Genomic DNA, 57,671 nt, shown 5'->3' on the forward strand with positions numbered 1-57,671 from the left:
GGTCGCTGCCAGCTCCATCTAACCAAAGCCCCGTTGCAGAATACCGCAGCGGGGCTTTCTGGTTTTTTACACAACACCCCAAACACTCCCAAACGGGCTGCCACGCTATATGCGCCGGCAGCCCGTTTGGCGTAGGGGAAGAGGGGAATGCCTCCTTTGCTAAACGAACAACAGACATTGCTAATATACCGGGTTTGAAGTTTGAACCGCTTTCTGTATATTCGCGCTTTATTATTTTACTCTTGGAGTCCCCATAGACCCCTTTTAGATTGAACCCTCTCCCTTCATTAATTGCACATTTCATTTTCATGGATTCTTTACGATGTTGAAGTGTTAAAGTTTTCTCTGCTTCAATATTAAAAAGTAACTTATTATTCAAACCTGCGTCCCAACAGTTCCGGCAGCGGAATCAGAGGGCCATGTAAATCAAGGACCCCTTGGAGAATATATGCAATAAAGAAATGAAGGACCTGTCGGTCATTCACAGCTATCTGGAAACACAAGCTACCGCCTGTTTCAAGGTGTTGTACGACCGGTACGTTGGGAAAATCTTTGCAAAGTGTATTTCCATACTCAAAGATGAAGTAGCAGCACAGGATGCTACACAGGAAATATTCACAAAGATCTTCCTTAACCTTTCCCGCTTTAAGGAAAAAGCCCGGTTTTCAACTTGGGTTTACTCCATAACCTACAACTATTGCATCGATTACCTGAGGCGCAAAAAGAAACAAAAAGACCTGTTTTCTGATGACATTGAGCAGGTCCCTGACCTGGCAGAGGAGGAAGTCTCCGATAAAATCATCCTTGAAATTGAACTGGATCAGCTGGAGCAAGTTCTGCAGCATATTTCAGACAGTGACCGTATGGTATTATTAATGAAATACCAGGATCGCATGTCTATCAAAGAAATTGCAGAAATTATTGATAAGACGGAAAGCGCAGTGAAGATGAAAATTAAACGGGCTAAAGCTAAAGCCCAACAAACGAGGGAGGCATTATTCCCCCAACCAATGGTATAGAATTATGAATGAAGGACCGAACAATTTTGAGCAGCTCTTAGACCGGCAAGCGGTTACAATCCGCCCGGAAGTTCAGCAACGGACAGAGGAAGGCTTGTTCAAAACCTTCGAATCACTCCGCTTGGTCGGTCAGCTTTTTGATATATTTGTACCGAAAATGGTCGATGTGCTGGTGGTGGCCGCTGGCGGAAACGCCATGGCACAGCAACCTCTTGCAGAATTGCCAGATACCATAAACAAGGGGGCAGGCAGCCCACCCAGCCCCGAAGGTCCAAAGCTGCCAAAGGATGGCCTGGATGAAATCAGATAATCACTAACTCTAAATCCTCCACTGTGGATACGACCAACTTAAACCTGTGGAAAGTCTTGGAACAATTACTAGCGGGCTTTGCTAATGTTGTTCCTAATTTATTAGGAGCGTTTGTTGTTTTGATCATAGGCCTGATCGTTTCAAAAATGACCAGGCGCCTCGTCCGAAAAATGCTCCAAACGGTAGGCGCAGACCGGCTCGCCGAGCGCCTGAATGAAATCGAAATCCTGAGCAACAATAACATCCGCCTCGTTCCCAGCAAACTGCTTTCTACAGTAGTTTACTACTTCCTGCTTTTTATCTTTTTAGTCGCCGCTACGGATATCCTCAATATGGAGGTCATATCTGTGCTCGTAGGTGATCTCCTGAACTATGTCCCGGTTGTAATTTCTGCCCTGGCTGTTCTGGTCATCGGTTTATTTATTAGCGATTTCCTGAAAAATATTGTCAAAACAACTTGCGAATCTTTGGCTATACCGGCAGGCGGACTGATTTCCAATATCGTATTCTACTTCCTGTTCCTGAACGTCATCATGATTGCGCTGGCACAGGCAAAAATTGATACGGGGTTCATTCAGGACAACCTTTCCATTATCCTTGCCGGCATCGTGTTCGCCTTTGCGATCGGCTACGGCTTTGCGTCCCGTAGTATTGTAGCCAACTTCCTGGCTTCTTTCTACAATAAGGGCAAAGTCAGTATTGGTGACCATATTGAAATCGAGGGAGTACCCGGAAGGGTCATCGCAATGGACAACAGCACCATTACACTTGATGCAAAAGATCGGCGTGTTATTGTACCGCTCAGTAAGCTCACGGAAAAGAATATCGCCATTCTTAAATCTGATGCGCCGGTCTAACGCTTGTAGCCGAGTAAAGAAGTGCCCTAAAGCGCATCTGATAAAACAGGGGCAGGGTAATAGCAGAGGCTGTCTAGTTTGTGCAGATCTCCCTGAAATACATTAAAGTCTACCGGGCCTTCAATGCCTTCAAGGCTGCCCCGGTTTCCGTATTGCCAGAACTGCCACTCCCGGCCACAGGCTAACGTCGGCTCCCGCCGGCTGTACCGTGCTATCCAAAGCGGATATTCATCAAAATGGCCAGCCAGGTATTTATTGTAAAACTTGAGATTGGTATACAAGATGGGCTTTACCCCATAGTGGATCTCCGTAAGGTACAGCCAGGTAAGTACACTGCTCACGAGCTCTACTTTGGATACCCCGTCTAAAACTTCAACATCAAGTACAGGAGGCAGGTCACTGGATTCGATTTTAACGGTCGTCTGGAAGTTCATCGCCTGCTCAAATACCGGGGTCCTGGGCCGAAAAAAGTGGTAAGCGCCGCGCCGGATATTCGCTTCCTTGAGCTCAAACCAGTTTTCACAGAATAGCGTATCAATGAGAGTCATGCCTTCCGATGCCTTTACAAAAGCGAATTGGACACCCTGAGCTGCAACTACATTCCAGTCAATATCGGCTTGGTAGTGGGAGACGTCAATACCGTGCACTTCGTACCCGGGCATACGAGCTGTTTCCTGCTCGCAGCCTGACAGTAGGGCACATAGCCCAACAAGTATTAATATACCGCTTCTGAAGCCCACTATTTTCCTTCGTTTGATCCTTAAAAATAAATAAAAAAATGTAGCCCGTCATCATATCGCTAATCCGAAATAACAGGGTCTGTTTTATGCTTTGAAGCCCTGGGGTTGTTGAACTGTTACGTTCAGGTGCTTCCTGTACCCCACCTGCGCCCGCTCTGCTTTAGAATATTTGGAGGGGATTTACAGCGTAAAGGTTGTTCCAAACGCCCTTTGCATTTTGATAACAGAACAGGTTTTATTAAATACGGAGCACATTACCAAAAAGATGCACCGGCCGGCCTGAATTCACCGGGCTTGTCGAGTAGTGGACAAAACCCTGATTTATGAATCTTCGTCAGTTGTTTTTACAACATGTTGCACAGACCAGCGCTTTCCCGTTAATGCTTGAAGTGGAAACGGCAAAAGGTATGTACCTCCACAGTAAGGACGGGAAATCCTACCTCGACCTGATAGCCGGTATTGGCGTAAGCTGCCTGGGGCACCGGCACCCTGCAATTGTGGAAGCAGCCAAAGCCCAACTCGACCGTTATTTACATACCCTAGTGTACGGGGAGTTCGTGCTGGCACCACAAGTACAGCTGGCGGAGCTCCTGGCCAAACAGCTGCCTGACCCACTGGAGAGTGTCTACTTCGTGAATTCCGGTACGGAAGCGACCGAAGGTGCCATGAAACTGGCTAAGCGGTACACCGGACGGGCGGAGATCGTTTCATGCAAAAAAGCTTACCACGGTAGCACGCAGGGCGCTGCAAGTTTGATGTGGCCTAAGGATTTTACGCAGGCTTTCCATCCATTGCTACCGGGTATCCGCCACATCGACTACAATTGCGAGTGGTGCCTGCAACAGATCACCGAACGAACGGCAGCCGTTGTCGTGGAAACGGTGCAGGGGGAGTGGGGCGTCCGCCCACCGGGAGAGGGCTACCTGAAAAAGCTGCGCCACCGCTGTAGTGAAGTCGGTGCCTTACTCATCTTTGACGAAATTCAGGCAGGCTACGGGCGTACCGGTACACTTTTTGCCTTTGAGCAGTACGGCGTGGTACCTGATATCTTGCTATTGGCCAAAGGCATGGGCGGCGGTATGCCAATCGGGGCATTTGTGGCAAGCCGGGACGTCATGCTGGCACTTTCCGACAACCCTATATTAGGGCATATCACTACATTTGGCGGGCACCCTGTGAGCTGTGCAGCCGGGCTGGCAACCTTGCAAACCCTGCTCTCCACAGATTACATTCAACAGGTAAAACCCAAAGAGGCGCTCTTTTTGGAACTACTCCAGCACCCCGCGATACGGGAAGTGCGCAGTGCCGGCTTGTGGATGGCGGTCGAGATGATTGATTTTGAATTCATACAGGTGGTGATCAAACGTTGCCTGGAAGCCGGACTGCTGACCGATTGGTTCCTCTTTAACGATCGGTCCCTCCGGATTGCACCGCCACTCATCATTACTGAAGAGCAGATTCGATGGGCTTGCTCCGTTATCCTGAATGCTATTGACCAGACTGCTAAGGCAAGAAACCTTACTCGGTCGGATGTAGTACGCTAAGCAGTGGCCAGGGAACTTTGACCACATCGCCCGCCTTAAGCTTGGTGTCTGATGCCAGACCATTCATTTTTATGATTTCATGTACGGGTACTGCCGGAAACTGATTGGAAAACTCGAACAGGCTTTGACGGTCCCGCATCACAAAGTGAGCAGGTAAGGCCGGCAGCCTGTTTTGATGAGCGTCGGGTACAGGCAGGGCAGCCGGTAACGGCAGGCCCGGCAAAGCTGCCAGAGTTGGCACCCTGGGCATGGGCTTAAACCGGCGAATCTCTTTAGGATAAAAAACCCGCAACTCAATCCCGGCAGTCAGCGTATCAGCTCGAAGCTTATTCCAGGCAATCAGCTGATGCACCGAAACATTGAGCCGCTCAGCAATCTCCAAAACAGCCTCCTCCTGGGTCACAAAGTAGACCGTTTGGTGATACTGATCGGGTATAGGCGGCAGCGCTTTGACCGGGGCCTCATCAAAGAACGCATCAGCCAGGTGGTCAGGCCGTTTGGCTTCAAGGTAGTCCTTTACAGCCTGCATGACCCGTTTGGGCAAGATGAGATAGTTTCCCTGTGGATCGTTAGGGATGAGGTCTCGTTTGTAAGCCGGATTCAGGGTCTTAATCCTTTCGATGGAAAGGCCCGTCAGTTGGCCGATCCGGTAGAAGCTAATCGCATCGTAGACTTTAATTGACTCCGTAATTTGCAGCTCCAGGTCCGGGTATTTGGGGTCAATATCATAGCTCTTGTAATACTCCATCAGATAGGTGGCTGCAATGAAGGCAGGCACGTAGTTGCGCGTCTCCCGGGGCATATACCGGCGGATTTTCCAGAAGTTCTTGCTCCGCCCCCGCTTAATCGCCCGGCTGACCCGGCCCGAGCCACCGTTGTAGGCGGCGAGCGCTAATGCCCAGTCGCCGTACTTTTCATAAGCTTTCTTCAGGTAGTGGATAGCCGCTTCGGTCGACTTGTGGGGGTCCCGCCGCTCATCAATATAATCGTTGACCTTCAGCCCGTAGTCGGCTGCTGTGCCCGGCATGAATTGCCACAAGCCTTCCGCGCCAACCGGAGAGATAGCGTGTGGGTTAAGTGCGGACTCAACCACCGGGAGGTACTTGAGGTGCTCTGGCATACCATACTTGGTAAGCAGGGCTTCTATAGTCGGAAAATAAAGTACCGCTCTGCCCGTTACGAGCTCTGCTTTTCGGGCTTGCCGCCGGTACAGGTAGCCTTGTATGTAGGCCCCAACAATATTGTTGTACTTTAATTCAAAGATAGGGTTCTCGATCTGTTCGAGGCGGTCAATGATGACGGCCTCGTCAAATTCGGGGGTACTGTTGGCATGTAGTGGCAGGTGCAAAAGCACGAAGCCGACCAACAGCCCAAAAGACCATTTTAAACACTGGGTTTCCATGGGTAGACATTATTGTGTGAACGGCATGGCAAAATGCCTCATCCGCCGTTGAACTACCAAAATTACGAAAAATCGTTAAGGCATACCCCACTGAAGTGTTAAGGCTTCGTTAGATAAGCCTTATATGGAAAATGATTTTGCGAAAATTCGCTAAAAACTGCTATTTTTGAATCCTATGAGTAGCAAAACCCAGAATGAGCGAATACTTTTTGGACTGAAAGTGAAGCAGTTGCGACAGTCACAAGGCTTTTCCTTTGCAGACCTCTCCAAGAAAGCCAAGCTATCGGTCTCTTATCTAAATGAAATTGAGAAAGGGAAAAAATACCCCAAGCCGGATAAAATAGAGACGCTGTCGGATGCCCTCGGTGTGCCTGCTGCTGACCTGACTTCATTTGAGCTGAGCAAAAGCATGGCTCCGGTCGGGGAGTTGCTGCAGTCTAACTTTCTCAATGAGCTGCCCCTGGACTTATTCGGTATCGAGCTGTCTAAAGTGGTTGAGATCATTGCCAATGCCCCTATCCGGGTAGGCGCCTTTATTTCTACACTTCTGGAGTTGTCGAGGAACTATGCCCTCAAGGAAGAGAATTTTTACTTCGGGGCACTCCGGGCCTACCTGGAGCTGCACAATAATTACTTTGAAGATCTGGAAGACGAGGTGGCGCGCTTCATTAAGCTCTACGATATTCCGGAAGAACGACCTATTCCTCAAGCTACACTCCGCCAAATCTTGGAAGACCGCTTCCAATACGAGATTGTTGAGAATGGGCTTGACCCTTATCCGGAACTGGAACAACTCCGGTCGGTATTTATCAGCAAAGAGAAAAAACTATTGCTCAACTGTAAGCTCAGCCCCATGCAGCGCACTTTTCAGTTTGGGAAGGAGCTGGGCTTTGAGGTCTTGCAGCTTAAGGAGCGGGCCAGCACGTCCTCCCTTTTGAAAGGGCGGGTTTTCGAAGAGGTGATCAACCACTCCAAAGCCATTTACTTCTCTGTGGCGCTGCACATTCCTCACGACCCGATTATTGCGGATTTGAAGTCCTTTTTTGCATACCCGAGGTGGGATGGGGAGGCTTTTCTCGGTATCATGAAAAAGTATGAGGCCACGCCCGAGATGTTCTACCACCGCCTTACCAATATTCTGCCCCGCTTTTTCGGTATGGGCAAACTCTTTTTCCTGCGTTTCCTGCACGACCCCAAAGAGGATGTGTTCGAAATTGATAAAGAATTGCACCTGAGCCGCCGCCATCATCCGCATGGGAATGGCTTGTTTGAGCATTACTGCCGCCGGTGGGTAGCCTTATCGCTGCTCAAAGACTTGTACCAAATGCAGCAGGAAGGCAAATATGTGGATAACATCGTTCGGGCGCAGCGTTCCCGCTATATCGGCACTTCCGATGAATACCTCTGCCTGACAATAGCCCGGCCCGGCTATCCCTCCCCCGATCAGAACGTCAGTGTGACGATCGGGATCCTGATTACCCCTGAGGTAAAGAAGCGCATCGGGTTCCTGGAGGACCCCGCTATTCAGTTCCGGGAAGTCAATAAAACCTGTGAGCGCTGCCCGGTGCCTGACTGTACAGAAAGGGCAGCAGCGCCTAAAGTTGTTAACCGCCGGGAAAACCTTAAAAGTATTCAGGCCCGGTTGCAGGCACTGGAAGGGGCGGCGCACTGACATTCCGTATAGCTTGGCCGTACTTTACCTAAGGAATTCCCTATTTTTGCAAATCAAAGAAAAATTCAATCCCGATATGAAGAAAGTAGTATGGTTAATGTTGCTGCTGCTGCCTGCTTTAGCAACAGTACAAGCGCAAAAAGACATCACCCTGGAAGGGATCTGGCAAGATTATGAATTCTACAATAAGTCGGTACCCGGCTTCAACTTCCTTAAGGACGGAAAGCATTACACCCGGCTGGAAGACAATAAGGTACAACAATACGATATCACGACCGGAGCTCTCGTCACCACCCTTTTTGACCCCGCTACCGTTCGCGACAATAAAGACTTCACGGGTACAGTAGATGGGTACGAATTTAGTGCGGATGAGTCCAAAATGATTATCCGCAGCGGAACCGAGTCGATTTACCGCCGGTCTCTGAAAGCTAATTATTTTGTTTATGACAGGAAAGCGGGTACGCTGACCACCGTGTTTACCGAGGGTAAGCATAGCTACGCGACCTTTGATCCGCAGGCTGACAAAGTGGCCTTTACTTTCGAAAATAACCTCTACTACCACGATCTGTCTGCCGGGAAGGTCATACCGGTCACTACGAACGGAGTAAAGAACAAAATCATCTACGGCTCTGCAGACTGGGTGTACGAAGAAGAGTTTGGTTTTGCAAAAGCCTTCTTCTGGTCAGAAGACGGGCAGCGCCTGGCTTATTACCGCTTCGACGAGCAGGAGGTGGCAGAGTTTACGATGACCAACTACCATGACGACCTTTACCCCGAGTATGATACCTTTAAGTACCCAAAGGTAGGAGCGAAAAACTCCGTTGTTGACATTTACATTTACGATGCACGGCAGGCAAAGTCGCTGCCGGTTGTACTAGGTAATGAAAAAGACATCTACGTCCCGCGCATCAAGTGGACCAAAGACCCGGAAAAGCTCTGCGTCTACCGCATGAACCGTCATCAGAACCAACTGGAACTCCTGTTGGCCGATGCCCGAACGGGGGAAACCAAGTCTATGTATGAAGAAAAGAACAAGTACTACATCGCCGAGAGCGTGCTGGACAACCTGACCTTCCTGGAAGATGGCAAGCGGTTCATCTGGACGAGTGAAAAAGATGGATGGCACCACATCTATCTGTACAATATGAAGGGCAAAGAGCTTAAGCAAATTACCAAGGGGGACTGGGAGGTAACAGCTCTGTACGGGGTCAATGAAAAAGAAGGGCGCATTTATTATCAGGCTGCTGATAAGTCGCCTGCGGAGCGTCAGGTGTACAGTATTGGGCTTGATGGCAAAAACCGGCAGATTATTGCTGGCGCCTCTGGCTGGAACAGTGCTCAGTTCAGTAGCACCTATGATTACTACGTAGGGCAGTTCTCCACCATCAATACGCCGGCGAGCTACGTCGTGTACGATAAAAAAGGACGCACGCTGCGCGTGATTGAGGAGAACAAGGAGCTGAAGACCAAGCAGATGGAGTACGGCACGCAACCCGTGGAGTTTTTTAGCTTCGAAACCTCTGAAGGGGTCGAGCTGAACGGCTGGATGATTAAGCCGCGCAACTTCCGGGAAAACCGTCAGTACCCGGTTTTTATGTACCTCTACGGCGGCCCGGGCAGCCAAACGGTAAGTGACTCCTGGAAGGGCATGAACTACTGGTGGTTTCAGATGCTCGCCCAACAAGGCTATATTGTAGCTAGTGTGGATAACCGGGGTACCGGTGGACGGGGCGAGGAATTCAAGAAAATGACTTATCAGCAGTTGGGCCATTACGAAACGATTGATCAGATTGAAGCCGCAAAACACCTGGGCAGCCTGCCCTACGCTGATGAAAACCGGATCGGTATTTTTGGCTGGAGCTACGGGGGCTATATGTCTTCACTTTGTGTGCTCAAGGGCAATGAGGTCTTCAAAGCGGGCATTGCCGTGGCACCTGTGACGAATTGGAAGTGGTACGATACCATCTACACCGAACGCTATATGCGGACTTACAAGGAGAATGAATCCGGCTACCGGGATAATTCGCCCGTCTACTTCGCTGACCGCCTGAAAGGCGACTACCTGTTGGTGCATGGCATGGGTGACGACAACGTCCACTTCCAGCACACTGCCGAAATGGCCAACGCCCTGATCGCGGCCAACAAGCAATTTGATACCTACTTCTACCCCAACCGCAACCACGGTATTTACGGAGACAATGCCCGTCTGCACCTCTATCAGAAAATGACGGATTTTCTGGAAGAAAGCCTGGAGCCAGGTAAAAATATGATTGTAACCCGCCCCGGGCAGTCCCTCCGCAAGCAGAAAATGTTGAAGGGCAACCCTAATATAAAGGTGGCCCCGGCAGAGAAAATGGTCCCGCTGAAAAAGCAAAAATCCGCTGATCAGTAAACAGCAACTTCCAGCAGTAGCACGGTGCGTTCCGGAGTATTCCCGGTGTGCACCGTGTATTTAATGTTGAACTATTCCGAAGCTGTTGCCGTTAAATTAACGATATCTGAATCAAAGCTGCAGCAAAAGCAAACCGAACGAATGGCCATCAGAAAAACCAAAGAGCATAAAGTAGAGATCATCAACCGTAGAGCAGGCTTCGAGTATCGATTCCTCGATACTTTTGAGGCGGGCATTATGTTGTTTGGTACAGAGATCAAGTCCATTCGCAAGGGCAATGCCAACCTCCGGGATGCTTATTGCTTCTTCAGAAAAGGAGAGCTTTACATCAAGAGCTTATTCATTGCAGAGTATGAGCATGGCAATATGTTCAACCATGAGTCGCGGCGTACCCGTAAATTGCTGCTCAAACGGCGGGAGTTGGGCAAACTGGAAAAGCAGCTCAAGGAAAAAGGGCTGACGATAGTCCCCATTCGCTTATACATCAGCGACCGGGGGCTGGCTAAAGTAGAAATAGCACTGGCGCAGGGTAAGAAAGTCTACGACAAGCGGGAGTCTATCAAGCAGAAAGATGTTAAGCGTGACCTCGACCGGATCAAGAAAATGTTTTAGTATTTAACTTATCTCTTTCTGTACAAAAAGATGCTGGCTCACCTTTTTAGTTAGTAATTGTTCCCGGTCTACGCCAATCCGCACCCGCACCGATTCATCGTATTCAAAGCATTCCAGAATTTCCACTTGTGTACCCAGTATGAGCTGCATGCGGTCCAGGTATTGCAGGAAGCCGGAGGTATGGTCATTTACACCCACGATGGCTCCTTTTTCGCCCGGTTTCATCTCATTGAGGAGGACCTGACTGCGCTGAGCGAAGTTGCCATCCGCATCCGGGATGGGGTCGCCGTGGGGGTCAAACTTGGGCAGCCCCAGGTGGGCGTCGAGGCGTTCCACCAATTTTGGTGATTTGATGTGTTCCAGTTGTTCGGCAATTTCATGGACTTCATCCCAGGAAAAGGAAAGCTTGTCTACAAGAAAAACTTCCCATAACCGGTGCTTACGGATAAGGTGGGTGGCGATGCGCTGCCCATCTGTGGTCAGCGCAGCCCCCTTGTAACGCTCGTAGTGAATGAGGTCTTTGTCAGAAAGGCGCTTGACCATATCGGTTACTGAGGCTGCGCTCGTATTCATTTCCCTGGCAATAGCATTCGTACTGGCTGCCTTGTTTTTGCGCTCAGAAATTTTAAAAATGGCCTTAAGGTAATTTTCTTCTGTGTGTGATATTTCCATTGTTGGTTAAGAGCTAGTGGATGGTTTTGGAGGGGCTAAACGTTAAAGGCTTAGCATCAGCAAAGACTACAAGCCGGAAATTTCTTTTAGAGCATGTTGGGACTTTTGTCTTCTAGTCGAAAAATAACCATTTTTTGGTTAGACGAGGCACGAAAACCGGAGTTTAGCCTGAGTTAAATAGCCTGTCCCGCAGTTTGCGGGAAGGGTTTTCGGGACGAAGTATAAGCAAACCTGCCTGCGTGTCGAAAACCTCGGTCTCCGGTGGCCAAAGCCCACAGGCGACGAGACACAGGCAGGAAAATGTCCCAGTGCACCGGGACAGGCCAGTTACTAAAGTCCCAACACGCTTTTAGTTAATTCGGACTTGTCGCACTATTACTGTTGAAACAATTGAAATGAAATACCGTTGATTTTTAATATTTGTATATTAGAGTTTATGAACGTAAATCTTGTATGCTACTGAATCATCTTTTCTGCCAGCTCTACATCACGCCTGCCTGCGTCTCGTCGCCTCTGGGCTCTTAGCAGCTTCACGAAGAAAGGGAACTAAAGGGCTCCCTTTCTGAAGTCGGAGTTCCGGGCGCTCTCCTGCTATTTGGCGGGACAGGTTTTGATCTGACAAAAAAACTTGATCCATGACTTTTACAAAACCTACAGGCATAAATTCTATTGCATAATTTTAGAGCTTGTTGAGATTTTGCTTTTGGCGCGAACACCGCCCAAAGTGTAAAATCCTAACACGCTTTTAAACTTTCCAGCAGCTTTATGAAAAATAAGAGAAATTGGCGACTTCTGCTAGCGGTATTGGTCTTTTCGGGGCTCGCGTTTGCATTTTCAGACCCCTTTAACACCCCGCCGATTTTTCTTGCGCCTCAGGACGGCGTTGTCGAAGCTTTTACCGATCAGCCTTTCGAGCTGGATATTGAGGTGGAGGACATCGACAACGATATCCTTAAAATACAAGCATTTAACCTACCAGAATGGATGACGTTCGACCCCTACCTGCTTCAGCTGTATGGCAAGCCAGACCGGCTCGACCGGGGGACTTACTATGTGACCATTAAGGCTGATGACGGGCGGGAGATCCGCTCCAAGCGCCTGGAGCTCAGAGTTAGTTACGGGCATTCCGCGCACCAACACCTGGAAGAAACCATAGCAGCCACCTGCAAGGAGCGCCTCGCTAACCTTAAAGGAGTTGCAGCTGCTGTAATTGGGCCTGATGGCCACCTGACCACCGTTGAGCATGGGTACTGTGACGCTGCAATGCGCCAAAAACTAGACCCCAATCACCGCTTCAGGGTAGCCAGTATTACCAAACTCTTTACGGCTACTCTCATCATGCGCCTGGTGGAATTTGGGTATTTTGAACTCGATGACCGGCTGACCGATCACCTGGAAGTGCCGGGGCTGCCTAACGGCAGCCGCATTACCATTCGGCAATTACTGAGCCATACTGCTGGCGTTATTGACCATCTCAACCATCCTTCTTTTTACCGGGGCAACTGGAAGTACCGCACCTGGGACAAAGGCGATATTTACCGGTTCGCAGCGGTCCGGCAGCCGCGTTTTACCCCCGGGCAGGGTTATGATTATTCCAATACCGGTTTTTACCTGCTCGGTGAGCTCGCAGAGGCCATTCTGGAAAAGCCGCTGAAGGATGCATTCCGGGAGTACATTTTTACACCGGCAGGATTGAATCAAACGATTTACGATGATTTTAGCGACCGCCGGCACCACATCGACAGCCTGGCAGATAACGGGCGGGCTTACGAATACCACCTGTCGGCAGTAGGTGCTGCCGGGGCGATTGTCGCTACTCCAGCTGACGTTGCCCGGTTTGGGCACGCCCTGTACACCGGGAAGCTGGTCAGCGCGCAATCTCTTCAGGAGATGCAGCAAGACCTCGGTTTTGAACAGGGGGGCGACCACTATGGGCTGGGCATGCGCATGTGGGACGATCACGGCATCCGACACCTCGGGCATACCGGTGCGCTTATGGGGTACCGCTCTATTCTCATGTACCTGCCGGAATATGAAACCACCATCGCGCTTTCTACCCACCACAGCCATTACCGCTGGTACGATTTAGTGAATGATGTATTGCTGGAGATGGCAGACTACTACCGGTAAATATTAACAATGCAACAATGCGTATTTTTTGGCGTTCTGGTTAGGTAAACCTGATCTGACGGGCCGCGAGTGGGAAAACGACACGTTTTGCACTTTAGGATATTCCCGGTGTATCGGGTCTAAGTTTTCCAAAGCAGGATGTACGACCCTGGCTTGGAGAACGATAAAGCCAAACCCTTTTGCCTATGCGTTTCTGTACACTACTTTTATTTACGCTGCTTTTAAGTATTACCTGTCTTGAAGCTCAACGCGAGCACACGTTTTACCTTTCCTCTGGAGTCTTCTACTTCTTCAGTGAATGGTCTACCGATGCAGACCCTGATGGGTATCCCTCTGATTACTTTCCTGACCTGCAGGATGACTTTGGCGGGCAGCTGGCCCTGACATGGCAGCCTCCGGGGAGATTTGGTGCAATGGTCGTAGCAGGCTATCAGCCTGCCCGCGTGAGTGGGGGCTCATTGTACAACCGGCAAACAGAAGTCCGGCAGGCGGTGGAATATAATACCGGTACCGACTGGTGGGTCACGGCTGGCCCATCCTTCTCTGTTGACCTTGATCAGGGTGGTGGGCAAATTTCCCTTCACGTGCTTGGCGGGTATCGGCAGGTCCGGTTGGAGGACGCAATAGAAACGTACATAGACCTGGCCGATTTTGACCGCAAGAGCCGTTTGTACAGCTTTTCGGACCAGGGTGGATGGATCCTCCTGGCTGGCGGGAGGGTTTCGGCACCTTTCGGTAATGGGCCTCTGGGCATTTTTATCACTGGCAACCTGGTCTTCTCCCAGATCAAACAGGATGTCACGGACTTATTGAACCCTGACGATTTGTCGCTGCCCGGATTAAAGTTCCGGCAGCGGGCATTGATGGGAGGGGTGGGCCTTTCGGTAAAATTATAAAAAGAAGGATATGCGCTATTTATTATTATTCGCGATACTGGGTTGCCTGAGCTATGGTTGCGACCTAACCACTCGATACGATGAAACAACTTATCCGTCTGAGGAGGAATTCGCCCGCACAGATACAATAGCTTTTTATCTGAATGATCTGTTGTGGCTGCCTCTGGGTGTAAGAAATTCCAATACCTTATTTCAGGCGTATAAAAGTAATCGGTTTGACTACAGCACTTTTTCTGACCCGCTGTCAGATGTCCATACTTTTAGGATTCGCCCATTTATGATTTTGAGATACAAAGACAGGCGGATTTTACATCAACAACTGGAGATGGAGATAAAGCAGGTACCCGGTGAGTTGCTCAGTGGAGGTACGGTGTTGCTCAATGGTTCTGATGGGCGTACCATGCACATTCATGATGATTTGAACGATAAAACCTATCGGGCTACGGCAGAGCATTCGGTTTTGGTAACGTTCACTTCATTTGACTCTGCCTCCGGGCGGGTGGAGGCCTTTTTCTCAGGTTCGATTATTGGCAGTGATACAACAGCAGAGGTCAAGCGCATTTCCGATGGGCGGGTGACGATGACCCTGGAGTGAAAGACTGCGGAGCGCTTATACTCCTCTCGTAACCGAGGGGAGTATAAGCGCTCCGCAGTTAGAAGGCATAAGGCCTTATTCCCCCATACCTAATTGGTGCATCATAAACCGGTAGCGGTGCGCATAGTAGTCAATCAACTGATCGGTGGATTGCCCTGAACCGTGGCCACTATCGTAATTGATGTACAGCAGGATCGGGTTTTTCTGACCGAGGTTATTTTGCAAGGCCGCTGCAAACTTCTTCGCATGTAGCGGGTCTACCCGGGAGTCGTTCTCTCCGGCTGTCACCATCATCGTCGGATGGTCAATCCCCATTCGGATGTTGTGGTAAGGCGAGTACCGGAGGATGTTTTGGAAATCCTCCTTCTTATCCGGGTCGCCGTATTCCGGTATCCAATAGCGGGCAATCAGGAACTTGTGGAAGCGGATCATATCCAGGAGCGGCACACCACAGATGGCTGCCTTGAAGAGGTCTGGCCGCTGCGTGACCACTGCGCCCACGAGCAAGCCCCCGTTACTACCGCCTTCTATCCCAAGCTTTTCAGTATTGGTATAGTTTTCCCTGATCAGGTATTCGCCCGCTGCGATAAAGTCGTCGAAAGTATTTTGTTTATTGAAGAGCATACCGTCTTCGTGCCATTGTTCTCCGTACTCGTCTCCACCACGCAGCCCGGCCTGTGCAAAAACGCCGCCCCGGTTGATGAACATTGCCCGCATACCGATAAAGGAAGGCGAGATGCCTATGTTGAAGCCCCCGTATCCGTAGAGCACCGTCGGGTTGTTGCCATCAAGCTTCAGCCCTTTCTTGTGGACGATGAAGAGGGGCACTTTCGTACCATCCTTTGAGGGGTAGAAGACAATTTTGGCTTCAATTTCATCAGTATCAATGGGGACCTCCTGTTTGTAGTACAGCTCCCAGTTGAGCTTTTCCCTATTCAGGTCTTTCGGGTCAAGACGGTATATCTGATAAGGGCTGGTAAAGGTGCTGAGCCCTACGAAGATGGCATCTACGTCGCGGTTGTAACTCACGGAAGCAACGTTGCCCACTTCAGGGGCAGGGATTTCTTTAATTTTCTTCCCATTCAGGTCGCGCAGCACCATGCGGCTGAGTACATCTTTTTTCTCTACGGTAATCAGGTAGTTGTCCGTTACAGCATAGCTTTCCAGAACGATGTCCTTCTGCTCGGGCACGAGGGCCTTCCAGTTTTCGAAGCCTGGCTTCTTTTGGTCAGCCACCATCAGCTTGAAGTTGGGGGCTTCGTGGTTGGTGAAGAAGTAAATCTTATCGCCGATAGCGTAGGGGGAAGCCCGAAACTTCTGGTTGGCATAAATTTCTTTGGGCTCAGCTGCTGAGCCGGTCTTTTTCATGCGCAGGGAGTGGGTAGCGTAGAAGTCGCCCTCACTGTAGAAGGTTAGGTCTGCATAGCGGGCGTCGCTTACACTTGCGGTATTTTTGGAGTCCTCAGGGACCAGAAGCGTCACATCTTCAGCACGGTCGCTGCCCATTTTGTGCAGGCGGACCTCAATGGGCTTTTGGGCGTCAATCATTTCCTGTGTACGCACCCAGATGTAAGCGTGTTCCTCGTCTTTAGTCCAGGAAAAGGCGCGCAGGCCTTCCACGGGGTCGCCAAGTACTTTGCCAGTTTGGGTATCAATGATGTAGTAGGTGCTGATCTCGGCGCCTTTGGATTGCATGCCTACGGCTACCCGGCTGGCATCTTCGGTAAAGCTTCTGCCCGAAAGGGATGACTTACCGGAAGGGTCAATTTTTTCCGGGTCGAAGAGCAGCAACTCCTCCCCGTCGATCAGGGTATAAAGCTTGGATTGCTTTTCGCCTTTTTTGCGGCGGGTGAAAAACTGCCGGTCGGCTACGAGTTGCATGGGGCTTTCGATATCCCGGTCGATGTAAGCCTGTATTTCATCCCGTAGCCCTGGAACAGCAGGGCACTCGGTATCGATATAATTCAGGGTGGCATCATGCTGTGCCCGGGTCCATTTTTGCACCTCCGGGTCCGTTTTGTCTTCAAGCCACTGGTAAGGGTCAGTTAGGCGGTACCCGTGCAGGGTATCGGTTACCGGGCGGGATTCGGTATGCGGAAAAATGAATTGTGCTTGTAGCTGTTTCATGCCCACAAAGGTAAAGAGAAACAACAAAGCGAGCGGAAGGGTAGTCTTTTTCATTGTACGGAGTATTTTGCAGACAAGATACAGCATACAGGGGGATAAAAATTGCAAAAAGGCTTGCTCCTGACCGTTACCGGACAAGAACAAACCTTTCTTCAGGGCGAGCAAAGGCGGTTCGCTCAAGCCCTGAATCCCTAATCGGCAATCATAAACCTTTATAAGCTATAGTCTTCTAAGCTTTTTGCGGGCCGCCGGCGCCTGTTTTCACGCGGTGGTGATGGGCGGTCAAACCCTTCCCGTTGTGCAGCGGAATAAAGCTCGAATATCCAGGCAGCACCACCCAGGAATACCAGGTTGCCAATGATACCTATCTGTTCAGTAAGGATAAGCGCCAGCCATATGCCAATGACAGCTACGCTTATAACCAAAAATATCGCTCGGAATGCTTTGGATTGGGTGCGCATAACTGTAAATTTTGTTTCAACTTCAATGTACAGTTATCCATATTTGCATGCTATGACTTTGGCCATTATCCGCTATGACTAAAATCATAGGGCTCTGTTACACCGCACCCGCTTCAAGGGCAGGGACTTGCCCCCCGCTGACGAGGGGTTCAGGGGTGACTCTCAAAAGGCCTTTGCTTTTATATTTCCTACCGCCCGATATGCACCAGCAGCACCGAAATATCAGCCGGAGAGACCCCGCTGATGCGGCTGGCCTGCCCAACGGTTGCGGGGCGGATTTGCGTAAGCTTTTCGCGGGCTTCTTTAGAAAGGGAAGTCAGCTGTTCGTAGTCGAGGTTGTCAAACAGGCGCACCTCTTCCAGGCGGTTCATTTTATCGGCCCGTTCGCGTTCCCGCTCTATGTAGCCTTCGTATTTCATGTCGGTCTCCGCCGTACCGATAAATTCAGGTTCGTAATTGCCCAGGAATTCATCAAGGGCGGGTACGGCTTTGCGCAGGGACGTGATGTCTACGTGCGGGCGCAGCAGGAGGCTATGTAGTTTTACTTTTTGAGAAAGAGGCTGAGAGCCAATACGGTCCAGGTAACGGTTGACTTCACCGGGCTCCACGCTGAGCTTGCGGGCAAATTTGCTGATGGCTTCACCGGCTTCCTGCTTGGCCAGTACGCGCTGCATACGCGTTTCTGAGCCCCGGATGCCCAGCTTGTGGGCCAGTGGGGTCAGCCTGAGGTCGGCATTGTCCTGCCGCAGCAGTATGCGGTACTCTGCCCGGGAGGTGAACATACGGTAAGGCTCCTTGGTGCCTTTGTTGACCAGGTCATCAATGAGTACGCCAATGTACCCGTCTGACCGCCGCAGTACGAATGGGGCTTTCTCATTAACGGCAAGGTGTGCGTTGATGCCAGCCATTAAGCCCTGACAGCCGGCCTCTTCGTAGCCGGTAGTACCGTTAATTTGACCGGCAAAGTACAGCCGGCTGACCCGCTTGGTCTCAAGAGTGAGCTGCAATTGGGTCGGCTGGAAAAAATCGTACTCAATGGCGTAGCCGGGGCGGAACATCTTGGCGTTCTCAAAACCACGGATTTTCCGGAGTGCCTTATACTGCACCTCTTCAGGTAGAGAAGAAGAAAAGCCGTTGACATAGATTTCGCAGGTATTCCAACCTTCCGGCTCTACAAAGAGCTGATGCCGGTCGCGGTCTGCAAAGCGCTCAATTTTATCTTCGATGGAAGGGCAGTAGCGGGGGCCCAGGCCCTGAATACGCCCGTTGAACATAGGAGAGCGGTCGAAGCCTTCCTTCAGCGTGTCGTGCACTTCCTGGCTCGTGTAGGCAATATGGCAGGGGCGCTGTTTTTGCAGCACCGGCGTATCGGTATACGAAAACTTGCCCGGCATTTCATCGCCCGGCTGTTCTTCCAGTTGTGACCAATCAATAGAACGGCCATCAAGACGGGGAGGCGTACCGGTCTTCATGCGGCCGGCTTCAAAGCCCAGCTCCACGAGCTGTTCGGTCATGCCTTTGGAAGCGCGCTCACCGGCACGGCCGCCGCCAAATTGCTTCTCGCCAATATGGATAATGCCGTTCAGGAAAGTACCGTTGGTCAGAATAACCGCTTTGCCGGGGATTTCTAAGCCCAGGCTGGTGCGTATGCCGGTTGCCCGGCCATCTTTTACAACGAGCCCGGTGACCATCTCCTGCCAGAAATCGATATTAGGGTGCTGCTCCAGCATCTCCCGCCACTTTGCCGCAAACAGCATGCGGTCGCTCTGTGCACGGGGGCTCCACATAGCGGGCCCTTTGGAGCGGTTCAACATGCGGAATTGCACCATCGTGTGGTCGGTCACAATACCGGAATACCCGCCCAGGGCATCAATCTCGCGCACGATCTGCCCTTTGGCTACTCCGCCCATAGCGGGGTTGCAGGACATCTGAGCGATGGTATTCATATTCATAGTGGCCAACATCACCTTGGAGCCCAGGTTGGCGGCGGCTACTGCTGCCTCACAACCAGAGTGCCCGGCACCCACCACTATCACATCGTATTCTGGAAACATAATCGTTATCGGTCTTATTTTTCGGCCGTGCAAAAGTACGGTATTCGCTTGACAATCAACAGTACAGTGCCGGTTTTCGTTCAATCTGCTGCTTTGGCAATCCCAATGACCAAGTTGAACTTGAAGTGGAGTTGAAGTTTCTTTAATTTTAGAAAGAACTAATAGCGTGTTGGGACTTTTGTCTTCTAGTCGAAAACTAACCATTTTTTGGTTAGACGAGGCACGAAAACCGGAGTTTAGCCTGAGTTGAATAGCCTGTCCCGCAGTTTGCGGGAAGGATTTTCGGGACGAAGGATAAGCAAAAAAGTGTCCCGGTATACTGGGACAGACCGGTTACTAAAGTCCCAACACGCTCTAAACCTCTTCGTATGAAAAAGCTACACTTATCTGTTATCGCTTGTCTGTTGGGTGCGCTGTCCCTGCATGCCCAAACGCAGCTCAGCAATCCCTTTTACAATTCGCTGGAGAACCTGCCCTGCCCTTATGATGCTTCCGCTACGGTGCAATGGCCGGTGGACTGGGCTATTTACCAGACGACGGATGGCACCTGGGATGGCCCTGTTGACAGCAGCCGTTGCATTTCGGTAACCGCAAACGGGTTCAACCCTACTATCGATCTGGAGCAAATTGATCCGGAGCAGCCACTTTTTATCAGAAGTACGAATATAGAAGATCCACTGTTGTTGCCCGACAACATATACTTGTCGGCGTCCAATGTGCAGCCCAATACCGGGAGTATCCTCAAATTGGGTACGGATTGCCCGGACGAGCTTTGCTCGGGGCTCATCACACGGATTAACATACCGGCGGAGGCGGAAGGTGAGCGCGCTGTCCGGACTTATAAAGCGGGCATTGACGGCAATAACCTGGAATACTATACCGAAAGCTGCATAACGTCCGAGCGGTTTGAAGAGCAACTTCTGGAGGAATTTATTATCAAATTCACTTTTGAAGCCGTGAGCCTTGCCGGGCAGGAATTGCGGCTGTTCAACAGCAACTTCGATGGAGCGTATTCCGATATCAATACTTTTTCAGCATTGATATTCCCTGACTGGTCCTCCAATGGAGATACTTACGAAGCACTAATTGAGGAGGTGGTGGAAGCCAATCCATGGTCTTCAAATTTTCTGGCTGTCTATTCGGATACGACCTACCCGAGTGTAGACCATCCTTCTTTTGTGGAGGCCCAGCCCGAAACCAACAGTGCAGAACCAAAGGTGTTGAACCTGCTTACAGGCTTCTATGGTAATCTGCGATTCCAGCCGTTTACCCAAATCAGGGGCGCTTTGGTGGAAGGCAGTGATTCGGTACGGCACGAGCTGAATATCATCAATGAAGGGATGGACTGGTGCCTGGGCGTTATTATCGACTTGGTTTTTGACGGCTCAACGAACCTGGTATACGGTGGCGGCCATCTGGATTTTGAAGGCGAGACCGCCTGCCTGATGTTTCTCAACGAATCCGAACTTCAGGTAAAGCCTAGAGTGGACCTGCACTACGGAACCGACGGAGATGGCTTGCTTGGCCTGGGTAAGGGCGCCCGGGTAGTCCTGGGAGAGGGCAGCCGTCTGTTTATTAACAATCGCGTGGTACTGTGGAACCACGAAGTGAGCTCCGAAAACCAGGCTTACATTGACTTGCAGCCGGGCAACCGGCTCGAGTTTGGCCCGCTGAGCCGTTTGGAACGCGTGGGCATTCAGGAAACCGGCATTTTACTCAACGTGTATATGAACGGTGGCACACTCGATGACTCCGGGCTGAGCCCGGAAGACCGGCTGTTGATCCACCGGATCTATCCGGAGGTAGCGCCTAAACTGTCTGACAACATCAAGATCTTCCCCAATCCGGTAGGGGAGGTGCTGCAATGGTCCTGTATTACGGACGCGCCGGGGCCGGTGCAATGGTCTTGCCTGAATGCGCTGGGGCAGGTGGTCGCTCAGGGGCAACATGAGGCTTTGCAGGGGCGTAATATTTTTACAGAGCCCTTTGACTTAGCAGCCGGTACTTACTATCTGCAGGTTAGGATGGGGAAAGGGCAGGCTGTGCTGCCGTTTGTAACCGATTAGTGTTTTGTAAAGTATGAAAAGCTGGGTGATCAGAGAGGAGCAATAGGCGTATTTCCCCTCGGCTGGATACAATATGCGACTTCTCCGAAGTCGATTTCCCGTGGTGTTGACAAGGATAAAAAGGTGTGACTTCTCCGAAGTTATGCAGTGCTTACTGACCTGGCTCCACTTTTTATTTCATACTTGACAGGCGTATTAGTTTTTCCATTTGATATTGCAGCCCGCACTGGGATACTGTTTTTCAGGAGGCGGCTCGCCTGCGAGAAGTTGATCCAAAGCGGCACGAAGATCCTCGCCGGTCAGAGGGACTTCGTTATTCGGGCGGGCACCGTCGAGTCGGCCCCGGTAATAGAGGCTCCCGTTTCCATCGAAGACAAATATGTCAGGGGTGCAGGCAGCATCGTAGGCTCTGGCAACTTCCTGCGTTTTATCATACAGGTAGGGGAAAGGGTAGCCTTCCTTCACCGCAGTGGCTTTCATGGCTTGCGGCCCGTCCTGTGGGTAATTGTCAGCATCATTGGAGCTGATGGCGGCAAACCCGATGCCTTTTTCCTGGTAGGCTTTGGCCAAACGTACCAATTCGGGGTTGACGTGGACCACGTAAGGGCAATGATTGCAGATAAACAAGATAACCGTGCCTTTGGGAGATTCCACATCACTAAGCTGTACCGTTTTACCACTGACGGTATCCTGAAGGCTGAAATTGGGCGCGAGGGTACCAAGTTGCATCATTTTTGATTCTGTGAGTGCCATAAGTTGTATTGTAAGCTTTGGTAATAGTAAGGCAGGCAGAGGTACGATTGTTTAAGGCAGGCGGGCGCACGAGAGCAAATAAAAAAGCTGATCTCCGTTAAGAAGATCAGCTTAGGTGAGAAAAAATCTCATTAGTTGTTAATAACTGTGTACCAGATTTTACCTGATACTTCCTGGAAAATTAGACATCACAAGCTGAAATTCAGGATTCTCTTTCTACTCCCTCTTACTCTTACCGAGTATTTCAGATCAATGGTAAAACGAAATTACTGTGCATATCCGTTTCATGTGGAGGAAGCAAGGAGTTGATCGAATTCAGCAATTCAGAAACCCTTGTTTCAAGTAGTTAAAAAGAAGAAAAGTTTTTGTGTGTGTTTTTGTTTGAGTTTAATCGCTGTTTAAACCCCGTATTTCTGTTGTAATGTTAATTCTATCGCAAGTAAGCGAAAAAGGAAATGAAGCGTGGTGTAAAAAATGATTTTTTGTGACATGGAAAATGTGCCTTGGGGTCATTTTGTTATGCATAAGTCGCTGATGCCTAAAACATAATTGTCAACAACTTTGATCCCTACTGCGATTTCAGCACCTTCAAACCCACTGATCATACTGTCCTTGAGTTCGGTTTGTGCCAGGGTTGTAAGGGGTTGAGCAACAGGTAGGTAGGACCAATGCCATTTTTCTTCATTGTAGCCATTTGGACGCTCGGGGCCCTTGGGCGAGTAAGGCTGGCAAAACCCGAAATCAGCAGCGTGCGCACTGAGCCAGTCGTAAATTTTCTTGCCTTGACCCTGTTCAAAGTAACTATTATTGAAGGCATTCAGGTCAATATCTGTGCCCCAGTGGTGCCTCGAAGTGCCCGGCATCGAGCTGTACTTGAGTATTTCAAGGGCCCGGGCTTCAGGATCGGGGAAGGCTTCCGCTGCATTTTCACCGGAAGACAGCTTCCGTTGCCCCGTCCACTTACGTTCCCAAATGCCTTTTTGATAATTGAAATTGCGGGTGGCAGAGCGAATGATCAATTGTACCCCATCGGCTTTGGCTGCTTTGTACATCGCCAGAAAGGCTTCGTAGGTATCTTTCCGGAGCAGCAAGCCCTCCCGGTCGGCATACTGTGCAGGCACCTGCATAAAGTCAGGGTGCTGTGCCGGATCAAATTTCCCCATGAGGTATTGGGTGTCCAAGCCCATAGCGTAGGCTTTTTCGAGGTCAGAGGTGTCCTGTACTGTCGTTGCTTCCCGTGCATTCCCGGTGGTTTTGGTATCATCGGTCTGTTCTGACGCCCCGGTCGTATCGGAGCCCGGCTGACAGGCAACGAAGAAGGGGAGCAGGAAGGTCATCAGGTATTTCATACTTATTGGTTTGTCTGAAGTCAGCGGAATAACTTTCCCCCGCGCTGCGGGTCCGGGCAAAATACGTTCTTGTCATTGCCCTGCTTGGGGCTACAGCACTAAGAGCGTGTTGGGATTTTGGTCTTCTAGTCGAAAACTAGCAATTTTTTGGTTAGACGAGACCCGGAAACCGGAGTTTAGCCTGAGTTGAATAGCCTGTCCCGCAGTTTGCGGGAAGGATTTTCGGGGCAAAGTATAAGCAAAAAAGTGCAGTTTGCAGACCGATTACTAAAGTCCCAACACGCTCTAATAGTCAAATATTTTCTGCTCTACCGGGTAGCCAAAGAGGTAGCGCTCTCTGATCAGGTTGGCCACTTGGGCAGGCACCATGCTTTCCCATTCGTCCTGACCGGTACGTAGCATGTGCAGGACTTCTTTGGAGAAGATATGGAGGACATCGTGGTTGAACCCTTCCACATCAACAATTTGCCGGTTGTCGAGCAAATGCTTGTATAAAAACTTTACGCCTTCCGGGATAGGCACATTATGGGCGTTGATGATCTCACCACTGCCTTCCTGCAAAGCCGGATAAACGTAAAACTTCACATTGCGGGTAAACAGCTGCCCAAATGCAGCGAGCAGCCGTCCATCAAGGTTCTGGTAATATTTGTCGTTGATCAGCTCCATGAGCTCTCTGACGCCCAACACAAAACCGAGCTTTTGTACTTTAAAGTCAGAGAGGTAAGCCGCCATCTTCTGGTGTTGCTGGCAATCTGAGACGACGACCGTCTGCCCCATAGTGTTGAGCAGTTCCGCACGGTCCAGGAAGTCTTGCTCGTCCAGCTCTCCCGTACTGCACAGGTTGTCCAAGGTGATCTCTGTGAGCAGGAAAGTCCGCCTAGAGTCCGTCTCCGCCTCATTTCTGAATTGAGAAAGTGAAGCGTTGATCATGTCCATATTCACCAGCGTGGCGGGCCGGAAGCTGCCCCGGACCACCATTACATGCCTTTTGTACAGAAATTCGGAAGCATGGACATTTTGCCGGTCAGGCCCAAACATCGCAACATCGGTCAGCTGGTTTTTGACCATCCAAAGACTGAGAAGGCGGTTGTCGAGGTCTTCAAAGTCAGGCCCTGTGAGGCGTACCATATCGACCTTTGCCCGGCCGTGCAGCCCATCCATTAAAGATTGCAGCATTGCCTCGGGGTCTTCATTGTACCGATAGCAGGCGTAGATCAGGTTCACTCCAAGGATGCCAATGGCTTGTTGCTGCAGTTGGTTGTCGTTGTCGAGCATGCGCACATGCAAGACCAGGTCGTTGGTGCCACCGCCCGGTGTCAGCTGGAAACGGATGCCAAGCCAGCCATTCCCTTTGATGGTACGCTGGTAATTGATGGCCGCTACTGTATCTGCAAAAACAAAGAACCGGGTATCCGGCCGCTCATTGCTCAGCCGGGAGCGCATCAGGTCATACTCGTGGTTGAGCATTTTGTACAACCGCGCTTCACAAACGTAACGCCCGGACATTTCCTCTCCGTAGATTTTATCAGAGTAGGTTTTGTCGTAGGCCGACATGGTCTTTGCAATCGTGCCTGCCGCTGCTCCTACCTGGAAAAAGTAGCGGGCAACTTCCTGGCCGGCTCCGATTTCTGCAAAAGTCCCGTAAATGGAAGGGTCCAGGTTGATCTCCAGGGCTTTTTGGTCTGTCTCGAGTAATTGGCGCATGGGCATTAACAGTTTGTCTGGTACAGTAGGCAGTTCAGGAACAAATGTACTAATTCTGCTCGTGAAACCCGAGGTACCCTGCGCTTTGTCTGGGTGGACTTTCAGATAGGCCTTACTGATTTACCGTATTTGCTTTTAGTGCTTCCAGGCTGACATACTTTAGTGCCTTTTCGTGCGTGGAGGGTAAGCGGACGGGAGGTGCGACGCCTGCCTCAAAGGCTTCTTTCCAGCGCAGGGCGCACAGGCACCAGCCATCGCCGGGCTGTAGCCCGGGAAACCGGTATTCAGGGCGTGGGGTACTGAGGTCATTGCCCTTCGACTTGGTGAACGCCAGGAACTCGGCGGTCATTTCCGCGCAAACCACATGGGTGCCAAAGTCCTCCGGGCCGGTATTGCAAACGCCGTCCCGGTAAAAACCGGTCATGGGGTCTGTACAGCAGGATTGCAGAGGGGTGCCCAGTACATTTTTGGCCGTTGTCATCACTTCTTTGGTGTTTTGTGCCTGCCCGCAGCTGTGGATCAGAAAAAGGAGCCCGGGCAGCATGAAGAATAATCGGATCTGCATGATCGCTTGGTTTTGCAGTCCAAACAGCGTAGACGGGCTAGTGTTTAAAGCCTTGTTGGACGCTAAGCTCTAAACCAGTTCTTCTTGTACCGGGCCGGCCACCTCCAGGCCCGCGTGCCGGGCTTCGCCTTCGTACACTGTAGTTCTGCCTTCTTTGAGCCGGATGTGGATAACGGACTGCAGGCTTTCGTTTACTTTGCCGGCCATGGCCCCTGAGACCGGTGCGGCAAGTGTGCCAGTGCCTCCGCGCTGTTGTGCGTCGATCTCCAGAACGGCCCCTTTCCGCTTCAATCTCAGGTGCACCGTATTCGCAGGTTCATCCAGGGAAGTTTGCAGGCGGGCATTATTATAGGTCGTGAAGGCCCAAAGCTTGCCATCCAGTTGCAGCCCGGCGAGGAAGCCCGTAAAGTGACTGCCCAGCCATGGGATTTTGGCGACAGAAGCCATCAGGCACGCCTGCTTCGTGTCTTGCAGGTGGTTGGCCTGCATCCAGATCCAACTCGAAGGGAACGACTTGCCCCAGTCCTTTTCGATATAGCCTAGCCCCCCGGTGAAATCAACGGGCTTGCCGTAAACGTTCAGGTGCCCCCTCAGTTCATGGTGGAGGCTTACCACCCCATGATAACATTCCATAAAAGGTACAAAAGTGTACCACCCCATAATGCCTGGCGCACCTGGCTTGGACGGCCAGGGCGTGTTTCCATGAAAAGAAAGTTCCCCTTCCAGCTCAGGTAAAGCGAGCTTCAGCCGGTGTTCCGAAAAAAGGTTGGTGCCCAGCTGTACTTCAAAGCGGTCGGGCCGGGGCTGAAATGCTGCGCTGGCAAATTCATGATAAGCCGCAGTACAGGCTTTGCCATCGAGCCGCTGAATGAAAGCATGCTGTTGCCCTTGCTCATCCATGGAGATGCCGGGGATGAGGGCAAACGCATATCGTTCGCAGGGACTGACTATTTTGAAGTACCAGCCTTCAAAATAGTTGCGGGACTTGCCCCAGCCGTGATATCGGTTGGGGTTCCAGAGTGCTTTCCAACGGGCGGGAAGGTGCTGCATCAGACGGACCGGCTTGGTGAACCGCCAAAATACGCTTTATATGCATCTTAAAGTAGAAGCGGGTGAAAACCAGATGTAAAGGGTGGCCTGCTCCGGAAACTACCAGGAAGAATCATCAAAACCAATGTTTTATGTTTCCGAAATCAAAACGTCGTACCCGCCATCAGGTGGAAGCTGGGGCTATGGCAGATATTGCCTTTTTACTGTTGATTTTTTTTCTGGTCACTACTACCATCATTCAGGAAGGTGGGCTGCAAGTGCGGTTGCCAGCCTATCTGCCGGCACCTGTTCAGCCCTTGCCCGACCGCAATGTGCTCAGCGTGAAAATCAACGCCGGCAATCAATTGCTGGTAGAGCAGGAGCTATTGCCCGTAGACCGGCTAGCGGAACAGGTCCGGAGGTTTATTCAAAACCCGGACCAGCTGCCAAACTTGCCTTCCTCGCCCCGCAGTGCGGTGATTACCCTGCAGCACGACAGGGGTACGAGTTACGAGGCTTATCTGGCCGTGTATAATCAATTGTTGAAAGGCTATCATGACATTTGGGAGGAAGTCGCGCAAAGCAAGTATGGGCATGCGTACAAACAGCTCAGCCCGCAGGAGCAAAAGAAGGTCCGCAGCGCTTTTCCGCTTGTGATCTCTGAGTCAGAACCGGTAGAGTTTTAGCAGCCCATTTCCGACAGGCTACTAGGGCGCTATAATCTTAAAACGGGAGATTGGATCAGCAGAACGCCCGCAATTGCCGGTATTGCAAAAAGCCACCCCCGCCTGGGCAGGGGTGGCTTTTGCTCGAAAGCATTGCAGCGTTTATCAATCGATTGGCTACCCGTACGAATTGACGGGCCGTGTAGCGGTTGATTAAGCACTCACTTTTGCCCGTTGTGTGATGAGCTCTTGCTCGTTGAGTTTGCCAAAGTGGTACCCCTGAGCTGTAAAGTGTTCGAGCACCTGCGGGAGCACTTCGCGCAGTTTTTCTTCCGCTTTGACACTGTCGTGGAACACCACGATAGAGCCAGTATCCGCATTGTTGACTACGTTAGCCAGGCACTGCTCACTTGAAATTTTCGGGTCAAAGTCACCACTGAGGACATCCCACATTACGATGCGGTAGTGGCGCTGCAGGAACTGTGCCTGCTTAGGCTTTAGCCGGCCGTAGGGCGGGCGGAACAGCACCGAGTTCATGCGGTTGGCGCAGTGGCGGATGTTGTGGAAGTAAGGAATGTTTTCTGTGGTCCAGCCATTGAGGTGGTTAAAAGTATGATTGCCCACAGCGTGCCCTGCATTCAGGACCTGCCTGAAGGTATCAGGGTGCTTGCGGATGTTGTCCCCTACACAGAAAAACGTCGCTTTGGCGTCGTACTTTTCAAGTTGTTCCAGCACCCAGGGCGTAACGGCAGGCACAGGGCCGTCATCAAAAGTCAGGTAAATGACTTTTTCGGCTGTTGGGATCTTCCACGTAAAGTTTGGGAAGAGGTTTTGGATAATTTGAGGTGTTTTAACGAGATACATAACTCCTTTAGATTAAATGTTCATGGTATAGTAGAATGGACGGTACTTTGAGGTGCCGCCGTATTCGGTTTTCGATAAGGAGGTTTATTCCCGTTAAACGGGTTTACGCTGGCAGGCTTTACGAAATTGCTTACCTTTGTCCTCCTGAGGTATCGGCTTAGTGTTGAAGAAAGTAGATCAATAACTGGTATAGACTGGGCATTCAGGGAGTACAACGTCTGATAAGCGTTTTTTGCTGCCTAAAAGTACCAGTTTTTTCAATTTTTTTTTCTATGGAATGCTACCCGGCCTCGCCTAATGAAAAAATGACAAAAAAGTATCCTAATTCAATGGAAAATATGAGGCTTCGATTTGCTCCCAGTCCTACCGGTGCGCTACACATTGGCGGTGTCCGTACGGCACTTTACAACTACCTGCTGGCCAGGAAAAACGGCGGCACATTCATCCTGCGCATTGAGGATACCGATCAGACGCGCTATGTAGAGGGTGCTGAGCAGTACATTGTTGAGGCGCTGCAGTGGCTGGGGATTACTCCGGATGAAGGCCCCGGTATAGGTGGCGATTATGGCCCCTACCGGCAGTCCGAACGCAAGGCGATTTACCTCAAGTACACCCGGCAGCTTATCGACTCCGGCCACGCTTATTATGCTTTCGACACCGCGGAAGAGCTGGAAAACGCCCGGGAGAAAGACCCTACTTTCAAATACGATGCCATGGTCCGTACACGTATGCGCAACAGCATCAGTATGAGTGAAGAGGAAGTGGAAGCTGCGCTGGAAAACGGAGTGCCTCATGTGGTGCGCTTGAAGGTACCCGATGGTGAGACCGTCCTGTTTGAAGACCTGGTGCGTGGAGAAGTGGCTTTCGACAGCTCTGAGCTGGATGACAAAGTGCTGCTTAAAGGGGATGGCATGCCGACTTACCATATGGCCAACGTGGTGGATGACCGCCTGATGGAGATCACCCACGTGGTCAGAGGGGAAGAGTGGTTGTCGAGTACTGCCCATCACGTTTTGCTCTACCGCAGCCTCGGTTGGGAGCAGGAAATGCCGGCTTTTGCCCACCTCCCACTTATACTGAAGCCTGCACCGGAAAGCTATTTGGACAAAACGACAACACCGGAAATGGCCAATCGTATGGCTGCCGAGTTTGCCCGTAAGCACCCGGAACATGCAGGCTATAAAGCGGAAGCATTCGCTATGCAAATCCTTCAGGATAAGAAAAATATCCCTGCCAATCTGAAAGTAAAAGAAAAAGACCCGGCTGATAAAGCGGCTTTTAAAGCCTTTTTGAAAAGCGCATTGTACGGCAAACTCAGCAAGCGGGATGGTGACCGCCTGGGCTTCCCGGTATTCCCGCTTTCCTGGAAAGGGCAATCCGAAGAAGACAGCTTTATTGGTTTCCGGGAGTACGGCTTTCTGCCCGAGGCCGTCCTCAACTTTCTGGCCCTGCTGGGCTGGAACCCCGGTGACGAGCAGGAGATGTTCTCCCTGGAGGAACTGGTCGGGGCCTTTTCGCCCGAACGGATCAACAAGTCGGGCAGCCGTTTCAATATTGACAAAGCCAAGTGGTTCAATCAGCAGTATATAATCAATGCGGAGGATGCCCGGCTGGCCAACCTGGTGCGCCCGCAACTGGAAGCCAACGGGCATAAAGCCTCCGATGCATTTCTGAAAGGCTTCGTTGCCTTGATGAAAGAACGGGCGGTGACCCTGCCTGACTTCTGGGAAAATGGCTACTACTTCTTTGAACGCCCCCGGGGGTACGAAGAGAAAATGATACAAAAACGCTGGACATTGGAACGCAGCGAACACTTCGCGGAGCTCGTTAGGGATATGGAAGCATTGGGCGACTTCTCTACGGATGCCATCAAAGCCACCGCAGAGCGCTTTATGGAAAAGCACGGCCTTAAATTCGGAGATGTACTGCCGATGTTGCGCCTGGCACAAGCCGGCACCATGAAAGGCCCGGCTATTTTCGAAATGATGGAACTGCTGGGGCAGGAAGAAGCCGTGGCGCGGTTGAAAGTTGGATTTGATGCTTTCGACAAAATTGTACAATCCTAAAAACAGACAAGCCGATGGGAAAGCACAAAAAGCAGGAAGAAGAAAAAGAAGACCAACCCGGCGTACATAAGGATTTGGAGGGTTTTGATATCCGGATCAATGAATTTGGGGAAATAACTTCAAACCTTGATGTGGAAAAAGTGAATCAATTTTTGAATAAGAACGTAGAAGATAAAAAACTGAAAGACCGAAAGTCGAAGGAAGAGGAGGAATAACTTCCGGTCCTTTGATGATCATCGAAAGCAAACGCATGTGAACTCACCTGCTATCAGAATTGATAGATAGCACCCAACACCCATACAACCCCTGATCAAAAAATAACACCCCGGCGGCGAATCTGCCCGTCCGGGTGGCTTTGGTTAGGACTTGTTGGTGGGCATAAGCTTGCCCACTCCACCAAAATACCTGATAAGCAAATGCTTATTAGGTAATTAGGAGCGTTAATAATAAGTTGGATTGCCAGCTTTTATATATTTTGTGACTACTTTTAGAGTAGTCTCCATATGTTTTAGTCTACCGATGACAACCGCTTGAGCATTAACCAAAACCGATTGAACATGCACTTCTTAGGCAATTCTAAGCCGATCCCGTGCCGCTCCTGCAGCACAGAGGGCCGGTCATTCAAGCAGGAATTTTTAATTACCCAAACCTACTTTGGCGAGGCCTCCCTGTAGAGGCCCCTCAATGGAATAATCCCATAAATTAACACAATCATGACGAGACGACTACACGCTTTACTGGTCTGGGGGATGCTGCTCCTGTACGCTGCGGCCCCGCTTCAGGCTGAAGCTGCGGATGGTCTTACCCCCCCTGATCACACGTCATATTCCTTCCGGGGTATAGAAGAATGGCCGTTACTCCTGGACCCGCCTAATGATACCATAGTGGATGGGATCTGCGATATCCCTATGGCGGACAGCCTGCTGTTGTTCAACCCTATGGATATGAATGATTCTATCTTCATTCTTCCGGTGGACAGTACGGCAAGCAACGGTACCATTCTGCCGGGCACTCCTCTTTTGAATGCCATTTCTGTGTGTGGTGGCCCGGATACCCTTTACCGCATTTGGCGGGGTACGTTCGCCGATATGACAGAGGCAGAGGCGGTCCAACGGATCATCATCATAGAGGATACAGAACCTCCGATTTCCAACTTCACCATCAATCTGGACACCGTTATTACCTGCGAATTAGGCGAGCCGACCTTTGATTCCTGGAGGCAAAGCCGGTTGTTTGCCGTTAACAGTAACCTGGAAGATTGTACCGGGATTCTTTCTGTGAATACCAATATGCCACCATCTTCTTATGTACCAGGCCCCTGTGATACACTTGAAGTTACTTTTACGATTGAGGACTTTTGTGGCAACATCCGCACTTACGAAGCCTCTTTCATTACTATTGATACGATAGCGCCGGTATTGCAAAACGTGCCGGATACCATAGAGGTCAGTTGTGATACCATACAGGAGTACCTGATGAACAATCCGCCATCTATGGTGACCGTGACGGATAATTGCCGGGACAACATCACGGTAGGCTTTCAGCAAGATACTGTGCCCGGGCCTCAGTTTTGCCCGGAGCATGATTTGGATATCCGCCGCAGCTGGTTTGCTACAGATTCCTGCGGCAATTTTACTTCTGCCGTGCAGATTATCCGGGTACGGGATGTTTCTGCCCCCTCTTTTACCCGCCCGCCCGATATTACTATCTCCTGCGAAGCGGACCCGCTGGACCTCAGCATTACCGGTACTGTAACGGATACGGTAGATGCCTGTGGCGGGCCGATAACGGTGACCTTTTCTGATGAGACCGCGCCCGGTAACTGCGAGAACAGTTACTTCATCGAACGGCAGTGGGTCGTGTCTGATGTTTGTGGCATATCCGCTTCCACCAATCAGCTGATCATCGTTAAAGACAGCATCGCTCCTTCCTTCCTGGTCCCTGCAGACCTTACCGTCAACTGCGGTGACGAGGACGACTTCTCGATTACGGGCGAGCCCACGATGCTTGCAGACAATTGCTCCGGCCTGAATGAACTGACTACCGAATTACTATCGGAGACTATCATTACCGGTAGTTGTGAAAACGACTATGTAATAGAACGTGCCTGGCGCGTGACCGATCAATGCGGTAATGACACCATTCAGGTTCAGCAGGTCACTGTCATTGACACGATAGCACCGGTCTTTTTGTCGCCCCCTTCAGACTTGACCATCACCTGTGCCGCCGGAACGGATATAGAGACCCTGTACAGCAACTGGATCGAAGGCTACGGCGGTGCTCAGGCCGGCGATGCCTGTACACCTGTAGACAGCCTGAATTGGAACGCCTTTCTACCAGGCACGAATCAGCCGGTGAGCCTTGTGCCCAATATCGTTTGCCCCTCAGGGAGCGATACCCTGCTGATGCAAACGGTCGATTTTGTGGTTGATGATGACTGCGGGAACATGAGCATCGCGCAGGCGACCTTCATCGTTATTGACAATACGGCACCTTCCTTTGTGGAGTGCCCGGAAGATCAGGTGATCAGTACAAATTTTGGGCAGTGCTCTGCTAACTTTACGCTGGATGTCCCCTTCATACAGGAAGAATGTGCGGGGTCATCTTCTGTCGTCAACCTTGTAGATAATGCCACGATTACCTCCAATGCGTCACCGGGGCAGGTATCGAGCACACCGGTGAATACCATCACTCTGTCATTCCCGGTCGGCTTGCCGCTGCCGATCAATGCACAGGCTGGCGGGCAGCTCAGCCTGGAGCTTGAAAATGTGGATGCAGAAGGCACCACCGAGTACTTCAACGTAATCGGGGAGGACGGAACACCCATTGGCCGCACAGGGCGGTCTATGGTGCAATGCGGCAATTCTGATACGCTGCTCAGTGTACCTAAGCCTCTTTTGGACCTTTGGGCAGTAGACGGAGTGATCGAGATCTTTCTTGAGCCTAACATCCCCACCACACAGCCGGGCAGTTTTGCCATCAATGCGCTGTGCAATCCTGCTGGTACCGTACAAGCCAACCTGATCTTCCCGGTTGCTGACTTTACTGGCCTGCGCTATGAATACCGGACCAACAATAACCCCAGGGTTTTGGTCGATCCGATTGCTCCGGCGGTAGTGACTCTGCCAATTGGTGACAACACAATCACCTACTACATATCAGACTGTGCCGGGAATATAGACAGCTGTTTGCAACAGGTGGTTGTCGAAGATCAGGAGCCTCCGCAGTTAACCTGCCCCACTGATATTGCTGAGCCACTGGAGCAAGGCAGCTGCTCTGCAGCAGTTACCCTGCCCCTGCCCGATAACATTACCGACAACTGCGGGCTGGAGGCACCCTACAGCCAAACCATGCCGGGAGATACGGCGAGTGCCTGGCTGACCTACACTTTCGACCCTAACCTAAACGACTATATTGCCAGTTCGAAAACCTACACCTTTAATGGTGTTGCCGCTAATGCTTTTAATAACGTCAACCTGCTCCTTGATCTGCGGGGCGACTTTAGTTCTTCGGGCGCATTCTTCCACATTATTGGTGATAATGGAGACACCATAGATGTAACCCCTCAGGGAATAGCGACCTGCAGTATGCCCGGGCAATATGCGGTAAGTATCCCCGCAGAAGATTTTAACGCCTGGGCCAGCGATGGCAGCGTCACCTTTACCCTGCAGCCCAGTTTTATTCCTGTGCCTCCGGGCGGACCCGGTGATGGGATCAACCCCTGTGGTTCAATGGTGGTGGATGCAGACGGGGAGACCGATAGCCTTAGTTACGCCTTTCTAAGCCTGGTGTACCAGACGGTGACGCCCTTCTACTATGCCGAAGGCGCGACGGAAATCCCCTACACTCAGATGACCATTCCGGCTTTGTCGCCAACGCACGAGTTCAATGTAGGGCAGACTACCGTCTATTACATCGCGCAGGATGATGTCGGGAACCTGGATACCTGTAGCTATATCATTGATATTCTGGACAATGAACTGCCAACCGCGCTTTGCAACGCTACGGTAGTCGATATCAACCCCTCAGGTATCGAGCCTGATACGGTAAGTGTAGATCAGTTTGATGCCGGGAGTTTTGACAATTGCTCGATTGACACCATGTTCCTTTCGCCCAATACGTTCACTTGTAACGAAGCGGGGACTACTGTAATGGCAACGCTCACCGTAGTGGATGGAGTAGGCAACTCCTCCACCTGTACCCGCCCAATCCGTATTGAAGCCGAGGCGCCGATGCCCACTTACAGTTCGGGTATTTGCGGAGGAGATACGCTGTACCTTTTTGCCAATCCACCGGCAGCAGAAGGAGGAGTGGTGTACACCTATACCTGGACCGGTCCAAATGGGAACATTATTTCCACCCAGGAAAATCCAATACTACCGAATGTAGACGAGGATGATTCGGGCGCCTATGTCGTGACCATTGAGGGGCTCTCAGGCTGTACAGCAGAGGGCGTCATTAATGTGTCGGTAAACGGGCAGCCTCTGGCTCCGGCTTTGCAAGCCAATACTCAGCAATGCGGGGACGAGGAAGTGCAGCTTACCTCTTCAATTGTATTGAACAACGCTACCTATTACTGGTACGAAGGGCAGGCACCGAATGGCACATTGATCACCACGACCAATCAGGGCACCCTTACTTTGCCCCCTTACAATCCTCAACAGCCGGAAACCCGGTTCTTCTATCTGGTGATTGAGGCTAATGGCTGTTTGTCCGAGCCCTCTTCTGCGGCGCCGGTTCTGCTGACTCCCCGCCCAACCGCTTCAGTCAATACGGCTGTTGTCACAGAGTGTGAAGGCAGTTCGGTGTCATTAGGTACTTCCGTTTCCGGCCCGGGCATTTCTTACGAATGGACAGGCCCCGATGGTTTCTTCTCCACTTCGCAGTTCCCTGCGGCCATTGACCCGCTGGAAGAAGAAGATGCAGGCGTCTACAACCTGACCATCTACCGCAACGGCTGCCCTTCTGACCCGGCCCTCTCTATCGTCAACGTCATTCCCAAGCCGGGGCCTTATCAGGTTGCAGTCATCACCAACCCTTTCTGCGAGGGGGATAAAATAACGCTGCAGGCAGAGCCCTCGGGAGCTGCTTCTTACATTTGGACGGGGCCAAACCTGGGCGAGATTAACACTACAACGAATACCCTGGTGCTCGATGAAGCCAATATGACGCATAATGGCACCTGGAGGGTTCAGGGGGTGCAGTTCTCCTGTGTGTCTGATATGTCTCCGCCTGCTAATGTGGTGGTAAATGACTTGCCCAATGCCATGGCGACCACCAATATTGCGCCGGAAGACCCGCTATGCGAGCGGGGTGCCCTGTCGCTGCTTGCTACACCCAATCTTACCGGAGCCAGCTATACCTGGAATGGCCCGAATGGCTACTTCTCTGTTGCCCAAAACCCGGTGATCAATCAGGTCTCTCCACAAAGGACCGGCACGTATACCCTCACGGTGACTACGCAGCAGGGCTGTAGCGATACGGCCTCAGTGCAGGTAGAAGTAGTAGAGTCCATTGATATTATCGGAGTAAGTAATAGTGCCGCTGAGTGCCTGTACAACGAAACTGACGTGACCCTTCAGGCTACCGTCTTCCCGGTCAATGATGGCACCTACGACTTTCAATGGACCGGGCCGGGTTACAGCTCATCAGACGAAGTTGCGATTGTCGAGAATGTTACCGGGGCACAGAATGGCTTTACCTATTCCCTCTTGGTTTACACTGAGGAGGGGTGCCCTTCTTTGCCGGCGAGTACGACGTTGCAGGTGAAAAATGCACCGGCCCGACCGCCTTCTCCGGCGACTTCCAATGCCGACTACATTTTCTGTGAAGGTGAAGAGCTTACCCTCAACACGCCTGCAGTCAGTAACGCGGCTTACATTTGGGATACGCCGTCCGGAGCCGTGAATACTGGCCCCGACCCGAGCATAACGATTCCAAACCTGACCAGTAACGACGCTGGCGGGTATCAGGTGTTTTTGATTGTGAATGGTTGCCCTTCCATTCCTTCACCGGCCCGAAATGTGCAGGTAAACTCCAAACCTACCGTACAGGGCTCCAGCAACAGCCCGGTTTGCGAGGGCGCACAGCTGCAATTGTTTGCCAACGGTACGCAGGGGTCTACCTATGACTGGACCGGACCGTTTTCGTCCAGCATACAGAACCCGTCGGTCCCTTCCGCCAACCCGGATATTCACGCCGGAGATTACATCGTAGTCGCCAATCGGGCAGGCTGCGCGTCTGACCCGGACACGATAACGGTGGTCATTAATGAAACCCTGCCCGCTCCGACTACACTGATTAGCAATGGGCCAATTTGTATTGATGAGCCCGGCGCAACCCTTACGGTCTCTATTGCCAATGGGCAGTCGGGTACCGGTATTCAGTACCTCTGGTATGATGCAGGCGTACCTATTGACACCACGCTGACGCCCAACTTGCTGCTTACGGATTTCCAGGGAACCGGAGGCAGCCTTACACTGGAAGCAGAGGTGCAAGCCGGCGACTGTATTTCCGATCCTTCACCCTCTCTTATCGTTGCACTGGATACCATTCCTGATGAAATAGCGGTGGCCGGGCAGGATACGACGACTTGTGCAGGCGATGATCTTGTCATCGCGGCCGTACCTGTAGCACAGAGTATTGGCAACTGGGTTGAGCTGAACAACAACGGCAATGCACTGGAAATTGAAAACCCCGATAGCCCGACAACGACTGTTTCGGGCTTTGACGCGGCAGGTGTCCGGCAGCTGGTTTGGATCCTTTCTAATGGAGGGTGTAAGAACTTCAGCTCAGATACCCTGCTGGTAGAGGTCAACGTTCCAGAGCCTGCAGACGCAGGTATGGACACCTTGCTTTGCCCTGGAGACCCTATCATTCTCAATGCATCAAACCCGCAGGCTGGAGAGGGTAGTTGGTCGCAGTCGGCGGTGCAGGCAGACTTCAACGTGGAAATTGACAACCCGGAAGACCCGGGTACGCCCATTTCCGGGCCAGGCTTACTACCAGGCAACACTTATGCTTTTACGTGGACGGTAGTCAGTGAGTGCGGTATGGACAGTACGGATGTCTTCGTCACCCTGGCCGATAATAACCCCTTTGCAGGTTTTGATGTGATCGTTTGTGAAGAAAACGGCGTAGCCATGCTGGCAGCCGGCGAACCCGCAGATGGCAGTTTTGGCCGCTGGAGCTCACCGGACAATCAGCTGGTATTCTCAGACCGGAATAATACGGATACAGAAGTGGCCAACCTCGCCGAAGGAGAGAATGTGGTTGTCTGGACCCTGGACGGCGGGCTCTGCGGAGCAAACTCCCGGGATACCCTCCTCATTGACTTTCAGCTGCCGCCGGTAGCGGAGAATGATGACCGGACGATTGAGTTTGCAGTAGAAACCATCGTGGATGTGCTGGGCAATGATGTGGTGCCGGAAGGCAGCACAGTTGAGATCATCATGGAGCCTTTCAACGGAAGAGCTGTAGTCGCAGCGGACAACCGCATTTCCTATACACCGGACCCTGACTTTGCAGGAACAGATGAGCTGGTCTATCAGGTATGCCGGGAGGGTTGTGCCTGTGATGACGCTATTCTGCGCCTCACGGTGGGCGAAGGGGTAGATTGCGAGCCGCCTAATATTTTTACTCCCAACGGTGACGGTGTCAATGAGGCATTCATTATCCCATGCCTGCTCGATACCGGCGTATACCCCAATAGTCAGCTATCGGTATTCAACCGCTGGGGCGACGAGGTGTACAACTCACCGCGCCCGTACCCCAATAACTGGACCGGCACTTTTAACGGGGAGGACCTGCCGGTTGATACCTACTTCTATATTCTTGACTTAGGTGATGGCAGCAAACCTTTAACCGGCTACCTCCTGCTTCAGAAATAATAACGACAAGGAATCAGTCGCCCCGGCCAGGCCGGGGCGAGTCCCAAACCAGTACTTATGAAAAACTACTACTTACTAATTATATTTTTACTATTGGCTTGCGGTGTTCAGGCACAGCAGGAAGACCATTTTACCCAGTTTATGCACAACAAACTGGCGTTCAACCCTGCCTACGCCGGATCCACCGGCAGCACCCGCCTAACGGCTATGGCGCGGCAGCAGTGGATTGGTATCGAGGGCGCCCCCGAAGCGCAACTGATCACTTTTAACTCTGCCCCGAATGCCCGGGTGGGGATTGGCGGCAGCCTGGTACGGAGCAGTATCGGTATCATGGACCGCTATACGCTGGAAGGCGACTACGCCTACCGGTTCCGGTTGGGGAATGGCTACTTTAGCATTGGTGCGTCGGCATCCATTCGCCTGATACAGGCTAGCCTGGGTGAACTCCGGGCCAATCAGCCTATCGAGATAGACAATGCGATCCCTACCGGTTTCCAAAGCCGGGTGACGCCCAACTTTGGCGGTGGCTTTTATTACAACAGCAACGACTTCTACGTGGGCGTTTCCATTCCGCGCTTCCTGAAATCCAGTATTGACTTGTCGGACGATGAGGGGACTATTGCCAGAGAGGACCGGCACTGGTACCTGATGACCGGCTTTAATGTCCGGCTACTGGACAATGATATCGTGATGCAGCCCAACTTTTTGCTCAAGTACGTGGAAGGGGCGCCCTTTGACGCGGACATCAACCTTTCCTTTACGTTCTTTGAGCAGTTTACAGCGGGAGCTTCTTACCGTACAGGGGGCAATAAAGATAATAGCATCGGAGAGTCTGTCTCCGGCCTGATTTCCAGCCGGATTGGGGATAAATGGATGGTCGGGGTTTCCTATGACTTTACGCTTTCTGACCTTCAGGATTATAACGATGGCAGTGCGGAGCTCTTTATCCACCACTTCTTCGGAGGGAAAAGTGGCAAGGGCGCGACCTATGACAATCCGCGTTTCTTCAACAGTAATGGTAGCAACAAGCGGTTTTATTAGAATGTTGGGCCACTGCGGAAGATAAGGAGGCGGGCTTCGAGGCAGGGGGCGCGAATAAACAAAGGTTTACTTTGTTGTGGATAATGGCTAACTTGTGGATTCTCATGTGAGCTGCTGGCCCCGGTGCTCTTAGCTCGATCATAATTAAGACGCCTTATATGAGATTCTATCTAACCCTTTGGCTGACTGGCTTTGTATTTATCCTGCAAGCCCAAGATCCAGCATCAGCAAATTCGTACTCGGTTGCGCAGCGCGACCAGAAGGTAAGCGTCTACAATGAGGTGACAATCAACTCTGATGCTTCAGATTTTTCCCCGGCATTTTTTGGGGACACCCTCGTCTTTTTGTCATCCAGGCATGCCGGCCCCCGGGACCCCAACACAGGGGAGTCTTTTTTTGACTTTTACTACGCAGCGATGGGGCCCAACCACAGCTTGCGTTCCCCGAAACCTTTCTCCATCAACCTCAACTCTGCTGCACACGAAGGGCCTGCCGCTTTTAACAAAGCGTTTGGCAAAGCTTACTTCACCCGCAACAGCTTACCGAATGGGGTGGACCCTTCGGCTGCCGATGGCAGAGTCCGCATGAAAATCTTTGAAGCTACGTCCGGTGTACTGGACTGGGAGCAGATCAAACCGCTGGCTTTCAACAGTGATGCCTACAACTGCATGCACCCTACCTTATCCGAAGATGGCAATTTTATGATCTTCTCTTCCAATCGGTCCGGAGGCAAAGGTGGGTATGACCTTTACGTCTCCCGCCAGATTGACGGCAATTGGTCTCCACCTATGAATTTGGGGGGGCGGATCAATACCCCCGGAAATGAATTCTTCCCCTTTTTGCATCAATCAGGTACGCTGTTCTTTGCCTCTGATGGGTACAAAGGGTACGGGGGTATAGACTTGTACATGGTCAAAGGCAGCGGTGAAGGCTCATGGGCAGAGGTGGTCAACCTGGGGCCACCATTTAATACCGAAGCGGATGACTTAGGCCTGATTCTGGACCAGGAAGGCAAAGGCGGGTATTTTTCTTCCAACCGGGAAGGTGGGCTTGGCGGCGATGACATCTATAGTTTTGAAGCCCCCGATGGGATTCAGGGCGTGGTATTTCCGGATTACAAAACCACCACGATACAGGTGTTTTCAGAGCAAAGCAACCGGTCGGTGGCGGGAGCGGGGATCAAAATTTACGAGCGGGTTATAGATGAAAACGGGAAGATAGAGTACTACCGTCTGTCACGCACGAGCATTAAGATGGGGATGGACGGGAAGGCCGAAGTGGAACAGCGAAGTGAAGACCTGGCGGAGCCGGACGAAAAGACCAATAGCGAGGGCAAGGCTTACATTATGCTCGATTTGGCCAAAGAGTATATGATCAAGGTGGAAAAGCGGGGCTTTTTCCCGGCAGAAAAATACTACATGCCATCTGAAAACCGGTTCAATCAGCCAGTAGAGGTTGCCTTGAAGCGGGACGACTGCATTACCCTGGAGGGCGTCGTGACGGATATGGAAACCGGGGAGCCTATTCCAAAGGCGACCATCTTTATTTTTAACGAGGAAGAAGAGCGCCGGAATACCATCAGTACGGATGACAGAGGCGTCTTCAAATACTGTTTGCCTGATGGTTATCGGTTTACCATTGAGGCACGGCATGTAGGGTATGAAAGTTCTAGTACGCAAGTGCAAACCATCAACCGCCGTGGCAACCGTTCTCTGGGCGCGTCTCTCCAGCTAAAGCCCGAACCGGTAACACCCCGGAGTGGCATGGGCAATGTCAAAACGCATGGGAAAGAAGAGGGCGCCCCAAGCCTGGGCAACCGGGAAACGGTAGAAGTCGGTAGCCGGTTTATACTGGATAACTTGCAGTTTGAGTTCGCTTCCGCCAAAATACTGCAGGAAGCCGCCTCAGATCTGGAGCACCTGTCCAGGCTGATGAAAGAAAACCCAACGATGAAAGTAGAGCTAAGGGCTTTCACTGATTGCAGGGGAGGCGAGGAGTACAATAGAAGACTTTCTCTGAAACGGGCAGAAGCGGCACGTAACTTTTTGGTCCGTCAGGGCATCGCTGTTGATAGGATTCTAGCCTTTGGCTATGGAGAAAGTAATCCGATTGAAAACTGTGATTGTGACGGGCTTGGAGACGGTGCACCTTGCACAGATGGTATGCACGCCAGAAACCGGCGTACGGAAGTGACCATTATCCAGAAGTAAAAAATATAAGGGAAAAATTAAATTTGTTAAAGAAGGGCGTAACCTTCTACGGAAGGGCACGTACAAGTTAGGAGAAAAAGAAAAACCGACCCACATGTGGGTCGGTTTCCAAAAGAGCTTTGAGAGGCTATCTACATACCAAATAGGAACATCCTTTGATGCTCCAAAATCTTCATGAGATTATAATTACATTCGTGGAATTCTAATCATTTCCTGTCGCTTGTGACAGGGTTCATCAGCTTCTTTTTCATTCATCCTCTATATCTGTTCCTCCCTGCTGACAATACAAAGGTGCTACATTACTAGTTGCATTGTAAGTACATTCTGTGTGGTTACTGTGATTTAAGGAGGTTTCTTTTTTTATACAGAGTGCTGATTTTTAGTTACTTATCGATTTTTTGGGTTGTGTTTTTTGTAATTATCTTGGGGTTTTTATTCTGCATAAAGCAAGAAAAAAAGCGAAAAAAATACCGGAGTCTTGTTAGAGCGCGCTAAAAGTCTACTGATTGCAGCTGTAAACGTCCAAAAACAGTGCCAATTTTTATATTTGCGGTAAACACAACCTAGTATGTCAACAACAATTGCTTCTTATAATGTAAATGGTGTCAGAGCAGCTATGCGTAAAGGGATGGCAGAGTGGTTTACGGAACACCCGGTGGAGGTACTCTGCCTGCAGGAAACGAAAGCGCATCCCGAGCAGGTAAAAAAAGAAGAGGCTGCCCTCAGAGCGGTCGGCTTTGAGCACGCCTACTGGCATTCTGCAGAGAAGAAAGGGTACAGCGGCGTGGCTACCTTATCCAGGCAGCCTGCTGATTTCGTGGCGGAAGGCTGCGGTATAGATAAGTATGATGCGGAAGGTCGCATTCTCCGTACGGACTTCGGCGAGCTCACCCTGCTCAACTGCTATTTTCCTTCCGGTACTACCGGTGAGGTACGGCAGGCTTTCAAGATGGATTTCCTGGAAGATTTTTTCCGATGGATTCAGGAGCTGCGCAAAGAGCGGCCTAATCTGGTGATCGTTGGCGACTACAATATTGCGCACAACGAAATCGACATCCACGATCCGGTCCGCAACAAGAAGACCTCTGGGTTCCTGCCGGAAGAGCGGGCCTGGATGGATACGTGGTTTGAAAGCGGTTTTGTTGACGCCTTCCGCTACCTCCACCCGGAAAAAGAGGAGTACAGCTGGTGGACCTACCGCGCTAACGCCCGGGCAAATAATAAAGGTTGGCGTCTGGATTACCACTCTGTGAGTGCATCTTTAGCTCCAAAGCTGGAAGCTTGCTATCAAATGACAGATGCCGTCCACTCCGACCACTGCCCGGTTGTGGCCACTTACAACACATAAGCGTTAATCCCGGATGGGCGGGCTAAAGCTTGTATTCCGAAGGTATGGGGTGAGCAGGGCATTGGCTTTGAGGTAAGAAACCTGCGCAAAATCGCAAGGTTGCACGCATATCCGCTTTAAAACCCGCAACTACCTTAAACCGATGCTTATATTTGCCCTGAACTGGCTCTTATATTACAGCCATTGACGAAAGAACAGGGCCGCTAGCCAACCGGATCAGGTTGGAACAGGTCTTATGATAATTCATTAATCAGGGTAAGCCGCAGAAGGTAGGCGCGGGCAGGATTCGGGGCGGAGGCTCCGGAGGGGCTGCTTCTGGGTTTTGGAACAAGCGGCGCGCTTGCCCATCAAATTTTTAAAGATATGCTTCGCACTAGCTTAATTGTAATCCTGGCCCTCTTGGGCAATATCGGTCTGCAGGCTCAGGAATTTTCCGGCGGCTTCCGGGCGGGCCTTAATTTTACTACCATCAATGGCCCTTCTGAAATGAACGCAGACGGTGCCGAGCTGGAAAACTTCGACTTTTCCAATGGCTTTCATGTAGGGGCAGTGGGCAATCTCCGGTTCACGGATATCTTCAGCCTCCGTGCGGAGCTGCTCTATTCTCAAAAAGGCGGAGTGTACAATTATGCCGGAGAATCGTACTGGGTATTCACACCTACGGATGGAAGTGATGCCTTCTTCGCTACCGGCAATCGCGAAACCACGCTAGAGATTACCAACTCCTACATCGATATCCCGATAACAGGCGTGGCGCGTTTCAATAAGTTTGAGTTGAGTGCAGGGATGAGCGTGGGCTTTCTGGTGGCTTCCCGGGCAGCCGGCGAGCTGCGGTTTAGTGGTACCTCGCCTCAGGGGAACACCATCGCGCCTTTCGTGACCGCATTGGACTTTAACTACTTCGACGGCCCCTTCCGCAGGGAGGATATCGGTGAGGTGGAACTGCGTGAAATTGATAACCGCCCGGTGGAAATCCCCAAAAACCTGGGCGCTTATTATCAGGGGCAGGAGGAAGACGAAAACCTTTTTAATGTAATCGATGTAGGCTTGGTCGGTGGCGTGGCTTACTACCTCAACCGTGGGTTATTCCTGGGGCTGCGGCTGAATTATGGTATCAGTGATGTTACCCGTTCGAACCAAGACATTTCCCGCCGTGCATTAGAAGATTCAGGGGAGTACATCTTCCGTGACGATGATGATCAAAACCTCAACATCCAGGTATCGGTTGGATTCAGTTTTTAGGGGATTTCCTGAAAACTGTGCGGATAAAACAGAAAAGCGCCGATGCGGGGAAATTTGCATCGGCGCTTTTCGTTATGAGGCTGAGAACGGTGGTTACCCCATTTCCGCAACCACTTCTTTGACTTCAGGGATCATCCGTTGCAGCATGCCTTCAATACCCTGCTTGAGGGTTACGGTTGAAGAAGGGCAGCCGCTACAGGCGCCCTGCATGACCAGGGTTACTGTGCCCTTTTCCCAGGACTTGAACTCGATATTGCCACCGTCCATTTCTACGGCAGGCTTCACGTGGGTATCGATCAGGTCCTTAATTTTCTTGACGATTTCTGTTTCGTTTTCCGTGTATTCGTAGCTGGCACCACGTTCTGCCTCAATTTCGGCCATCGCTTCCTCAAAACCCTCCTGAATAATGGGCTTCTCCTCGCTGATGTAACCTTTGAGGTATTCCTTGACTTTGAGCATGATGTCTGCCCAGTCGTAGTTAAACTCTTTGGTGATGGTCACGAAGTTATTGCAAATGTAAACGCCTTTTACGAAAGGCATTTCAAACAGCTCTGTAGCTAGTGGCGACCACTCTTTAGCCAAAGTCTCCTCCCGGAAGTCGGCGGTACCTTTGTAGATCATCCGGTTGGTCACAAATTTGAGCGACTCAGGGTTGGGGGTCTGCTCAGTATATAGCATCACAGGGCTTTTCGTAACGGGATTGCTCATTGTATTTTCTTTATTTAGACCTATTCTACGAACAATAACACATAATGCCAAGGCTGGTTTTAACAAATTTGGATTTAATGTGCCTGGAAACCTCCCTTTTTTGTTGAATGCTGGATTTTAGGGACAAAACCATCCCACCACGCTCTTATGTGAAGGCACGCTATCCGGACGATAAATAACCTACGTAAAAGGTAGATTTTTATAATGTTTTCCAGCGCTCCGCCTCCTTTTTTTACCTTTGTTAGGAATCTACCCCTGATACCCACTATGACAGACCTACAACAAGAACACAAATTGCCGGGCAACCTTTCATTGCCCAGTTCGGCTGATGAGCTCCTAAACCTCATCGGGCGGGAAGAAGGCGCGTACAAATATTCCGTCGAGGATTTTTTCCGTAATCCCGAGCAAACGGGCTTCCAGCTTTCTCCCGGTGGAGACTACCTTGCCTTTGCGAGCCCCTACGAACGGCGGCAAAATGTTTTCGTCTGCCCCACCGACGGGGGCGAGCCCATACGCATCACACACGAAACCGAGCGCGATATTGGGGGCTTCTTCTGGGCCAACAACAACCGGATCGTCTACGTCAAGGATAGTGGTGGCGATGAGAACTTCCAGCTCTTTGCGGTAGACCGCGACGGCCAAAACCCACGCGACCTTACGCCTTTCCAGAATGTCAAAATTGAGTTTATTGACCACCTGGAAGATCAGGAAGATGAGCTCATCATCGGGATGAATAAAGAAAACCCCATGCTGTTTGAGCCCTACCGGCTCAATGTGCAGACTGGGGAGTATCAGCGTCTGGCGCCCAATGACAACCCGGAGGAGCCCATCACCGGCTGGATGACCGACCACGCGGGCCGGCTGCGCATCGCTATCAAGACCATCAATGGTGTCAATCAGCATATTATGTACCGGGCTAAGGAGGATGAGCCTTTCCGGACCGTTGTGAAAACCAACTTCAAGGAGAGCCTGGACCCCTTGTTTTTTGATTTTGATGATGGAGATGTGGTGTTCTGTGTCAGTAATATCGGGCGGGACCGGGGCGAAATCATCCGGTTTGATTTTAACACAGGAGAGGAAGTAGGCGCTCCGGTTTTTGCCCACCCTGAGGTAGACGCTGGCAGCCTCTTGTATTCGCGTAAGCGTAAAGTACTGCTGGGCGCGGTGTACACTACCTGGAAGCGGCAGATCGATTTTTTCGATGAGCAGCGGAAAAAGATGCAGGAACACCTGGAAGGCTTGCTGCCCGGCTATGAGGTTGTGGCTGTGAGCAGCAACCGTGCCGAAGACAAATACATGATCCGTACTTACAGCGACCGGTCGCTTGGCGGCTACTTCTTCTATGATCTCAATCAGGGTACTATCCGTAAAATTTCGGATGTGAGCCCCTGGCTGAACGAAGAAGATATGGCCCCTATGGAGCCGGTCACCTACACTGCCCGCGATGGGGAAATGGTTCAGGGTTACCTGACCATCCCCAAAAACAAAAAAGGGCAAAAAGTCCCCGTGGTGATCAACCCGCACGGAGGGCCGTGGGTACGGGACAGCTGGGGCTACAACCCGGAGGTACAGCTCCTGGCCAGCCGTGGCTATGCTGTTTTTCAACCCAACTACCGGGGCAGCACGGGGTACGGTAAAGACTTCTGGATGAAAGGCTTCAAGCAATGGGGGCGGGATATGCAAAACGATATCACCGATGGTGTCCAATGGCTGATTGATACGGGTATAGCAGACCCTGCCCGGGTAGCGATATACGGTGCAAGTTATGGAGGGTACGCCACACTGGCCGGTATCACTTTTACACCGGAATTGTACGCCTGTGCGGTAGACTACGTAGGCGTATCCAATCTATTTACCTTTATGGAGACCATACCGCCCTACTGGAAGCCTTACCTGGATATGCTCTATGAAATGGTGGGGCACCCCGAGGAGGATCAGGCGCTGCTTCGTGCGGGCTCTCCGGTTTTCCACATCGACGAAATTAAAACCCCGCTGTTTGTAGTGCAGGGGGCGAATGATCCGCGGGTGAATATTGATGAATCTGATCAGATTGTCCACTCATTGCGCGAGCGGGGCATTGATGTGCCCTATATGGTGAAGTACAACGAAGGGCATGGTTTTGCTAATGAGGAGAACCGTTTTGAGTTTTACGAAGCTATGATCGGTTTTCTGGCCAAACATATGAAGTGATGAAAGAGCTGAAAACCTATTATATGCAGGCAGCCATTAATGAAGCGGAAGCAGCAGGTACCCCCTACGGTGCGGTGTTGCTGCAGCCCGAAACCGGTGCAAAGGTCATCGCAGCCAACAGCGTAAAAGCCGATCAGGACCCCACTGCGCATGCCGAAGTCAATGCGATACGTCAGGCACGGCAGCAGGGGATTGCCACGCAGGGCAGTATCTTGTTTGCTACTTGTGAGCCTTGCCCGATGTGCGCGATGGCTGCCGTTTGGGCCGGGGTATCCAAAATTTACTACGGAGCGACTATCGATGATGCGGCTGCCCACGGGCATCAGGTGAAAATCTACTGCCGGGATATCGCTGAGCAAGCCTGGTACGACATAACAGTGGAAGGGGAAGTGCTGCGCGAAGCTTGTACCGCACTTTTTTCCCACTAAATTCAGCGAACAATTCCTATATTACCTACCAAAATCAGGTTATGACACTAGAAGCAATTACAGAACAATTCAGCAAAACAGCTGCCAAAGCCCCAAGCCTGGGCAAGTCCATTAAGTTTGTTTTTGAGCAGGGTATCGTACATATTGACCTTACCGGCGAAAAGGCACAGGTAACTAATGAAGATAAAGATGCCGACTGTGTGATTAAGACCAGCATGGAAACCCTGGATGGAATCCGGAAAGGCGATATCAATCCAATGTCTGCAGTGATGACGGGCAAAGTAAAAATCAAAGGCGATATGGGGCTGGCTATGAAGCTGCCATCTCTGATTGCCTAGCCCCCTGTGGGAAAGGTGTTGACGTGGATGAAGGGCCATGCGCAGGCATTGAGGCCTCTCCGGCAAGCTTGTGCTTTTAAGCCGAAACGCTATTGTTAAGCTTGTAGTAAGCAGTGGGTGAAGACCCGGTCAGCCGTTTGAAGGTTTTGTTGAAGACCAGCCTTGACTCAATGCTGCTCGCCCGGTGGATGTCGTCCAGGGGCAGTTGTTTTTCCGGATCATCAATGAGCACTTGTGCGCTCAATGCACGGTAGCCATTGACATAGTCAAAGAACGTCTGCCCGCCTACATGATGAATCGCCTGGGAAATAGCAAGGGGTGTTTTGTTCATCAGTTCAGCGAGCTGATTGAGGCGAAGATCGTCATCAAAGAAGTATTTATCGGATTGCATGGTGGCGTCAAGGGTCTTGAATAAGGTCGCATTCTCCCGGATGTCTTCTGGTTTGGGGTCCGTTCGGTCAGCAATAAGTTGCAGGAAAGCCTCCTCCTCCAGGTCAACCGGAGCAACCGGCCGCTCCAAAGTCAGTCCGATGCCCGCAAGGCCTGCCGCGAATATAGCGGTGAGCACCCGGCCGATCAGAGCCCAGAGCCCCTGCGCTTCAATCAGCCCCTGTAGGCTAAGGCTGTCTGTTACCAGCCCCGAAATCGATACCAGCCCTAAAGTGAGCATGGAAAGCTGTGCCCAGCGGAGCTTCCCAAAGGGAATGCGGCTACGGATTTGCATCAGGCTGCCCACCCGGCTGCGGATATAGGAAAAGCTGCCAATCAGGTAGATCAGGACAAACACATTGGGGAAAAGCGCATACCATGAGCTTTGGATGAGCTTGGCCTGAGCCGGCAGAAAGCTGATCAGTGTCCACACAGCAAAGGCTGTGAAGTGGTAGCCATCCCGCCCGCTGCTGAGCGAGTCGCCAAGCAGGCTGCGCAGGTGTAGCAGAAAAAGCGGAGCAACAGCCAGGAGCAAGCCGTCCATCAGGGTTTTCGCGAGCAGCGTATTAACGAGGGGCAGGACTGCGTGCAGCAAAACGGCTAGCAGTAGCAAGGTGAGCAGACGGCTGGCCCGGTAGGCCTGAATCCGTTGCCTGGAAAGCAACAGCGCCGTTCCTCCGGTGATTAAAATGACAAGAAGTGCGATTGAGTAGCTGTAAAGTGGGTCTGTTAGCATAGTTTTATAGAAAATATGGAATTAATGTAAGGAATTTTTTGATTTCCTGCCTTACGAACGGTACGCGAAGTATCCCAAGATGAAATTTTTGATATGCGGCAGTTCTTATTTCTGGTAATCCTGATGGCCCTTAGCCCTACGGCACTGCTCAACGGACAGCGGTGCAGCGACAACCGGCCTGCGTTTCAGGGGTATAGCTTTATCAATACCAACCTGATCAGTCCGGCTGTGCCTGGTGCCCGCCTGTTTGTCGACCTCAAAGCGCTGGAAGACTATGCCCGGCAGCAGGGCAGCCCACAGGTCAAAGGCAACCTGGAAGAATGGCAGGAGCGGTTCTGTGATTTGCATACCGTTCAGGATATCGGGGAGGTCATTTACCAGTCGTCCCGGTCTGATTTTGAAGGCCTGGTCACCGCTGTCAGAAGCAAGCGTGCGCCATTACCCTACCGGCTGACGAACAACGCCTTCGCCAAATATCTAAAAAGCCATCAGTGCATCGAGACCGCCACCTACCTGGAGTTTGCCAAAAACTGCGAGTACTACGCGACCCGCCGCAGCCCGTGGGAGAGCCCGCAGTTGCGCTACAAGGAAATGGACGACTGGATCACCTACGGCGTTGATCAGTTGAAGGAAGCGAAATCCCACTACATTCGCCTGAGGTACGCCTATCAGGTCATCCGGCTGGCCCACTACAGCAAACAGTACGATAGGGTGCTGGCGCTTTGTGAGGATCTCCTGCCAAAAATTGATAACGATCCGAGTATTATCGAAGACTGGATCGAAGGTCACCGTGCGGGAGCAATGCTGGCGCTGGGGCAGCGCGTTGATGCGGCTTACCTGTTTTCACGGTTGTTTGACCGGTGTCCGAGCAAACGGGAGTCAGCTTACCGCAGTTTTGCGATTAGGAACGACGAGGAGTGGCAAGCCTGTCTGGCCCGGTGCAAAACGCCTGAAGAAGAAGCCACTCTTTTTGCCATTCGCGCCAGCTTCCCCAACAGCAAACTGCAAGTGGAAATGCAGGAAATTTATCAGCGGGACCCCGACAGCCCCTACCTGCTGCTTTTTCTCATTCAGGAAATGCTGAAGCTGGAGCGCAGCCTGCTCGGGCTTTCCTTCAACGATCAACGGCAGCAGAATAAGTTTTACTACGGTGTGCCGGTGGCAGATGCCGGTCAGCGGGTGATCCGTCTGCAGCAGTTTGTCACGCAGGTGCTCAAAGAAGGGCTGGTGCGACAGCCCGGGCTGTGGAAGATGGCACAGGGCTATCTGTCTATGTTGTCAGGCAGTTTTTACGATGCCAGGAAGTCCTTCGCGTCTGCCCGGGAAATGGACCTGCCACCGATCCTGAAGCAGCAGCTTGACGCTTTTGAGCTGGTCCTCTACCTCAATGCCCTGCAGGAGATTAATACAAAGATTGAGAATGAACTGGTCGATCTGCAAAACAGCAACAAGGCTTATCAGGCCTTTGAGTCCTTTCCCGACTTTTTTCAGGACCGGCTCACCGACTTGTACGAAGAGAACGGGCAGCCGGGCAAAGCCTTTCTGATGCAACACCCGGCCAAGTACCTACAGCCGAACATCAAACCTGAGCTCATCGAAAACCTGCTGGCCGTTACGCGCAAGGAGGTGCCCTCCAAGCTGGAGGTCAAGCTCATTGCCGACGGCGACAGCACCATTCAGCAAATGCTCCTGAATATCAAAGCCAGCTACCTGATGTCGGAGTATAAATTTGAGGCAGCCATCGAAACCCTGAAGCGTATGGAGCGGGTGGACTGGGACAACTACGGGCTGTTTAACCCCTTCGTGGAGCGTATTCGGGACTGTGTGCACTGCCCTCTGCCCTCCAATGTGCCGCTTTACAACAAAGGCGAGCTCATTGAGGAAATCCTGACCAAGGAATACGAAGCCAAAGCAGGCACCGGCAATATAGGCGTACTGAACTATGAGATCGGTTTGGCGCTTTATAATACGTCCTACTTCGGGCAAGCCTGGAAGGCCATGGATTTCTATCGCAGCGGGGCGAGCCTGCAAACTGCTTACCTTCGGGATGGCGATAATGTGACCCCTCATCCGATTTTTCCGTACGGTAATCAGGAAAACTTTGACTGTTCCCGGGCGCGCCTTTACTTTGAGCGGGCACGGCTTGCTACCGATAGCCTCGAGCTTGGTGCTAAAGCCACCTTCATGGCGGCCAAGTGTGAGCGCAACGAATACTATGTCAACCGGTGGAGGCCTGATGTAGCACAGAGCTTCGAGAACTTCGAACTGCTGGTACAGAATTACGCTGGTACGGATTTTTATCAGCAGGTAATCAAAGAGTGCCTGTACTTCAGAGCCTACGCTAATCGTTAATATTGAAAACCGGAAGTATGAAAATTAAGTATTTATTGCCATTGCTGGCTTTGGCCCTGATGGCGGCCAAATGTAGTGATGACGTATCGGGCTGCCCCATGGGTGAGCCGATAAAGCTACAAATTGGGGGCACTGTGGAATGCCAGGATACCCCTATTCAGTTAATCGCGGTGAAAGAGGATTCCCGTTGCCCGGAGTACACCAATTGTGTGTGGGAAGGGCAGGCTGTCGTCCAGCTGGCACTTGGCAATAGGGACCGTCAGACGGTAGACCTGACCCTACGTGAGGGTAAGCCGGAGCTGGCTAGCAAAAGTATGGGAGGCTATATTTACCGGCTGTCGGAAGTGACCCCCTACCCGGTAGCCGGACAGTCTATACAGCCAGAGGAATATGTGGTCACTTTCATTGTAGAGGCGATCTGACACCCATTGGCATCACAAACAAGATTTTATGCTATTTCCTATTGGCGATGATCAGGTGAAAGGCGGGCACTTTCCTTTATTCAGTTATCTTTTTATCGTGCTGAATATTATTGCTTTTTACTTCCAGCTGATCAGCCCCGGTATGCTGATCAGCGAGTACGCAGCGGTCCCTGCTGAGATTGAATCGGGGCGTAACCTACCGACCTTGTTTACCAGTATGTTCATGCACGGTGGTTTCGGCCACCTCCTCGGTAATATGCTTTTCCTCTGGGTTTTTGCGGATAATATCGAAGCAACGATTGGCAATGTCCGTTTTATAGTGTTTTACCTCCTTGGTGGTATAGCGGCCCACGCAGCCCACATTTATTTTAATCCGGGCAGTGTGGTACCTACGGTAGGCGCGAGCGGGGCCATCTCTGCCGTAATGGGCGCTTATATGGTTATGTTTCCGTCCTCCCGGGTGAAGCTGTGGTTCTTCTTCCTGATATTCCGCGTCCCTGCTTTCCTGTTCCTGGGTATCTGGATTTGGATGCAGTGGAGCAGCGGTTGGGATGCGCTTGAGGTTGGTGCCGAAGGTGGGGGTACCGCCTGGTGGGCACACATCGGCGGATTTGTATTTGGCTTTGCGGCAGGCTTGTACTTCCGGTTCGCTTACCCGATGGAGCGGGTGAAGGAGGCGGATGAATCCTATGCCTAATTAAACAAGCTCACATACCCAAAGTGCACCTTGGGCGCACTAAAGTCAATGGGGTTATTGAGCTGTTTGCCGTAGGCCAGACTCACGCCGAACAAGCCCACCCCCGTCTCAAAAGTGATGCCTGCGCCAAAGCCATAGGGCCAGTCCGTCACATCTTTGACCGGCGTGATATCCTCCACATAAGCCACATCACCGAAGGTATAAAGATAAGAGTTCTGGCCGATCAGCAGCCGGTACTCAATGGTGGAAAGGGCGTAGCGGGTTGCAAAAATGGACTCCTCGTCAAAACCGCGCAGAATCTGATTGCCGCCAATCCGGAACTGCTCGTTGAAGTACACCGGCGTTTCTGAAAGAATGGCACCGCCCCGCAACCGGGCGAGTACCGTACTGCGGTTAAATAGTGGCAGGTAGCCTTCCACCTGACCGCTGAGCTTGTACTGAAAACTGCGTAGCGCCAGCGTATCATAAAGCTCTCCGTAGCCCAACTCCAGAATACGGTTGTTGCGCTCAATGCGCCTGACCCCTGCTCCCCCCCGCAGCCGTACGGCCCAGCCCTTGCGGGGATTAAAACGGTAGTCGAGCCGTTGCAGGGCATACTCCAGCCCAAAGTAGGCATTACTGACATCGAGGTTTTCTGGCAGGCGCTCTTGTAGTTGCAGGCGCGTTTCATCCACAGTCAGCAGGGTGGAGGAGCGGTTATTCCAGAATACTTTGAGGTAGTTGCCACCTTCAAAAAGGTATTGGATGCCCAGGTCTGACTCGAGGTCGAGGTAGGAGGTATCCCGTTTATACAAATCAAAGCTAAAGTCTACCCCAAAGGGAAGGCCAAGTACAAAGGGGTAGTTGAACTCCAGCTCCAGCTCCTGCGTCTCCGGCCGCAGTTGCTCAAAGGAAGCGTAGATGCGCTCGCCCCGCCCGAATTGATTTTGTAGTTCCCCCTTGAAGGTGCCCGTGACCAAAACCGTACGGTCATTCAGCTGCCGGCCGCTTTCGTTTTGGGGCAGCACGCCCAGTACGAAGTCGAACCGGCTGGCCCGCTTTTTTCCCAGTGGGAGCCGGATGATGGCTTCCTGCTCTATGAAGTTGACGACGGGGTCTTCCGCCAGGGTCAGAAAAGGCAGCTCCTGTATCCGGTTCCGTATCCGGCGTACTTGTTGGTTATTGTAGGGGCGGCCGGGGGCAATGCCCAGGTAGTTTTCCATAAAAGCCTGCCCGATTTTTGCGTCCCCTTTCAAATCAAGCTCCTTCACCAGAACGAGCGGTCCGCGGTCCATCATCAACTGAGCGGCGACCTCCCCCTGACGGATGGTAATGCTGTCGAGCCACACTTTGGCGAAGGGGTAGCCGTGGTTCTCGGCGTAGTCGAGCAGGGCATCCTGTAGTTTGCGCAGTTGAGGATAGCGCAGGGGCTTATTGCGGTAGAGGCGCTCCCGGAAGCCAGCCGCATCAAGCGTGGAAGAGGGGATATTGCCATTGGACAAATCTACCCACCGGTATGCCGGCCCAACGTGCAACATCGCGATAAAGGTGCTGTCTTTTTGTACCAGCCGGTCGACGGATGCTTCCGCAAAAGCCTCCGAGTGCAGTTGCCTGACCCCCGCTATGATAGCCGCTTTTAGCGCAAGCGTATCCGCCCAGAAGGATGGGTGGTCCGGGAAAGCCTCCCTAACGAAGGCCTCGGTTGTGTCCTCAGGCTGCCACTGTAGCTGGTACTGTGCGCTCAGGTATACCGGGGCGCAGCATAAAAGCAGCAAGAAGAATTCCTTAAACATTTATTAAAGTTTCGGGCTTTTTTAACCTTCATACACCTTAAACACGTTTCCTTTGGGTGAATCATTGCCTTTTAAGAGCGTGTTGGGGCTTCGGTCTTCTATTTAAAAACTAACAATTTTTCGGTTAGACAAGCCACGGAAACCGTAGTTTAGCCCGCTAAACTCAAATTTAGTGACTTTGCCAGAACTATAAATCCTTGATTTTCATGACGAAATCGCTCCAAACAAGCTCAAAGGAAAAAAGCAGCTTTCCACCGCATACGATTGACCTGAAATAACGTTATTGAAAACGTATTATTACGGCAGTCTATGCCATAACACCTGGTTCTCCCTCAGGGATTGACAAAATCATATATATGAAACGTATTCTGAAAATTAGCGTCATCGTCGGTATCGTGGTCATCGGTATGTCGGCTACGATGTCGCCCCGCAATAAGTACTTCGAAATACTGAAAAACCTGGAGATTTTCACCAATCTCTACAAAGAAATCAATACCTACTACGTAGACGATGTAGACCCGGGGCAGCTCATGCGCACCGGGATTGATGCCATGGTGGGCTCCCTCGACCCTTTTACCAACTACATCTCGGAGTCCGAAATTGAAGGCTACCGGTTTATGACCGAGGGCAGGTACAACGGTATTGGTGCAATCAGTCAGCAAATTGACAGCTTTGTGACCATCGTTGAATTGTACGAAGGGCAGGCGGCTGATCAGGCAGGCCTTAAGCCGGGCGATCGTATTATTTCCATAGATGGGAAAGATGCGGTTGGCAAGACACCCGAACAGGTCAATAATATCCTGCGGGGCTTCCCGGGCACCGAAGTGGAGCTGGAAATCCGCCGATTCGGTACGCTTGAAGACTTTAAGGTAAACCTGACCCGTTCGGAAGTGGAAGTAGAGAACGTCCCGTACTATGGGATGCTCAGCGACGATATCGGGTATGTAGCGCTGACTACCTTTACCCGTGAAGCAGGCCGGAATGTTGCTAAGGCCCTGAAGAGCCTGGAAGCCGAAAACGAAAACTTAAAAGCCGTGGTCTTCGATTTGCGTGGCAACGGTGGTGGTTTGTTGACAGAAGCGGTGAATGTTTCCAACGTGTTCATCCCGCGCGGGGAGGTAGTGGTGACCACCAAAGGCAAAGTGAAAGAATGGGACCGGACCTTCAGCACGATGGGCAATTCTACCGACGAAGAGCTACCCGTTGTCGTTCTTATTAATGACCGCTCCGCTTCTGCGTCGGAAATCGTCAGTGGTGTCCTTCAGGATTACGACCGGGGCGTGCTTATGGGGCAACGCAGCTACGGCAAGGGCCTGGTGCAAAACACCCGGGACATCGGTTACAACTCAAAGCTGAAGCTGACGACGGCTAAGTATTACATCCCGAGTGGGCGCTGTATTCAGAGCGTAGAATATGAAGATGGCGAACCGGTAGATATTGCTGATGACCGCCGTACGCCTTTCACTACCCGAAATGGACGCACAGTCCTTGATGGCGGTGGCGTAAAGCCGGATGTGGTCGTCGATAAATTTACGGACGCTTCTATCATTAAGAGCCTGATCGACCAGCACTTGATTTTTGACTTCGCAACAGAGTACTTCACTGGCGTGGATAGCGTCGAGGCCGTTGAAGACTACCGCTTTGAAGACTTTCAGGCTTTTGTAGACTACCTCGATACACGGGCGTTTCAATACGATACAGAGAGTGAAAAGCTGCTCAAAAAGCTTCAGGAAGCCAGCGAACAAGAGGGCTATGACCTGACGGACGAGATCAAGTCCCTCCAACAGGACATCAAAGCCAGTAAAAAAGACGCGCTGCAGAAGAACGAAGAGATCATTACAGACCTGATTGAGAAGGAAGTGGCCAGCCGCTACTACTACCAAAAAGGCAAGATCAAAATGGGCTTGCGCAATGACAAGGAAATCGAAGAGGCGATCGCATTGCTCAATGATACGGTGCGTTACAATGCAATTCTGAGTGGGCAGTAGGGGATAAAAAAGAGGTTCACGCAAAGTTCGAAAAGCACTGCGCAAAGCAACGCGGAGCGGCTCCGGGTGCATCCCCCCTTTGCGTGAACGCCTTCTCCTTCCTCAGCCACCAATCGTCGACATCGACTCCTGCACAGGCAGCCCAAACTGCCGGCTGCGCTCCGCTTCCCAACCATCTTTGGCGCGGTTGCCCAAAGCATCCAGGAAGGTCGCTTTCAGCTGTTCGTCCGTTGCCCCTGCCCGCATAATATCACGGACATTGAAAACGCCATCATCGTACAGACAGGTCTTGAGCATGCCCTTAGGCGTGAGGCGGATACGGTTGCAGGTGCCGCAGAACGTCCGGCTGTAAGCAGCAATAATACCCACCGTACCCTGATGCCCGGGAATCTGATAGTTGTAAGAAGTGGAGTGGGGCGGATCCGGTATTTTCTCCATATCCGGGAAGTGCGCCTGCAGGTGCTTCAGAATTTGCCGGTGGTTCCACGCCAGCGTCTCGTAGTGGCTGCCTTCCCCGTTGAAGGGCATCTCCTCGATGAAGCGCACGCCCACCGGATCATCTTTGGTGAGCATCGCCATCGGGATGAGGTCTTCGATATTTTTATTTTCCATCACCACCGCGTTGATCTTGGTGGAAATGCCATGCTCCAGCAACGCCCGGTAGGTGCCCATCACCTGATCGTATGCATCGCGCCGGGTGATTTCAAAGAAGCGGCCCTTGTCCAGCGCATCGAGGCTGAGGTTGACGGAGTGGATCCCCATCGCTTTGAGTTCCGGGACCAGGGCTTCCGTTAGCGTACCGTTGGTGGTGATATTAACTTTCCGGATACCATTGATGGCGCAGAGTTCCTTAAGAAAGTAGAGCATGTCGCGGCGCACGAAAGGCTCCCCTCCGGTGATGCGTACCTTTTCGATGCCCATGCCCGCAAGCAGGTGCATGAGGCGGAGCATTTCTTCGTAAGACAGGAGCGCATCCTTTGGGACGTACTTGATGCCTTCTTCCGGCATACAGTAAAAGCACCGGAGGTTGCAGCGGTCCGTAACGGCCAGGCGTACATAGTTAATGTGGCGCCCGTGGTTGTCATAAAGTTTGGTTAAGGCCATTGGATCAAATGAGTTGCGGTTGAAAAATTCAGGCAGCGCAGGGCAGCCTTTCGTTTCGCTTTTGCGGACCGGGGTGTTTGGATATTTAATAATATGAATAAATGATCATTTTGTTTTGTATTCAACCAATTATTTACTCATGCACCCGAATCCGCACCGCTACCCACTTCGAGGTTGGCGTTTTGCTGCCCTTCGCGTAAGCATCGACGGGGACCAGTACATTGGCTTCCGGG

44 protein-coding genes (1 of these 44 running past the window's edge) are annotated in these 57,671 nt (G+C 51.4%); 26 read left to right on the forward strand and 18 right to left on the reverse strand.

Going from position 1 to position 57,671, the window contains the following annotated elements; genetic code table 11:
- A partial coding sequence (locus RIC19_RS21835; RefSeq protein WP_350180499.1) for a hypothetical protein occupies positions 1–379 on the reverse strand: 379 nt, incomplete at its 3' end.
- Positions 380–437: 58 nt separating this feature from the next.
- Between RIC19_RS21835 and RIC19_RS21840 the strand changes: the two genes are divergently transcribed.
- From RIC19_RS21840 to RIC19_RS21850, 3 genes are read left to right on the forward strand one after another with little or no spacing between them, the layout of a single operon-like run.
- Positions 438–1,019: an RNA polymerase sigma factor gene (locus RIC19_RS21840; protein WP_350180500.1), complete on the forward strand. Its 582-nt coding sequence runs from the start codon at positions 438–440 to the stop codon at positions 1,017–1,019.
- A 4-nt stretch (positions 1,020–1,023) separates the two neighbouring features.
- Complete coding sequence (locus RIC19_RS21845) at positions 1,024–1,329, forward strand: hypothetical protein (protein WP_350180501.1); 306 nt, start codon at positions 1,024–1,026, stop codon at positions 1,327–1,329.
- Between the two features lie 56 nt (positions 1,330–1,385).
- Positions 1,386–2,186 (forward strand): mechanosensitive ion channel family protein, encoded by an 801-nt coding sequence (locus RIC19_RS21850; RefSeq protein WP_350180502.1) that lies wholly within the window; start codon positions 1,386–1,388, stop codon positions 2,184–2,186.
- A gap of 26 nt (positions 2,187–2,212) precedes the next feature.
- Here the strand turns inward: RIC19_RS21850 and RIC19_RS21855 are convergent, their stop codons facing one another.
- Positions 2,213–2,848, reverse strand: a complete 636-nt coding sequence (locus RIC19_RS21855; RefSeq protein WP_350180503.1) for a glycoside hydrolase family 25 protein — start codon at positions 2,846–2,848, stop codon at positions 2,213–2,215.
- A 401-nt stretch (positions 2,849–3,249) separates the two neighbouring features.
- Between RIC19_RS21855 and RIC19_RS21860 the strand changes: the two genes are divergently transcribed.
- Positions 3,250–4,470 (forward strand): aspartate aminotransferase family protein, encoded by a 1,221-nt coding sequence (locus RIC19_RS21860; protein WP_350180504.1) that lies wholly within the window; start codon positions 3,250–3,252, stop codon positions 4,468–4,470.
- On the opposite strand, the gene RIC19_RS21865 is transcribed toward RIC19_RS21860, so the two are convergent.
- A complete protein-coding gene (locus RIC19_RS21865) occupies positions 4,445–5,872 on the reverse strand; it encodes a lytic transglycosylase domain-containing protein (protein ID WP_350180505.1) in 1,428 nt (475 codons plus the stop codon). The two genes, RIC19_RS21860 and RIC19_RS21865, sit on opposite strands and share 26 nt — an antisense overlap.
- Before the next feature lie 175 nt (positions 5,873–6,047).
- Here RIC19_RS21865 and RIC19_RS21870 point away from each other — a divergent pair, with 175 nt between their 5' ends.
- The 3 genes from RIC19_RS21870 (at position 6,048) to smpB (ending at position 10,548) form a co-directional block, all read left to right on the forward strand.
- A complete protein-coding gene (locus RIC19_RS21870) occupies positions 6,048–7,544 on the forward strand; it encodes a helix-turn-helix domain-containing protein (RefSeq protein ID WP_350180506.1) in 1,497 nt (498 codons plus the stop codon).
- 76 nt (positions 7,545–7,620) lie between these two features.
- A complete protein-coding gene (locus RIC19_RS21875) occupies positions 7,621–9,936 on the forward strand; it encodes a S9 family peptidase (RefSeq protein WP_350180507.1) in 2,316 nt (771 codons plus the stop codon).
- A gap of 141 nt (positions 9,937–10,077) precedes the next feature.
- Positions 10,078–10,548 carry an SsrA-binding protein SmpB gene (gene smpB / locus RIC19_RS21880; protein WP_350180508.1) on the forward strand — a complete coding sequence of 157 codons (471 nt, stop codon included), beginning with the start codon at positions 10,078–10,080 and terminating at the stop codon, positions 10,546–10,548.
- Between the two features lie 3 nt (positions 10,549–10,551).
- Here the strand turns inward: smpB and RIC19_RS21885 are convergent, their stop codons facing one another.
- Positions 10,552–11,220, reverse strand: coding sequence for a metal-dependent transcriptional regulator (locus RIC19_RS21885; RefSeq protein WP_350180509.1), 669 nt, complete (start codon positions 11,218–11,220; stop codon positions 10,552–10,554).
- Positions 11,221–11,985: 765 nt separating this feature from the next.
- On the opposite strand from RIC19_RS21885, the gene RIC19_RS21890 reads away from it, so the two are divergent.
- The 3 genes from RIC19_RS21890 (at position 11,986) to RIC19_RS21900 (ending at position 14,841) form a co-directional block, all read left to right on the forward strand.
- On the forward strand, positions 11,986–13,350 hold the full coding sequence (locus tag RIC19_RS21890; RefSeq protein WP_350180510.1) for a serine hydrolase: 1,365 nt from the start codon (positions 11,986–11,988) through the stop codon (positions 13,348–13,350).
- A gap of 185 nt (positions 13,351–13,535) precedes the next feature.
- Complete coding sequence (locus RIC19_RS21895; protein WP_350180511.1) at positions 13,536–14,246, forward strand: hypothetical protein; 711 nt, start codon at positions 13,536–13,538, stop codon at positions 14,244–14,246.
- Between the two features lie 10 nt (positions 14,247–14,256).
- Complete coding sequence (locus tag RIC19_RS21900; protein ID WP_350180512.1) at positions 14,257–14,841, forward strand: hypothetical protein; 585 nt, start codon at positions 14,257–14,259, stop codon at positions 14,839–14,841.
- Positions 14,842–14,916: 75 nt separating this feature from the next.
- Here RIC19_RS21900 and RIC19_RS21905 read toward each other — a convergent pair whose 3' ends face one another.
- From RIC19_RS21905 to mnmG, 3 genes are all read right to left on the reverse strand, one after another.
- Positions 14,917–17,022 carry a prolyl oligopeptidase family serine peptidase gene (locus RIC19_RS21905; protein ID WP_350180513.1) on the reverse strand — a complete coding sequence of 702 codons (2,106 nt, stop codon included), beginning with the start codon at positions 17,020–17,022 and terminating at the stop codon, positions 14,917–14,919.
- Between the two features lie 158 nt (positions 17,023–17,180).
- Entirely contained in the window at positions 17,181–17,429 is a 249-nt protein-coding gene (locus RIC19_RS21910; protein WP_350180514.1) for a hypothetical protein, read from the reverse strand.
- Positions 17,430–17,617: 188 nt separating this feature from the next.
- Positions 17,618–19,483: a tRNA uridine-5-carboxymethylaminomethyl(34) synthesis enzyme MnmG gene (gene mnmG, locus RIC19_RS21915; protein WP_350180515.1), complete on the reverse strand. Its 1,866-nt coding sequence runs from the start codon at positions 19,481–19,483 to the stop codon at positions 17,618–17,620.
- A 368-nt stretch (positions 19,484–19,851) separates the two neighbouring features.
- Between mnmG and RIC19_RS21920 the strand changes: the two genes are divergently transcribed.
- Positions 19,852–21,549 carry a T9SS type A sorting domain-containing protein gene (locus tag RIC19_RS21920; RefSeq protein WP_350180516.1) on the forward strand — a complete coding sequence of 566 codons (1,698 nt, stop codon included), beginning with the start codon at positions 19,852–19,854 and terminating at the stop codon, positions 21,547–21,549.
- Between the two features lie 195 nt (positions 21,550–21,744).
- On the opposite strand, the gene RIC19_RS21925 is transcribed toward RIC19_RS21920, so the two are convergent.
- From RIC19_RS21925 to RIC19_RS21945, 5 genes are all read right to left on the reverse strand, one after another.
- Entirely contained in the window at positions 21,745–22,302 is a 558-nt protein-coding gene (locus RIC19_RS21925; RefSeq protein WP_350180517.1) for a thioredoxin family protein, read from the reverse strand.
- A gap of 509 nt (positions 22,303–22,811) precedes the next feature.
- Entirely contained in the window at positions 22,812–23,651 is an 840-nt protein-coding gene (locus RIC19_RS21930) for a M15 family metallopeptidase (protein WP_350180518.1), read from the reverse strand.
- 285 nt (positions 23,652–23,936) lie between these two features.
- Entirely contained in the window at positions 23,937–25,355 is a 1,419-nt protein-coding gene (locus tag RIC19_RS21935; protein WP_350180519.1) for a TonB-dependent receptor, read from the reverse strand.
- A gap of 112 nt (positions 25,356–25,467) precedes the next feature.
- Complete coding sequence (locus RIC19_RS21940; protein WP_350180607.1) at positions 25,468–25,836, reverse strand: DUF2237 family protein; 369 nt, start codon at positions 25,834–25,836, stop codon at positions 25,468–25,470.
- A gap of 153 nt (positions 25,837–25,989) precedes the next feature.
- On the reverse strand, positions 25,990–26,970 hold the full coding sequence (locus RIC19_RS21945) for a tocopherol cyclase family protein (protein ID WP_350180520.1): 981 nt from the start codon (positions 26,968–26,970) through the stop codon (positions 25,990–25,992).
- Between the two features lie 131 nt (positions 26,971–27,101).
- On the opposite strand from RIC19_RS21945, the gene RIC19_RS21950 reads away from it, so the two are divergent.
- Positions 27,102–27,635, forward strand: a complete 534-nt coding sequence (locus tag RIC19_RS21950; RefSeq protein WP_350180521.1) for an ExbD/TolR family protein — start codon at positions 27,102–27,104, stop codon at positions 27,633–27,635.
- A gap of 192 nt (positions 27,636–27,827) precedes the next feature.
- Here RIC19_RS21950 and RIC19_RS21955 read toward each other — a convergent pair whose 3' ends face one another.
- Positions 27,828–28,478, reverse strand: a complete 651-nt coding sequence (locus RIC19_RS21955; RefSeq protein ID WP_350180522.1) for a polysaccharide deacetylase family protein — start codon at positions 28,476–28,478, stop codon at positions 27,828–27,830.
- A 329-nt stretch (positions 28,479–28,807) separates the two neighbouring features.
- Between RIC19_RS21955 and gltX the strand changes: the two genes are divergently transcribed.
- From gltX to RIC19_RS21990, 7 genes are all read left to right on the forward strand, one after another.
- Positions 28,808–30,544 (forward strand): glutamate--tRNA ligase, encoded by a 1,737-nt coding sequence (gene gltX, locus RIC19_RS21960; RefSeq protein WP_350180523.1) that lies wholly within the window; start codon positions 28,808–28,810, stop codon positions 30,542–30,544.
- Between the two features lie 14 nt (positions 30,545–30,558).
- Entirely contained in the window at positions 30,559–30,759 is a 201-nt protein-coding gene (locus RIC19_RS21965) for a hypothetical protein (RefSeq protein ID WP_350180524.1), read from the forward strand.
- Between the two features lie 498 nt (positions 30,760–31,257).
- Entirely contained in the window at positions 31,258–38,433 is a 7,176-nt protein-coding gene (locus RIC19_RS21970) for a T9SS type B sorting domain-containing protein (RefSeq protein WP_350180525.1), read from the forward strand.
- A gap of 57 nt (positions 38,434–38,490) precedes the next feature.
- The gene (locus tag RIC19_RS21975) at positions 38,491–39,474 is read left to right on the forward strand and encodes a PorP/SprF family type IX secretion system membrane protein (RefSeq protein ID WP_350180526.1); all 984 of its coding nucleotides are present in this window, start codon (positions 38,491–38,493) and stop codon (positions 39,472–39,474) included.
- 158 nt (positions 39,475–39,632) lie between these two features.
- On the forward strand, positions 39,633–41,684 hold the full coding sequence (locus tag RIC19_RS21980) for an OmpA family protein (protein ID WP_350180527.1): 2,052 nt from the start codon (positions 39,633–39,635) through the stop codon (positions 41,682–41,684).
- 568 nt (positions 41,685–42,252) lie between these two features.
- On the forward strand, positions 42,253–43,032 hold the full coding sequence (locus tag RIC19_RS21985) for an exodeoxyribonuclease III (protein WP_350180528.1): 780 nt from the start codon (positions 42,253–42,255) through the stop codon (positions 43,030–43,032).
- Positions 43,033–43,395: 363 nt separating this feature from the next.
- The gene (locus tag RIC19_RS21990) at positions 43,396–44,274 is read left to right on the forward strand and encodes a porin family protein (RefSeq protein ID WP_350180529.1); all 879 of its coding nucleotides are present in this window, start codon (positions 43,396–43,398) and stop codon (positions 44,272–44,274) included.
- Between the two features lie 93 nt (positions 44,275–44,367).
- On the opposite strand, the gene RIC19_RS21995 is transcribed toward RIC19_RS21990, so the two are convergent.
- Positions 44,368–44,952, reverse strand: coding sequence for a NifU family protein (locus RIC19_RS21995; protein WP_350180530.1), 585 nt, complete (start codon positions 44,950–44,952; stop codon positions 44,368–44,370).
- Positions 44,953–45,249: 297 nt separating this feature from the next.
- Here RIC19_RS21995 and RIC19_RS22000 point away from each other — a divergent pair, with 297 nt between their 5' ends.
- From RIC19_RS22000 to RIC19_RS22010, 3 genes are read left to right on the forward strand one after another with little or no spacing between them, the layout of a single operon-like run.
- A complete protein-coding gene (locus RIC19_RS22000; RefSeq protein WP_350180531.1) occupies positions 45,250–47,172 on the forward strand; it encodes a S9 family peptidase in 1,923 nt (640 codons plus the stop codon).
- On the forward strand, positions 47,172–47,600 hold the full coding sequence (locus tag RIC19_RS22005) for a nucleoside deaminase (protein ID WP_350180532.1): 429 nt from the start codon (positions 47,172–47,174) through the stop codon (positions 47,598–47,600). Before RIC19_RS22000 ends, RIC19_RS22005 begins: the two co-directional genes overlap by 1 nt.
- Positions 47,601–47,641: 41 nt before the next feature.
- Positions 47,642–47,938 (forward strand): SCP2 sterol-binding domain-containing protein, encoded by a 297-nt coding sequence (locus tag RIC19_RS22010; RefSeq protein ID WP_350180533.1) that lies wholly within the window; start codon positions 47,642–47,644, stop codon positions 47,936–47,938.
- 76 nt (positions 47,939–48,014) lie between these two features.
- On the opposite strand, the gene RIC19_RS22015 is transcribed toward RIC19_RS22010, so the two are convergent.
- Entirely contained in the window at positions 48,015–49,103 is a 1,089-nt protein-coding gene (locus RIC19_RS22015; protein WP_350180534.1) for a helix-turn-helix transcriptional regulator, read from the reverse strand.
- A 93-nt stretch (positions 49,104–49,196) separates the two neighbouring features.
- Between RIC19_RS22015 and RIC19_RS22020 the strand changes: the two genes are divergently transcribed.
- The 3 genes from RIC19_RS22020 to RIC19_RS22030 are packed head-to-tail and all read left to right on the forward strand — an operon-like array spanning position 49,197 to position 52,574.
- Positions 49,197–51,455, forward strand: a complete 2,259-nt coding sequence (locus RIC19_RS22020) for a hypothetical protein (protein WP_350180535.1) — start codon at positions 49,197–49,199, stop codon at positions 51,453–51,455.
- 17 nt (positions 51,456–51,472) lie between these two features.
- Positions 51,473–51,877, forward strand: coding sequence for a hypothetical protein (locus RIC19_RS22025; protein ID WP_350180536.1), 405 nt, complete (start codon positions 51,473–51,475; stop codon positions 51,875–51,877).
- Positions 51,878–51,905: 28 nt separating this feature from the next.
- The gene (locus RIC19_RS22030; protein ID WP_350180537.1) at positions 51,906–52,574 is read left to right on the forward strand and encodes a rhomboid family intramembrane serine protease; all 669 of its coding nucleotides are present in this window, start codon (positions 51,906–51,908) and stop codon (positions 52,572–52,574) included.
- Here the strand turns inward: RIC19_RS22030 and RIC19_RS22035 are convergent.
- On the reverse strand, positions 52,571–54,346 hold the full coding sequence (locus tag RIC19_RS22035; RefSeq protein ID WP_350180538.1) for a BamA/TamA family outer membrane protein: 1,776 nt from the start codon (positions 54,344–54,346) through the stop codon (positions 52,571–52,573). The genes RIC19_RS22030 and RIC19_RS22035 overlap by 4 nt on opposite strands.
- A gap of 356 nt (positions 54,347–54,702) precedes the next feature.
- Between RIC19_RS22035 and RIC19_RS22040 the strand changes: the two genes are divergently transcribed.
- Positions 54,703–56,334, forward strand: a complete 1,632-nt coding sequence (locus RIC19_RS22040) for a S41 family peptidase (RefSeq protein WP_350180539.1) — start codon at positions 54,703–54,705, stop codon at positions 56,332–56,334.
- A 102-nt stretch (positions 56,335–56,436) separates the two neighbouring features.
- Here the strand turns inward: RIC19_RS22040 and moaA are convergent, their stop codons facing one another.
- Entirely contained in the window at positions 56,437–57,438 is a 1,002-nt protein-coding gene (moaA, locus tag RIC19_RS22045; RefSeq protein ID WP_350180540.1) for a GTP 3',8-cyclase MoaA, read from the reverse strand.
- A gap of 133 nt (positions 57,439–57,571) precedes the next feature.
- Positions 57,572–57,671 carry the 3' end of an FdhF/YdeP family oxidoreductase gene (locus RIC19_RS22050; protein WP_350180541.1) on the reverse strand. Its footprint extends 2,243 nt past the window's final position, so the window shows 100 of its 2,343 coding nt (coding positions 2,244–2,343); its start codon lies beyond the right edge, outside the window; the stop codon is at positions 57,572–57,574.

This window comes from Phaeodactylibacter sp. (assembly GCF_040219495.1).
Lineage (GTDB): Bacteria > Bacteroidota > Bacteroidia > Chitinophagales > Saprospiraceae > Phaeodactylibacter.

Coding starts and splice junctions, on each gene's coding strand:
- RIC19_RS21845 (WP_350180501.1), top strand. CDS start 1,024: ATGAATGAAGGACCGAACAATTTTGAGCAGCTCTTAGACCGGCAAGCG.
- RIC19_RS21855 (WP_350180503.1), bottom strand. CDS start 2,848: ATGCCCGGGTACGAAGTGCACGGTATTGACGTCTCCCACTACCAAGCC.
- RIC19_RS21860 (WP_350180504.1), top strand. CDS start 3,250: ATGAATCTTCGTCAGTTGTTTTTACAACATGTTGCACAGACCAGCGCT.
- RIC19_RS21865 (WP_350180505.1), bottom strand. CDS start 5,872: ATGGAAACCCAGTGTTTAAAATGGTCTTTTGGGCTGTTGGTCGGCTTC.
- RIC19_RS21870 (WP_350180506.1), top strand. CDS start 6,048: ATGAGTAGCAAAACCCAGAATGAGCGAATACTTTTTGGACTGAAAGTG.
- RIC19_RS21875 (WP_350180507.1), top strand. CDS start 7,621: ATGAAGAAAGTAGTATGGTTAATGTTGCTGCTGCTGCCTGCTTTAGCA.
- smpB (WP_350180508.1), top strand. CDS start 10,078: ATGGCCATCAGAAAAACCAAAGAGCATAAAGTAGAGATCATCAACCGT.
- RIC19_RS21885 (WP_350180509.1), bottom strand. CDS start 11,220: ATGGAAATATCACACACAGAAGAAAATTACCTTAAGGCCATTTTTAAA.
- RIC19_RS21890 (WP_350180510.1), top strand. CDS start 11,986: ATGAAAAATAAGAGAAATTGGCGACTTCTGCTAGCGGTATTGGTCTTT.
- RIC19_RS21895 (WP_350180511.1), top strand. CDS start 13,536: ATGCGTTTCTGTACACTACTTTTATTTACGCTGCTTTTAAGTATTACC.
- RIC19_RS21900 (WP_350180512.1), top strand. CDS start 14,257: ATGCGCTATTTATTATTATTCGCGATACTGGGTTGCCTGAGCTATGGT.
- RIC19_RS21905 (WP_350180513.1), bottom strand. CDS start 17,022: ATGAAAAAGACTACCCTTCCGCTCGCTTTGTTGTTTCTCTTTACCTTT.
- RIC19_RS21910 (WP_350180514.1), bottom strand. CDS start 17,429: ATGCGCACCCAATCCAAAGCATTCCGAGCGATATTTTTGGTTATAAGC.
- mnmG (WP_350180515.1), bottom strand. CDS start 19,483: ATGTTTCCAGAATACGATGTGATAGTGGTGGGTGCCGGGCACTCTGGT.
- RIC19_RS21920 (WP_350180516.1), top strand. CDS start 19,852: ATGAAAAAGCTACACTTATCTGTTATCGCTTGTCTGTTGGGTGCGCTG.
- RIC19_RS21925 (WP_350180517.1), bottom strand. CDS start 22,302: ATGGCACTCACAGAATCAAAAATGATGCAACTTGGTACCCTCGCGCCC.
- RIC19_RS21930 (WP_350180518.1), bottom strand. CDS start 23,651: ATGAAATACCTGATGACCTTCCTGCTCCCCTTCTTCGTTGCCTGTCAG.
- RIC19_RS21935 (WP_350180519.1), bottom strand. CDS start 25,355: ATGCGCCAATTACTCGAGACAGACCAAAAAGCCCTGGAGATCAACCTG.
- RIC19_RS21940 (WP_350180607.1), bottom strand. CDS start 25,836: ATGACAACGGCCAAAAATGTACTGGGCACCCCTCTGCAATCCTGCTGT.
- RIC19_RS21945 (WP_350180520.1), bottom strand. CDS start 26,970: ATGCAGCACCTTCCCGCCCGTTGGAAAGCACTCTGGAACCCCAACCGA.
- RIC19_RS21950 (WP_350180521.1), top strand. CDS start 27,102: ATGTTTCCGAAATCAAAACGTCGTACCCGCCATCAGGTGGAAGCTGGG.
- RIC19_RS21955 (WP_350180522.1), bottom strand. CDS start 28,478: ATGTATCTCGTTAAAACACCTCAAATTATCCAAAACCTCTTCCCAAAC.
- gltX (WP_350180523.1), top strand. CDS start 28,808: ATGGAAAATATGAGGCTTCGATTTGCTCCCAGTCCTACCGGTGCGCTA.
- RIC19_RS21965 (WP_350180524.1), top strand. CDS start 30,559: ATGGGAAAGCACAAAAAGCAGGAAGAAGAAAAAGAAGACCAACCCGGC.
- RIC19_RS21970 (WP_350180525.1), top strand. CDS start 31,258: ATGACGAGACGACTACACGCTTTACTGGTCTGGGGGATGCTGCTCCTG.
- RIC19_RS21975 (WP_350180526.1), top strand. CDS start 38,491: ATGAAAAACTACTACTTACTAATTATATTTTTACTATTGGCTTGCGGT.
- RIC19_RS21980 (WP_350180527.1), top strand. CDS start 39,633: ATGAGATTCTATCTAACCCTTTGGCTGACTGGCTTTGTATTTATCCTG.
- RIC19_RS21985 (WP_350180528.1), top strand. CDS start 42,253: ATGTCAACAACAATTGCTTCTTATAATGTAAATGGTGTCAGAGCAGCT.
- RIC19_RS21990 (WP_350180529.1), top strand. CDS start 43,396: ATGCTTCGCACTAGCTTAATTGTAATCCTGGCCCTCTTGGGCAATATC.
- RIC19_RS21995 (WP_350180530.1), bottom strand. CDS start 44,952: ATGCTATATACTGAGCAGACCCCCAACCCTGAGTCGCTCAAATTTGTG.
- RIC19_RS22000 (WP_350180531.1), top strand. CDS start 45,250: ATGACAGACCTACAACAAGAACACAAATTGCCGGGCAACCTTTCATTG.
- RIC19_RS22005 (WP_350180532.1), top strand. CDS start 47,172: ATGAAAGAGCTGAAAACCTATTATATGCAGGCAGCCATTAATGAAGCG.
- RIC19_RS22010 (WP_350180533.1), top strand. CDS start 47,642: ATGACACTAGAAGCAATTACAGAACAATTCAGCAAAACAGCTGCCAAA.
- RIC19_RS22015 (WP_350180534.1), bottom strand. CDS start 49,103: ATGCTAACAGACCCACTTTACAGCTACTCAATCGCACTTCTTGTCATT.
- RIC19_RS22020 (WP_350180535.1), top strand. CDS start 49,197: ATGCGGCAGTTCTTATTTCTGGTAATCCTGATGGCCCTTAGCCCTACG.
- RIC19_RS22025 (WP_350180536.1), top strand. CDS start 51,473: ATGAAAATTAAGTATTTATTGCCATTGCTGGCTTTGGCCCTGATGGCG.
- RIC19_RS22030 (WP_350180537.1), top strand. CDS start 51,906: ATGCTATTTCCTATTGGCGATGATCAGGTGAAAGGCGGGCACTTTCCT.
- RIC19_RS22035 (WP_350180538.1), bottom strand. CDS start 54,346: ATGTTTAAGGAATTCTTCTTGCTGCTTTTATGCTGCGCCCCGGTATAC.
- RIC19_RS22040 (WP_350180539.1), top strand. CDS start 54,703: ATGAAACGTATTCTGAAAATTAGCGTCATCGTCGGTATCGTGGTCATC.
- moaA (WP_350180540.1), bottom strand. CDS start 57,438: ATGGCCTTAACCAAACTTTATGACAACCACGGGCGCCACATTAACTAT.